The 55427-nt window shown below is 68.3% G+C and carries 55 protein-coding genes, 1 pseudogene and 1 riboswitch (1 of these 57 cut by a window edge); of the genes and pseudogenes, 34 read left to right on the plus strand and 22 right to left on the minus strand.

The features are described 5' to 3' along the window. Both O9344_RS01915 and O9344_RS01920 read right to left on the minus strand, forming a co-directional pair. Nucleotides 1-391: the 5' portion of an SEL1-like repeat protein gene (locus O9344_RS01915; protein WP_298472114.1), read on the minus strand. It extends 563 nt beyond the left edge of the window; 391 of the gene's 954 nt are visible here — the first part of the coding sequence; its start codon is at nucleotides 389-391; the stop codon falls past the left edge of the window. Beyond that, entirely contained in the window at nucleotides 388-1059 is a 672-nt protein-coding gene (locus O9344_RS01920) for a thiamine phosphate synthase (RefSeq protein WP_298472116.1), read from the minus strand. The genes O9344_RS01915 and O9344_RS01920 overlap by 4 nt, the downstream gene beginning before the upstream one ends. A 186-nt stretch (nucleotides 1060-1245) precedes the next feature. Here O9344_RS01920 and O9344_RS01925 point away from each other — a divergent pair, with 186 nt between their 5' ends. After that, nucleotides 1246-3156 carry a hypothetical protein gene (locus tag O9344_RS01925; RefSeq protein WP_298472117.1) on the plus strand — a complete coding sequence of 637 codons (1911 nt, stop codon included), beginning with the start codon at nucleotides 1246-1248 and terminating at the stop codon, nucleotides 3154-3156. A 102-nt stretch (nucleotides 3157-3258) separates the two neighbouring features. On the opposite strand, the gene fba is transcribed toward O9344_RS01925, so the two are convergent. From fba to tkt, 5 genes are all read right to left on the minus strand, one after another. Continuing rightward, a complete protein-coding gene (gene fba, locus O9344_RS01930) occupies nucleotides 3259-4326 on the minus strand; it encodes a class II fructose-bisphosphate aldolase (protein ID WP_298472119.1) in 1068 nt (355 codons plus the stop codon). Nucleotides 4327-4426: 100 nt separating this feature from the next. After that, on the minus strand, nucleotides 4427-5047 hold the full coding sequence (locus O9344_RS01935) for an alpha/beta fold hydrolase (RefSeq protein ID WP_298472121.1): 621 nt from the start codon (nucleotides 5045-5047) through the stop codon (nucleotides 4427-4429). 60 nt (nucleotides 5048-5107) lie between these two features. Further along, nucleotides 5108-6298, minus strand: a complete 1191-nt coding sequence (locus tag O9344_RS01940; protein ID WP_298472123.1) for a phosphoglycerate kinase — start codon at nucleotides 6296-6298, stop codon at nucleotides 5108-5110. A gap of 60 nt (nucleotides 6299-6358) precedes the next feature. Beyond that, nucleotides 6359-7369 (minus strand): type I glyceraldehyde-3-phosphate dehydrogenase, encoded by a 1011-nt coding sequence (gene gap, locus O9344_RS01945; protein ID WP_298472125.1) that lies wholly within the window; start codon nucleotides 7367-7369, stop codon nucleotides 6359-6361. Nucleotides 7370-7470: 101 nt separating this feature from the next. Then, complete coding sequence (gene tkt, locus O9344_RS01950; protein WP_298472128.1) at nucleotides 7471-9465, minus strand: transketolase; 1995 nt, start codon at nucleotides 9463-9465, stop codon at nucleotides 7471-7473. Between the two features lie 317 nt (nucleotides 9466-9782). On the opposite strand from tkt, the gene O9344_RS01955 reads away from it, so the two are divergent. The 5 genes from O9344_RS01955 (at nucleotide 9783) to O9344_RS01975 (ending at nucleotide 13915) form a co-directional block, all read left to right on the plus strand. Further along, nucleotides 9783-10073 (plus strand): DUF4164 domain-containing protein, encoded by a 291-nt coding sequence (locus O9344_RS01955; RefSeq protein WP_298472131.1) that lies wholly within the window; start codon nucleotides 9783-9785, stop codon nucleotides 10071-10073. Nucleotides 10074-10088: 15 nt separating this feature from the next. Next, complete coding sequence (locus O9344_RS01960; RefSeq protein WP_108173943.1) at nucleotides 10089-10463, plus strand: cell division protein ZapA; 375 nt, start codon at nucleotides 10089-10091, stop codon at nucleotides 10461-10463. Between the two features lie 130 nt (nucleotides 10464-10593). Further along, the gene (locus tag O9344_RS01965; RefSeq protein WP_298472136.1) at nucleotides 10594-10896 is read left to right on the plus strand and encodes a hypothetical protein; all 303 of its coding nucleotides are present in this window, start codon (nucleotides 10594-10596) and stop codon (nucleotides 10894-10896) included. 364 nt (nucleotides 10897-11260) lie between these two features. Then, the gene (gene rpsA, locus O9344_RS01970; protein ID WP_108173941.1) at nucleotides 11261-12967 is read left to right on the plus strand and encodes a 30S ribosomal protein S1; all 1707 of its coding nucleotides are present in this window, start codon (nucleotides 11261-11263) and stop codon (nucleotides 12965-12967) included. Between the two features lie 231 nt (nucleotides 12968-13198). Next, the gene (locus O9344_RS01975; RefSeq protein ID WP_298472139.1) at nucleotides 13199-13915 is read left to right on the plus strand and encodes an outer membrane beta-barrel protein; all 717 of its coding nucleotides are present in this window, start codon (nucleotides 13199-13201) and stop codon (nucleotides 13913-13915) included. 7 nt (nucleotides 13916-13922) lie between these two features. Here the strand turns inward: O9344_RS01975 and O9344_RS01980 are convergent, their stop codons facing one another. Then, entirely contained in the window at nucleotides 13923-14900 is a 978-nt protein-coding gene (locus tag O9344_RS01980; RefSeq protein ID WP_298472141.1) for a tripartite tricarboxylate transporter substrate binding protein, read from the minus strand. A gap of 166 nt (nucleotides 14901-15066) precedes the next feature. Here O9344_RS01980 and O9344_RS01985 point away from each other — a divergent pair. Continuing rightward, nucleotides 15067-16446 (plus strand): annotated as a pseudogene (locus O9344_RS01985) (class I adenylate-forming enzyme family protein); the annotation flags it as partial. A 36-nt stretch (nucleotides 16447-16482) separates the two neighbouring features. On the opposite strand, the gene O9344_RS01990 reads toward O9344_RS01985, so the two are convergent. Continuing rightward, a complete protein-coding gene (locus O9344_RS01990) occupies nucleotides 16483-17070 on the minus strand; it encodes a transglycosylase SLT domain-containing protein (protein ID WP_298472143.1) in 588 nt (195 codons plus the stop codon). Between the two features lie 255 nt (nucleotides 17071-17325). Between O9344_RS01990 and O9344_RS01995 the strand changes: the two genes are divergently transcribed. Beyond that, nucleotides 17326-17964, plus strand: coding sequence for an MBL fold metallo-hydrolase (locus O9344_RS01995; RefSeq protein WP_298472145.1), 639 nt, complete (start codon nucleotides 17326-17328; stop codon nucleotides 17962-17964). Between the two features lie 117 nt (nucleotides 17965-18081). Then, on the plus strand, nucleotides 18082-19155 hold the full coding sequence (locus tag O9344_RS02000; protein WP_298472147.1) for a YbhN family protein: 1074 nt from the start codon (nucleotides 18082-18084) through the stop codon (nucleotides 19153-19155). Between the two features lie 4 nt (nucleotides 19156-19159). Here O9344_RS02000 and O9344_RS02005 read toward each other — a convergent pair whose 3' ends face one another. After that, entirely contained in the window at nucleotides 19160-20392 is a 1233-nt protein-coding gene (locus O9344_RS02005) for a glycosyltransferase (RefSeq protein ID WP_298472149.1), read from the minus strand. A 131-nt stretch (nucleotides 20393-20523) separates the two neighbouring features. On the opposite strand from O9344_RS02005, the gene O9344_RS02010 reads away from it, so the two are divergent. The 15 genes from O9344_RS02010 (at nucleotide 20524) to O9344_RS02080 (ending at nucleotide 32538) form a co-directional block, all read left to right on the plus strand. Continuing rightward, nucleotides 20524-21102: an NAD(P)H-dependent oxidoreductase gene (locus O9344_RS02010; protein ID WP_298472151.1), complete on the plus strand. Its 579-nt coding sequence runs from the start codon at nucleotides 20524-20526 to the stop codon at nucleotides 21100-21102. Then, complete coding sequence (gene pyrF / locus O9344_RS02015; protein WP_298472153.1) at nucleotides 21099-21812, plus strand: orotidine-5'-phosphate decarboxylase; 714 nt, start codon at nucleotides 21099-21101, stop codon at nucleotides 21810-21812. The genes O9344_RS02010 and pyrF overlap by 4 nt, the downstream gene beginning before the upstream one ends. A gap of 93 nt (nucleotides 21813-21905) precedes the next feature. Beyond that, nucleotides 21906-22220 (plus strand): hypothetical protein, encoded by a 315-nt coding sequence (locus tag O9344_RS02020; RefSeq protein ID WP_298472155.1) that lies wholly within the window; start codon nucleotides 21906-21908, stop codon nucleotides 22218-22220. Nucleotides 22221-22342: 122 nt separating this feature from the next. Beyond that, complete coding sequence (gene sppA / locus O9344_RS02025) at nucleotides 22343-23314, plus strand: signal peptide peptidase SppA (protein WP_298472156.1); 972 nt, start codon at nucleotides 22343-22345, stop codon at nucleotides 23312-23314. Between the two features lie 46 nt (nucleotides 23315-23360). Further along, nucleotides 23361-23645, plus strand: coding sequence for an integration host factor subunit beta (locus O9344_RS02030; protein ID WP_108173930.1), 285 nt, complete (start codon nucleotides 23361-23363; stop codon nucleotides 23643-23645). Between the two features lies 1 nt (nucleotide 23646). Next, nucleotides 23647-23988, plus strand: a complete 342-nt coding sequence (locus tag O9344_RS02035) for a LapA family protein (protein WP_298472159.1) — start codon at nucleotides 23647-23649, stop codon at nucleotides 23986-23988. A gap of 7 nt (nucleotides 23989-23995) precedes the next feature. Next, nucleotides 23996-24955, plus strand: a complete 960-nt coding sequence (locus O9344_RS02040; protein WP_298472161.1) for an ornithine cyclodeaminase family protein — start codon at nucleotides 23996-23998, stop codon at nucleotides 24953-24955. A 52-nt stretch (nucleotides 24956-25007) separates the two neighbouring features. Beyond that, a complete protein-coding gene (locus tag O9344_RS02045) occupies nucleotides 25008-25670 on the plus strand; it encodes a phosphoribosylanthranilate isomerase (protein ID WP_298472163.1) in 663 nt (220 codons plus the stop codon). Beyond that, a complete protein-coding gene (gene trpB, locus O9344_RS02050; protein WP_298472165.1) occupies nucleotides 25670-26887 on the plus strand; it encodes a tryptophan synthase subunit beta in 1218 nt (405 codons plus the stop codon). Before O9344_RS02045 ends, trpB begins: the two co-directional genes overlap by 1 nt. After that, on the plus strand, nucleotides 26884-27720 hold the full coding sequence (gene trpA, locus O9344_RS02055; protein ID WP_298472167.1) for a tryptophan synthase subunit alpha: 837 nt from the start codon (nucleotides 26884-26886) through the stop codon (nucleotides 27718-27720). The genes trpB and trpA overlap by 4 nt, the downstream gene beginning before the upstream one ends. A gap of 48 nt (nucleotides 27721-27768) precedes the next feature. Next, entirely contained in the window at nucleotides 27769-28035 is a 267-nt protein-coding gene (locus tag O9344_RS02060; protein WP_298472170.1) for a hypothetical protein, read from the plus strand. 28 nt (nucleotides 28036-28063) lie between these two features. Next, the gene (gene accD / locus O9344_RS02065; RefSeq protein ID WP_298472172.1) at nucleotides 28064-28957 is read left to right on the plus strand and encodes an acetyl-CoA carboxylase, carboxyltransferase subunit beta; all 894 of its coding nucleotides are present in this window, start codon (nucleotides 28064-28066) and stop codon (nucleotides 28955-28957) included. A gap of 61 nt (nucleotides 28958-29018) precedes the next feature. After that, nucleotides 29019-30341 (plus strand): folylpolyglutamate synthase/dihydrofolate synthase family protein, encoded by a 1323-nt coding sequence (locus tag O9344_RS02070; protein ID WP_298472174.1) that lies wholly within the window; start codon nucleotides 29019-29021, stop codon nucleotides 30339-30341. Between the two features lie 420 nt (nucleotides 30342-30761). After that, complete coding sequence (locus O9344_RS02075; RefSeq protein WP_298472176.1) at nucleotides 30762-31784, plus strand: DUF2272 domain-containing protein; 1023 nt, start codon at nucleotides 30762-30764, stop codon at nucleotides 31782-31784. A gap of 91 nt (nucleotides 31785-31875) precedes the next feature. Further along, complete coding sequence (locus tag O9344_RS02080; RefSeq protein WP_298472178.1) at nucleotides 31876-32538, plus strand: YitT family protein; 663 nt, start codon at nucleotides 31876-31878, stop codon at nucleotides 32536-32538. 4 nt (nucleotides 32539-32542) lie between these two features. Here the strand turns inward: O9344_RS02080 and O9344_RS02085 are convergent, their stop codons facing one another. From O9344_RS02085 to O9344_RS02095, 3 genes are all read right to left on the minus strand, one after another. Then, nucleotides 32543-33739 carry a multidrug effflux MFS transporter gene (locus O9344_RS02085; protein ID WP_298472181.1) on the minus strand — a complete coding sequence of 399 codons (1197 nt, stop codon included), beginning with the start codon at nucleotides 33737-33739 and terminating at the stop codon, nucleotides 32543-32545. Nucleotides 33740-33856: 117 nt separating this feature from the next. Beyond that, on the minus strand, nucleotides 33857-34831 hold the full coding sequence (locus O9344_RS02090; RefSeq protein ID WP_298472183.1) for a tripartite tricarboxylate transporter substrate-binding protein: 975 nt from the start codon (nucleotides 34829-34831) through the stop codon (nucleotides 33857-33859). Between the two features lie 67 nt (nucleotides 34832-34898). Then, nucleotides 34899-35642 carry a GntR family transcriptional regulator gene (locus O9344_RS02095; protein ID WP_298472184.1) on the minus strand — a complete coding sequence of 248 codons (744 nt, stop codon included), beginning with the start codon at nucleotides 35640-35642 and terminating at the stop codon, nucleotides 34899-34901. An 82-nt stretch (nucleotides 35643-35724) separates the two neighbouring features. Here O9344_RS02095 and O9344_RS02100 point away from each other — a divergent pair, with 82 nt between their 5' ends. From O9344_RS02100 to O9344_RS02130, 7 genes are all read left to right on the plus strand, one after another. Further along, the gene (locus O9344_RS02100) at nucleotides 35725-36012 is read left to right on the plus strand and encodes a UxaA family hydrolase (protein WP_298472186.1); all 288 of its coding nucleotides are present in this window, start codon (nucleotides 35725-35727) and stop codon (nucleotides 36010-36012) included. A 63-nt stretch (nucleotides 36013-36075) separates the two neighbouring features. Then, nucleotides 36076-37359: a UxaA family hydrolase gene (locus O9344_RS02105; protein WP_298472188.1), complete on the plus strand. Its 1284-nt coding sequence runs from the start codon at nucleotides 36076-36078 to the stop codon at nucleotides 37357-37359. Beyond that, the gene (locus O9344_RS02110) at nucleotides 37356-37862 is read left to right on the plus strand and encodes a GNAT family N-acetyltransferase (protein WP_298472190.1); all 507 of its coding nucleotides are present in this window, start codon (nucleotides 37356-37358) and stop codon (nucleotides 37860-37862) included. Before O9344_RS02105 ends, O9344_RS02110 begins: the two co-directional genes overlap by 4 nt. Further along, complete coding sequence (locus O9344_RS02115) at nucleotides 37859-38896, plus strand: putative sulfate exporter family transporter (protein ID WP_298472192.1); 1038 nt, start codon at nucleotides 37859-37861, stop codon at nucleotides 38894-38896. The genes O9344_RS02110 and O9344_RS02115 overlap by 4 nt, the downstream gene beginning before the upstream one ends. Nucleotides 38897-38905: 9 nt before the next feature. Further along, nucleotides 38906-39841, plus strand: a complete 936-nt coding sequence (locus O9344_RS02120) for a hydroxyacid dehydrogenase (protein WP_298472194.1) — start codon at nucleotides 38906-38908, stop codon at nucleotides 39839-39841. Next, a complete protein-coding gene (locus O9344_RS02125) occupies nucleotides 39838-40830 on the plus strand; it encodes an Ldh family oxidoreductase (RefSeq protein ID WP_298472196.1) in 993 nt (330 codons plus the stop codon). The genes O9344_RS02120 and O9344_RS02125 overlap by 4 nt, the downstream gene beginning before the upstream one ends. Before the next feature lie 113 nt (nucleotides 40831-40943). Then, the gene (locus tag O9344_RS02130) at nucleotides 40944-42191 is read left to right on the plus strand and encodes an aminotransferase class V-fold PLP-dependent enzyme (protein WP_298472198.1); all 1248 of its coding nucleotides are present in this window, start codon (nucleotides 40944-40946) and stop codon (nucleotides 42189-42191) included. Between the two features lie 25 nt (nucleotides 42192-42216). Here the strand turns inward: O9344_RS02130 and O9344_RS02135 are convergent, their stop codons facing one another. Next, entirely contained in the window at nucleotides 42217-43233 is a 1017-nt protein-coding gene (locus O9344_RS02135; protein WP_298472200.1) for an NADP-dependent oxidoreductase, read from the minus strand. Nucleotides 43234-43427: 194 nt separating this feature from the next. Between O9344_RS02135 and O9344_RS02140 the strand changes: the two genes are divergently transcribed. The 3 genes from O9344_RS02140 (at nucleotide 43428) to O9344_RS02150 (ending at nucleotide 45208) form a co-directional block, all read left to right on the plus strand. Further along, the gene (locus tag O9344_RS02140) at nucleotides 43428-43616 is read left to right on the plus strand and encodes a hypothetical protein (protein ID WP_298472202.1); all 189 of its coding nucleotides are present in this window, start codon (nucleotides 43428-43430) and stop codon (nucleotides 43614-43616) included. A 127-nt stretch (nucleotides 43617-43743) separates the two neighbouring features. Beyond that, entirely contained in the window at nucleotides 43744-44964 is a 1221-nt protein-coding gene (locus tag O9344_RS02145; RefSeq protein WP_298472204.1) for a DEAD/DEAH box helicase, read from the plus strand. A gap of 34 nt (nucleotides 44965-44998) precedes the next feature. Next, complete coding sequence (locus O9344_RS02150) at nucleotides 44999-45208, plus strand: cold-shock protein (protein ID WP_106747540.1); 210 nt, start codon at nucleotides 44999-45001, stop codon at nucleotides 45206-45208. Between the two features lie 80 nt (nucleotides 45209-45288). Here the strand turns inward: O9344_RS02150 and O9344_RS02155 are convergent, their stop codons facing one another. The 8 genes from O9344_RS02155 to O9344_RS02190 form a co-directional block, all read right to left on the minus strand. Beyond that, entirely contained in the window at nucleotides 45289-45558 is a 270-nt protein-coding gene (locus O9344_RS02155; RefSeq protein WP_298472208.1) for a hypothetical protein, read from the minus strand. Nucleotides 45559-45791: 233 nt separating this feature from the next. After that, nucleotides 45792-46151, minus strand: a complete 360-nt coding sequence (locus O9344_RS02160; RefSeq protein WP_298472211.1) for a hypothetical protein — start codon at nucleotides 46149-46151, stop codon at nucleotides 45792-45794. A 234-nt stretch (nucleotides 46152-46385) separates the two neighbouring features. Next, the gene (gene ileS / locus O9344_RS02165) at nucleotides 46386-49364 is read right to left on the minus strand and encodes an isoleucine--tRNA ligase (protein WP_298472213.1); all 2979 of its coding nucleotides are present in this window, start codon (nucleotides 49362-49364) and stop codon (nucleotides 46386-46388) included. 356 nt (nucleotides 49365-49720) lie between these two features. Next, complete coding sequence (gene gcvPB / locus O9344_RS02170) at nucleotides 49721-51295, minus strand: aminomethyl-transferring glycine dehydrogenase subunit GcvPB (protein ID WP_298472215.1); 1575 nt, start codon at nucleotides 51293-51295, stop codon at nucleotides 49721-49723. A gap of 11 nt (nucleotides 51296-51306) precedes the next feature. After that, entirely contained in the window at nucleotides 51307-52662 is a 1356-nt protein-coding gene (gene gcvPA, locus O9344_RS02175; RefSeq protein WP_298472217.1) for an aminomethyl-transferring glycine dehydrogenase subunit GcvPA, read from the minus strand. A gap of 59 nt (nucleotides 52663-52721) precedes the next feature. After that, nucleotides 52722-53096, minus strand: coding sequence for a glycine cleavage system protein GcvH (gene gcvH, locus O9344_RS02180; protein WP_108174541.1), 375 nt, complete (start codon nucleotides 53094-53096; stop codon nucleotides 52722-52724). Nucleotides 53097-53126: 30 nt separating this feature from the next. Then, nucleotides 53127-54272, minus strand: coding sequence for a glycine cleavage system aminomethyltransferase GcvT (gcvT, locus tag O9344_RS02185; RefSeq protein WP_298472221.1), 1146 nt, complete (start codon nucleotides 54270-54272; stop codon nucleotides 53127-53129). Between the two features lie 197 nt (nucleotides 54273-54469). Next, nucleotides 54470-54576, minus strand: a riboswitch (glycine riboswitch). 92 nt (nucleotides 54577-54668) lie between these two features. Then, entirely contained in the window at nucleotides 54669-55307 is a 639-nt protein-coding gene (locus tag O9344_RS02190; protein WP_298472223.1) for a hypothetical protein, read from the minus strand. Between the last annotated feature and the right edge of the window lie 120 nt (nucleotides 55308-55427).

Below are 55427 nucleotides of genomic sequence, written 5' to 3' on the forward strand. Positions count from 1 at the left end.
GCGCGGGATCGCGGGTCTGGCCGGCACGGCCCTCGATGTGAAACATGCCGAGGGAGAAGATGGCATTGCGCTCGTTGCGCTCGGCGGCGAGGCGATACCAGCCGAGGGCCCGCTCCTCGTTCTGGGGAATGCCGATGCCGGCCGCGTGGAGTTCGCCGAGCATGGTCATCGACACCGGATCAGCGAGGGCCTCGACGCGCTCGGTCGCCTCGCGGAAGGCGGTCAGGTAGCGGCCGCGCTGCCAGGCGGCATAGGCCGATTCGACGCTCGGCGGCTCGGGACGGGCGGCTGGCGCCGGTGCCGCGGGACGCGCCGGCGGACGCGTCTGCGCCATGGCGCCCGACACGGCGAGCCCCAGCCCAAGGGCCGCGAGGAGCGCGGTGCGCCTCATGCCGGCGTCTCCGCCGCGATGAGGGAAAGCGCAGCGGCAACCGCGGCGGCGGGCCCGTCGGGATGGCTCCAGACGGGCTCGCCGAGAGCGGCGAAATCGGCGCGCACCCGCGCCAGCGCCGCGACGCCGTCGACATCCTGGGCAAGGCCCACCACCGGCACCTCGAAAAGCTCGGCCCACCAGCCAACCCGCTCGACGACCGCGGCGAAGGGCGGCAACTGGCCGTTCTTCTCGGCATGGCGCGAGACGATGGGCTCGCCGAACATGACGTAGTCGGCTCCCGCCTCGCCGGCGGCCATGGCATCGTCGCGCGAACGCAGACCACCGACGCCGACCATGCGCTGGGGCGCAAGGCGCGACACCGCGTCGGTAACCGCATCGGCCGCGTAGGTGAGATGGATGCCGTCGGCGCCGGCCCGGGCTGCGACCTCGACGGGAGCCTCCACCATCAGCGCGGCGCCACGGCCCTGCACGAGGGGGGCAAGCGCCTTGACGCGATTGACCAGCGTCCGGTCGTCGCAGGGCTCGAAACGGGCGATGACGGCTGCGACAGCACCGCCGCTGAGCGCTGCCTCCAGCGTGCCCGCGAAGGACGCGGGATCGCCGAGGGTCGGGGTCACCAGCACCAGCTGGGTCGGTGCGGCGTTGGTGGAGCGGTCGGCGGGCATGGCGCGGCACCCTAGCGGTGAAAGCGGCGAAAAAGCGGTCGCCCAGGCGATCCGGCCGAAACCGACATCGTTCTGAAACATCTCCGCAGGAGCTTCGTTTCCATGCGGCCATCGCCGCGGGAAATCAACAGAGCCCGTGCTAAGGTGGCGGCCGTCCAGGTCCATCCAGACATCAGGATCCAACCGATGATGCGATCACCCCGTTCGTTGCGACTCTCCGCCTTTGTCTTCTTCGCCCTCAGCTCGTCGGCGCTGGCCGGCCCCGCGGAGGACCTGTCGCGGGCCGCCATGGCCGCCCTGCCCGGCCTGCAGATCGGCGCTGGCACCGTCGGCGAGAGCCGCGACGAGGGCGGCGCCGCCGTGCTCGCCAACATCACCTACTCGTCCACCGGCGAGCGGCCGGTCGGCGTGAAGATCGCGACGGTCACCGTCACCGGCGGAATCGGCGCCACGGACGCCCTGGCCAATTCGCGGGTCGTGCTGCAGGGCCTCGAGGGCACCAGCGCCGATGGCCAGTCCTACAAGATCGACCGCGTCGAGATCGCCAGCGCGCAAGGTTCGCTCGGCGCGCTGCTGGGCAGTCTTGCGACGCGCGAGCCGTTCTTCCAGGGCGCCAACGAGGCGACCGTCACTGGCTATTCGGCGCAAAGCATCACCGTCCCGAGCCTCACGCTGCAGCGCCGTCGCGACGGCAAGATGGAGCAGGCGGTCTATCGCGACATCAGGCTGACCAACTACCAGCGCGGCCGCGTCGGCGAACTTGTGATCGGCGGCATCGTGACAAGCCCGACCGAGGGCCAGACCGGCTCGCGGGTCGAGGTCGGCACCAGCCGCTTCGTCGGGCTGGACACGGCGACCGGCGTCAGGACGACCGGCGGCGCCGCCGTGGCGCTGGAGAGCGGCAGCCTCGGCACGATCCGTGGCACGGGCACCAACGGCACTCCCTTCACGATCGAGGCCATCACCTTCGGCAGGATTTCCACCCGTCCCGGTGAGCGGTCGCTGGTGGCCTTGAGCCAGGCCATGCAGGAGATCGATCCGGCCTCCACCAATGAGGACACCCGCCGCCGCAGCATGGGCCTCCTCGCCGAGCTTCTCGCCCGCCTCGACATCGAGCGCGTCGAGATGACCGGTTTCCGCGGCCAGACCGAGGCGCGCCAGCCCGTGGTGATGAACCGCTTCGCCCTCGCCGGTGTGTCGCAGGGCAAGATCGCCTCCTTCGAATTTGCTGGGATGCAGGTCTCGGCCAACAACCAGGACACCAGCATCGGCCGCATCACGGTCGAGGGCATCGATGCCACCGGCCTCCTCGCCCTCGCAAAGGAGTTCGCGGAAGGCCGCTTCTCGGCCGGCCAGCCTGTGCCGCCCACCGCCTATCCCGACATCCGCCGCGTCGTCGCCGAGGATATCGACGTGAAGCAGGGCGCGACGCGCCTCGCCAAGGTCGGCCGCTTCGAGGTGGAGAGCGGCCAGCGCATCGGCCTCGTGCCGTCGCGCCTGCGCGCCAAGCTGACCGGCTTCGAGGCGCCGATCACCGGTGCCCAGCGGGCGCAGGTGGCTCCGATCGGGCTCACCAACATGGTGAAGCTCGCTGCCGAGATCGACCTGGAATATGTCGACACCGCCCGTGAGCTGCGCGCCCGGAACATCACCGTCGAGGTGGATGATGTCGGCTCGCTGAAGCTCGTGACCGCCATCGGCGGCCTGGAGCGGGCGCAGCTGGAAGGCCTGCCGGGATCGGCAGCCGTGCTTGGCCTGTCGGCCAAGGCCGGGGCGACCACCCTGACCTTCACCGAGGATGGCGGCATCGCTGCGCTCATCGCCCATTCCGCCCAGCAGGCCGGCGTCAGCGAGGACGACTTCAAGGAGCAGATCAAGGAGCAGGTGACCGCCCTCGTCGGCCAGTTCATCCAGGACCGGGCGCTGGCCGAGAGCATCAGCGAGGCGGTCGGCGAGTTCATCGACGATCCGAGCTCGCTCGCCATCTCGCTGAAGCCGAAGGGCGACATTCCGCTGGCGGCGCTGGCGGTGAGCATGCGCGGCTCGCCCTTCGCCGTGCTGCCGATGTTCACCATCGAGGTGAAGGCCAACGAGTGAGCTGGCGGGGGCCGCTGGCCCCTCTCTTCTCAGCCTATCCTGCAAACGACAACGGGGAGGCATTCGCCTCCCCGTTCGCATTCCCGACGTCGCGAAAAGCGATCAGGCGATCTTCGGGTTGAGGTCGCCCTTGGCGTAGCGCTTGGCCATGTCGGCGAGCGGCAGGACGCGCTTGATCTTCGAGGCCTGGCCGGCGGTGTTGAACTCCTGCAGGCGCTGCTTGCAGAGGGCGGTCATCGCCTCCATGGCCGGCTTCAGGTACTTGCGCGGGTCGAACTCGCTCGGGTTCTCCGACAGGACCTTGCGGATCTGGCCGGTCATGGCCATGCGGTTGTCGGTGTCGATGTTGATCTTGCGGACGCCGTGCTTGATGCCGCGCTGGATCTCCTCGACCGGCACGCCCCAGGTCGGCTTCATCTGGCCGCCATAGGCGTTGATGATGTCCTGCAGCTCCTGCGGCACCGAGGACGAGCCGTGCATGACGAGATGGGTGTTCGGCAGCTTGCGGTGGATCTCCTCGATCACATGCATGGCCAGCACCTTGCCGTCCGGCTTGCGGGTGAACTTGTAGGCGCCGTGCGAGGTGCCCATGGCGATGGCGAGCGCGTCGACCTTGGTCTCCTGGACGAACTTCACGGCCTCGTCGGGATTGGTCAGGAGCTGGTCGTGGGAGAGCTTGCCCTCGGCGCCATGGCCGTCCTCGGCCTCGCCCATGCCGCTCTCAAGCGAGCCGAGCACGCCGAGCTCGCCCTCGACCGAGATGCCGCCGAGATGGGCCATCTCGGTGACCTTCTTCGTCACTGCGACATTGTAGTCCCAGTCGCCGGGGGTCTTGCCGTCGGCCTTCAGCGAGCCGTCCATCATGACGGAGGTGAAGCCGGCCTGGATCGCGGTCATGCAGGTCGCCGGCTCGTTGCCGTGGTCGAGATGCACGCAGACCGGGATGTGCGGATAGATCTCGGTGACGGCGTCCATCATGTGCTTGAGCATGATGTCGTTGGCATAGGAGCGCGCGCCGCGCGAGGCCTGGATGATGACCGGCGCATCCACCGCGTCGGCGGCCGTCATGATCGCCAGCGCCTGCTCCATGTTGTTGATGTTGAAGGCGGGCACGCCGTAATCGTTCTCGGCGGCGTGGTCGAGCAGCTGGCGGAGGGTGATGCGGGCCATGGGTGGTTTCCGTCCTGTCGTTCTGGAACGCGCGGTGGCGACCCTCTAGCGCAAGGTGGCGGCCAAAAAAAGCCGTCCTTTCCGCTGGAGGAGGCCTGCGTCACCGTGGTCGCGGCGTCGGAACCGGCGCGCTGGTCGGTGGCGTGAAGCTGGGCGCCAGTTCGGCCGTCCGCCGCGCCGCCTCGGCGGCCTGGCGCTCGGCGAGCAGCGCAGCGGCCTTCTGCAGCACGAGCCGCTGCACGGTCTCGTTGGTGGCGAGCATGGCGTGGTTGACCATGAAGGCGCCGGCCTGCCAGGCATCGACATTCTCGGCGCCCTCGACCTTCGGGAAGCCGGGGCTGAAATAGTTGGTGCAGCGGGCGACCGGACAGGGCGGCGAGCCGAAAGCGGCATCGATGGTGAGGATGACCGGGGCGGGCTTGCCGGCCGCCACCATCTGCGCCGCATGTTTCAGCGCGCTGGTGCCACCCATGGAATGGCCGATGATGACGGCGGGCTCCTCGGTGCCGGTGCGCGCCATGAGATGGGTGTCGACCACGACCCGGTAGCCCATCTCCTCCAGCCGCGGCGCCAGCGCGGAGACGCCGACATAGGTCTGGTGGACATAGATGAAGAGGCCATCGAGCAGGAGGACGGTCGGGCGCGTGTCCTGGGCACGCGCTGCCGATGGGCCGGCGAGGCAGGCAACAGCCAGCAGGATCCCCAGAATGCGGCGCGGCATGCCTCGCGTCATCGACCTTTCTCGCGGAAGCCCCCCGGCCCCGACGGTGGTCCCGACGCGTCAGGCCTTCAGCACGTCCACGCCCGGCAGCGGCTTGCCCTCAAGCCATTCGAGGAAAGCGCCGCCGGCCGTCGAAACATAGCTGAAGCGCTCGGCCGCGCCAGCCCGGTTGAGGGCGGCGACCGTGTCGCCGCCACCGGCAACGGAAACGAGCTTGCCGGCCGCGGTGAGCTCGGCCGCAGCCTCGGCAACGGCGACCGTTCCGTTGTCGAAGGGCTCGAGTTCGAAAGCGCCGAAGGGGCCATTCCAGACGAGGGTCTTGGCGCGCCCGAGGAGCGAGACGACATGCTCGACGGATCGCGGACCGATGTCGAGGATCATCTCGTCGGCGGCGACCGCATCGATGCCGCAGACGCGGTGGGGAGCGTTGGCCTTGAACTCCTTGGCGCAGACCACGTCGACCGGCAGGACGATGCGGCAGCCGTTCCTGGCGGCTTCGGCGACGATGGCGCGGGCGGTGTCGAGAAGGTCGTGCTCGCAGAGCGACTTGCCGACCGCCTTGCCCTCGGCGGCGAGGAAGGTGTTCGCCATGCCGCCGCCGATGACGAGGATGTCGACCTTGCCTGAGAGGTTGCCGAGGAGGTCGAGCTTGGTCGAGACCTTGGCGCCGCCGACAACGGCGACGACCGGCCGCTCCGGCTTCTCCAGCGCCTTCGACAGGGCCTCCAGCTCGGCCTGCATGGTGCGCCCGGCATAAGCCGGCAGGACGTGGCCGAGGCCTTCGGTCGAGGCATGGGCGCGGTGGGCGGCGGAGAAGGCATCTGCCACCCAGATGTCGCCATTGGCGGCCAGCGCCTTGACGAAATCGGGCTCGTTCTTCTCTTCGCCCTTGTGGAAGCGGGTGTTCTCCAGAACCAGGATCTCGCCCGGCTTGATCGCCGCAACCGCCTTCTCGGCGACCTCGCCGATGCAGTCGGCGGCAAAAGCCACGGGGCGCTTCAGCACCTCGGCGAGGGCCGGCACGACGGCCTTCAGGGACTGCGTGGGATCGACACCCTTCGGCCGGCCGAAATGGGCGAGGACGATGACCTTGGCGCCGCCATCGGCGAGGTCGGTCAGCGTCGGCACGATGCGCTCGAGGCGGGTGAGGTCCGAGACCTTGCCGTCCTCCATGGGCACGTTGAGGTCGACGCGCACCAGCGCGCGCTTGCCCTTGAGATCGGCGTCATCGAGGGTGCGGAAGGCGGTCATTCAGGCAATCCCGATCGGAAAAAGGGCCGCCTGTCGGAACAGGCGGCCCGGGGTCTTGGGTCAGATCAGCTTCGCGAGGGCGACTGCGGTGTCGCTCATGCGGTTCGAGAAGCCCCACTCGTTGTCGTACCAGGACAGGACGCGCACCAGCTTCTCCTCCATGACCTTGGTCTGGTCGAGGGCGAAGATCGACGAATGCGGGTCGTGGTTCATGTCGATGGAGACGTTGGGCTGGTCGGTGAAGCCGAGGATGCCCTTCAGCGGACCGCGCTTGGCAGCCTTGAGGATGGCCTCGTTGATCTTCTCGACCGAGGTCTTGCGCTTGGCGATGAACTTGAAGTCCACGACCGAGACGTTCGGCGTCGGCACGCGGATCGAGGTGCCGTCGAGGCGGCCCTTCAGCTCAGGGATCACGAGGCCGATCGCCTTGGCCGCGCCCGTCGAGGTCGGGATCATCGACAGCGCCGCGGCGCGGGCGCGATAGAGATCCTTGTGCATCGTGTCGAGCGTCGGCTGGTCGCCGGTATAGGCGTGGATCGTCGTCATGAAGCCCTTGTCGATGCCGCAGGTCTTGTGGAGCACGGCGACGACGGGGGCGAGGCAGTTGGTGGTGCAGGAGGCGTTCGAGACGACCAGGTGGTCCTTGGTCAGCTGGTCGTGGTTGACGCCATAGACGACCGTGAGGTCGGCGCCATCGCAGGGAGCCGAGACGAGGACGCGCTTGGCGCCAGCCTTGAGGTGGGCGGCGGCCTTGTCGCGGGTGGTGAAGATGCCGGTGCATTCCATCGCCACGTCGACGTTCAGCGCCTTGTGCGGCAGCTCGGCCGGATCCTTGATCGCGGTGACCTTGATGCGCTTGCCGGCGACAATGATATGGTCGCCGTCCACCGAGACCTCGGCCGGGAAGCGGCCGTGGACCGAATCGAAGCGCAGCAGGTGGGCATTGGTCTCGACCGGACCGAGGTCGTTGATGCCGACCACCTCGATGTCCTTGCGCTTGCCCTCGACGATGGCGCGCAGGACGTTGCGGCCGATGCGGCCGAAGCCGTTGATGAAGACCCGGGTGGTCATCGCGTTCCTCTCCTTCATGCGGTCCGCCCTTCGGTCACGGACCTTTGTCGCGGGGCGGGCGCCGCGATCTGGCGCCCAATCTGGTCATTCACAAGGCAGGATCAGCCGATCCGGCCCAAAACAGCCTCGGCAGCGGCTTCCGCCGTGATGCCGAAATGCTTGTAGAGCTCCTTGTAGGGCGCCGAGGCACCGAAGCCGGTCATGCCGACGAAGATGCCGTCATGGCCGATCAGCGCGTCCCAGCCCTGGCGGACGCCCGCCTCGATGGCGACCTTTACCGGCGCCGAGCCGATCACGGCGGCGCGCACCTCGGCGGGCTGCTCGAGGAACAGGTCGAGCGAGGGGACCGAGACGACGCGGGCAGCGACGCCCTTGGCGGCGAGGAGCTTCTGGGCAGCCACCGCGATCTCGACCTCGGAACCCGAGGCGAAGAGCGTCGCCTGGGCCTTGCCCTCGGCCTTGACCAGTTCATAGGCGCCGGCGGCCGAGCGGTTCACCTTCACGTCGGTGCGCAGCTGCGGCAGGTTCTGGCGGGTGAGCGCCAGGGTCGTCGGGCCGTCGATGCGGTTCAGCGCCAGCTCCCAGCACTCCGCCACCTCGACGGCGTCGCAGGGGCGGAAGACCCGCATGTTCGGGATGGCGCGCAGCGAGGCGACATGCTCGACCGGCTGGTGGGTCGGGCCGTCCTCGCCGAGGCCGATCGAATCGTGGGTCATGACATAGACGACGCCGGTGCCCATCAGCGCCGAGAGGCGCATGGCCGGGCGGCAATAGTCGGTGAAGACGAGGAAGGTCGCGCCATTGGGGGCGAAGCCGCCATGCAGGGCGATGCCGTTCATGGCCGCGGCCATGCCGTGCTCGCGGATCCCGTAGTGGATGTAGCGGCCCTTCGGGTTCTTGGCCGAGAAGGCGACCGCCGACTTCGCCTTGGTGTTGTTGGAGCCGGTGAGGTCCGCGGAACCGGCGAGGAATTCCGGCATGGCCGGCACGATGGCCTCGATGGCGAGCTCGGAGGACTTGCGGGTCGCAATGTGCTGCGGGTTGGCGAGGAGCGCCTTCTTGTGCGCGGCGAGCGCCTTGGCGAGCTTGGCCGGCCGCTCATGGGCGAGGCGGCGGCGGAACTCGGCCTGCTTCTTCGGCGGCAGGGTGCCGAAGAGCGATTCCCAGGTCTTGCGCGCCGCGGCACCGCGGGCGCCGATCTTGCGCCAGGCGTCGAGCACGTCGGGGGCGATGGCGAAGGGCTCGGGGGAGATGCCGAGCTTCTCCTTGGCGCCCTTCAGCTCGTCGGCGCCGAGCGGCTCGCCATGGGCCTTCGAGGTGCCGGCCTTCTTCGGCGCGCCGTAGCCGATGACCGTCTTGCAGGCGATGAGCGAGGGCTTCGAGGACTTCTTCGCCCGCTCGATGGCGGCAGCGATGGCCTCGGGATCATGGCCGTTGATGCGCTCGGCGCGCCAGCCGGCCGCCTGGAAACGCTTCAGCTGGTCGACCGAGTCGGCGATCGACAGCGGGCCGTCGATGGAAATGTCGTTGTCGTCGAAGAGCACGATGAGCTTGTTCAGCTTCCAGTGCCCCGCCATGGCGATGGCTTCCTGGCTGATGCCCTCCATGAGGTCGCCATCGGAGGCGATCACATAGGTGTGGTGGTCGACGGCCTTCTTGCCGAACTCGGCCGCGAGCATCTTCTCCGCGAGAGCCATGCCCACGGCGGTGGCGATGCCCTGACCGAGCGGGCCGGTGGTCGTCTCGACGCCCTTGGTGATGAAGTTCTCGGGATGACCCGGGGTCTTCGAGCCGAGCTGGCGGAAGTTCTTGATCTCGTCGAGCGTCATCTCCGGCGCGCCGGTGAGATAGAGCAGCGCATAGACGAGCATCGAGCCGTGGCCGGCGGAGAGCACGAAACGGTCGCGGTCCGCCCAGTCGGGCGTCGAGGCATCGAACTTCAGGAACCGCGAGAAAAGGACCGTGGCGATGTCGGCGGTGCCCATGGGCATGCCGGGATGGCCGGACTTGGCCTTTTCCACCGCATCCATGGCCAGCGAGCGGATCGCGTTGGCCAGCTTGTCGTGCTCGGCACGCGGGAGGGTGTCGATGGGCATCAGCGCGGCTCCTGGCGGCGCCGGAGGCTCGGTTCCGGCACGCTTCCGATGGAAAAGCCCGGACATCAGGGTTCCGGGTCGTCGGGCCGGTGTCCTAGCAGCGACGGCCCCCGAGTCAATGGCTCCGAAGGCAGGGAGGGGGAGACATCATGCCCCGCGGGGGCGGAAAATGGTGGACGTGCCGTTTCGTCATCATGCCGTCGCCAACAATGACCGCGGCCGTTGACGCTGTTCGACCGGCTCGCTTAGTTTCCTCGCAGCCACCGGACGGTCTTCCGCTCGCGACCCGACCGGGCTCAAACCACACAGGAACGAGCGTGGGATCCACCACCGGACCATCGCGCCTCGAGGCGTCGGCCTCCAGGTTGAAATCAGCGCTCGCCGCGCTGGAAATTGCCGTCGCGCGAAAGGCGGAGGCGGAGCGGCAGCAGGCGGTGGTGCACAAGCAGGTCGATGCGCTGCAGGCCGACCGCGCCCGCCTCGCCGAGGATCTCGACCGTTCGGCCGATCGCGTCGCGGGACTGGAATCAGTGAATCGCGAGGTGGCCCGCCGCCTCGACCTCACCATGGACGCCATCCGCGGGGTGCTCTCCCGCTACGAGAGCTAAGGGAGCCCGCAGCGCATGGCCCATGTGTCCGTGACCATCAATGGCCGGTCGTTCCGCATGGCCTGCGACGACGGCCAGGAGGACCATCTCCTGCGCCTAGCTGCGGAGGTGAACGGCAAGGTCGACCAGCTCAAGGGCGCATTCGGAGAAATCGGCGACACCCGGCTCACCGTCATGGCGGCGATCATGGTGGCTGACGAGCTCGCCGACACGCGCCGTCGTCTCAAGGCGGCCGAGGCTGAATTGCAGGCGCTGCGGGAGGCGCGTGCGGCGGTTGTCGAGCGCTCGGAAGAGCGCGAGGCGTTGCTCGCCCATACGCTGGACGACGCCGCCGCCTCGATCGAGAGGCTCACCGCCCAGCTTGGCGGCCTCAACCGTCCGCTGTCCTGACGCTTCGGCACAGCAACTGCGTTTGGTTGCGGCGGCCAAATCGCCGCGCCCTAGACGGTTGCGCCGGTCCCTGCGGCTGTCTAAACCCGTCACCATAGGCTCTTTCATCCCCTTGCCGCCGATGCCCGCGATGTCCGACCCACACAAGCCGGAGCCCCCGCAGCACATTCTCGGCGACATGGGCTTCGATTTCGTCGCCGCCCCACCGGAGCAGCCGAGGGTGCGCTGGGGCGACATCATGACCATCCCCGATCGCGGCTCCGGCGCCGAGCCGCGGCTTGAGGCTCGGGTGCTCATGTACCCCGACAAGTCGCGCTTCTTCGTCCACTATCCCTCGGGCAAGGAAGAGATTCTCTCGGCGGCGCAGTTCGTCGCCTTCGTGCTGGAGCTTAAGCGCTCGCACCGGTTCAGCTTCGACCGCAAGCGCAGCTGAGGCATTCCGCGCGCTTGTCGCGGCCTGCTCTTTCCTGTATTGGCGCTCCATTCGGCAGATCGACCCATGGTCGGACCTGCTGGCAACGCAGAGGTGAAGTTCGCTTCACCCGGGTTCGGCCGAGCGCCCTGCCCGCCTCGCGTCCTCGCCGTGGCCCCCGACGGGCCGCCGCCTCAGGACGGGGTCCGTCGCCGGCTCCGTCCCGGTCCGCCGCGATATCCAAGCCGCCTTCCGCCTGGGTTGCGCCCGCGAGCCGTCTTCGGCCGCGTCCGGTCGTGATTCAAAGCCCCTCGTCCGGCCCTCGCGGAGCCGGCGGCCACCATCAACCCCGGCGCAGCAACGGGCCCTCAAGGACGACCACTCCATGGCGAATGCCGAAAGCATGAATCCCTCCCGCGACGATTTCGCCGCGCTCCTCGCTGAGAGCTTCAGCAAGACCGAGATGAACGAAGGCTCGGTGGTGAAGGGCACCGTCGTCGGGATCGAGAAGGATCTCGCCATCATCGACGTGGGCCTGAAGACAGAGGGCCGCGTGGCCCTGAAGGAGTTCACCGGTCCCGGCCGCGAAGGCGACATCAAGATCGGCGATGTGGTCGAGGTCTATCTCGAGCGCGTCGAGAACGCCCTCGGCGAGGCCGTGATCTCGCGCGACAAGGCGCGCCGCGAGGAAAGCTGGGTCAAGCTCGAGAAGGCGTTCAACGCCGGCGAGAAGGTCACCGGCACGATCTTCAACACCGTCAAGGGTGGCTACACCGTCGACCTCGACGGCGCCGTGGCCTTCCTGCCGCGCAGCCAGGTCGACATCCGTCCGATCCGCGACGTCGGCCCGCTGATGAACTCGCCGCAGCCGTTCCAGATCCTGAAGATGGATCGCCGCCGCGGCAACATCGTGGTGTCGCGCCGCACGGTTCTCGAAGAGACCCGCGCCGAGCAGCGTCACGAGCTCGTCCAGAACCTCGAAGAGGGTCAGGTCATCGACGGCGTGGTGAAGAACATCACCGATTACGGCGCCTTCGTTGATCTCGGCGGCATCGACGGCCTGCTGCATGTCACCGACATCGCCTGGCGCCGCGTCAACCACCCGTCCGAGGTGCTGACGATCGGCCAGACCGTGAAGGTCAAGATCGTCAAGATCAACCACGAGACGCACCGCATCTCGCTGGGCATGAAGCAGCTGCTGGACGATCCGTGGCAGGGCATCGAGGCCAAGTACCCGATCAATGCCAAGTTCAAGGGCCGCGTCACCAACATCACCGACTACGGCGCCTTCGTGGAGCTGGAGCCGGGCATCGAGGGCCTCATCCACGTCTCCGAGATGAGCTGGACCAAGAAGAACGTCCACCCCGGCAAGATCGTCTCCACCTCCCAGGAGGTCGAGGTCGCCGTGCTCGAGGTCGACTCGTCCAAGCGCCGCATCTCGCTGGGCCTCAAGCAGACCCTGCAGAACCCGTGGGAGGCCTTCATCGAGCGCCACCCGATCGGCACCGTCGTCGAGGGCGAGGTCAAGAACAAGACCGAGTTCGGCCTGTTCCTCGGTCTCGAGGGCGACGTCGACGGCATGATCCACCTGTCCGACCTCGACTGGAACCGTCCGGGCGAGCAGGTCATCGACGAGTTCAAGAAGGGTGACATCGTTCGCGCCCAGGTTCTCGACGTCGACGTGGAGAAGGAGCGCATCTCGCTCGGCCTGAAGCAGGTTGGCTCGGATCCGTTCGCGGATGCCGGCGAGCTGCGCAAGGGCCAGGTCGTCACCTGCGAGGTGATCGAGGTGAAGGAAGGCGGCATCGACGTGAAGATCGTCGGCACCGACCTCACCGCCTTCATCAAGCGCGCCGAGCTCGCCCGCGACCGCGGCGACCAGCGTCCGGAGCGTTTCGCCACCGGCGAGAAGCTCGACGCCCGCGTCACCATGTTCGACCGCAAGGCCCGCAAGGTCCAGGTGTCGATCAAGGCGCTGGAAGTGGCTGAGGAGAAGGAAGCCATGGCCCAGTTCGGCTCGGCCGACTCGGGCGCCTCGCTCGGCGACATCCTCGGCGCGGCCCTCAAGGCCCGCACCGGCGACAAGAAGTGATTGCCCGGGGCTGATGCCCCGACGCTTTCTGGTCAAGCCCCGCGCGGAGCGATCCGCGCGGGGTTTTTCTTTGGCCCCAATCGCTTTGCCGCAACCTCGACTGTTGCCGGCGGGCATCATTCGCCCGTTACGGTCATCGTGTACCGCAAAGCAACTTGCCTCCATTGTCCGTGTTGCGGATAAGGAAGGCGACAGTGCATGCCCTCGCCCCCCTCACCTCAATGGGCCCGGATGCTCCGTTTCAGCTTCCTTTCCGGTGTCGCCCTCTGCGCGCTTCTTGCGCGCGATGCATCGGCGCAGCCGCTGCCCGCGCCCGCCGCCAACTGGACGGGCGCCTATGTCGGCGGGGTGCTCGGTGTCGGCGTGGCCAGCAATCGCTGGACGGATGAGAACCTTGCTTTTACCAGCTTTTCAGCAGAAGGCGGGTCCCGCACCATTTCCGCGACGGGTCCGCTGTTCGGGACATTCGCTGGCCATAACTGGCAGGTTACGCCTCATTTCGTCGTCGGTGTCGAGGGCGACCTGACCTATACGGCCGGCTCGGGCGGGTCGCGGGCAACCGTTTCGGGAGCCAACATCCTGTTCGCGACGCGATCCGGTTTCGTTGGATCGCTCCGTATCCGGGCCGGTGTGCCTGTTGATCGCCTGCTGCTTTACGTGACCGGCGGCATAGGCATCGGCCAGGTAGACACCAGAAGCATCAACACATCGGCTTTGGGGTCCCCGACCATTTGGGCCGAGAACCAAATGCGCGTTGGCTGGACGTTCGGCGGTGGCGTCGAGTATCTCGTCTCGCGCCATTGGTCTTTCCGCTTCGAGGCGCTTTACACCGACCTCGGCAGCGCCCGTCTCACCTCGCGGCCCGGTACGACCACCCCCCCCACCAAGTTCATGCGGGTGAAGTCCAGCCATACCCAGGTGCGCACCGGCTTCGCCTACCGGTTCTGACGGCCCTTCAGTCGATCCTGAGCCCGATCTCTGCCACCAGAGCCTGAACCTCGCGGCTCTGGGCGAGAATGCGATCCTTGAAAGGACCTGCTGGCAGCGGCGCCGCCTCGACGCGGGCGCGGCCGGCTGCGCCGCGGAACACCGGATCGGCGGCGGCGGCGAGGCAAGCCGCCTCGATCGCCGCCCGCACGGGCTCGGGCACGCCCTTCATCACGTAGATGCCGGCGAAGGAGGCGAGCGGCGGCGGCTGGCCCATCTCGACGATGGTCGGGATATCCGGCTGTTCAGTGTAGCGGTGGGTGCCGAGGATCACGAGGTGGCGGACGATATCGGGCTCATAGGAGCCGGGAGCGAGCACGGCCGCCTCGAGTTCGCCGGTCAACAGATCCTGCACCAGCTGGCCCTGCGAACGATAGGGAATGTCGAGGAAGGTGAGGCCGTACTGCCGGGCCAGGATGACCATGAGCAAATGGGTCGCCGAACCCGGCCCATAATGGCCGAAGCGGATCCGCCCCGGCTCGGATCGCGCCCGGTCGAGAAACTCCGCGAAGGTCGTCGCCGGACTGCGGCGGCTCGCCACCACGGCGAAGGGCGTCTCGTAGAGCTGACAGACGGGGGAGAAATCATCCAGGGTGAACGCGACGCGACGGCGGATGTGAGGCTGGATGGTGAACTGGCCCGGCCCACTGAAGAGCCAAGTCGTCCCGTCGGCCTCGGCCTGCGCCATCTCCGACAGGGCGATGAAACCCGCCGCGCCATCGCGGTTGACCACCGGCGGGCGCTGGCCGATCACCGGCTCGAGCGCTGCCGACAGAGCGCGCGCCATCACGTCGAGGGTGGTACCGGCTGAGAACGGCACGATGATGCGGACAGGCCGCTGCGGCAAGCCGGCCGATCCCGCATGGACCGTCGGCATGCCCCAGCCAATGGCCATCGCCGTGCCGCAGAGCACCTGTCGCCGGTTGATGACCGGCCCAAGCCCCATGCCCCGACGATCCTGCCCCTGTTCCGCCACGTCACGCGCTCTTGCCGGCCGACCGTCTCCGTCTAGCATGGCGCGTGCCGCCGGTCCCACCGGCGGGTACCACCATACGGTGCGACCGATGATCTTCGCCGAAGCCGCCATGTTCTAGGGGCGCGCCACGCCCCACCGCCCCGCCCTCATCTGGGCCGACCGGGTGGTGACCTATGGCATGCTGGCGGACGGCATCGACAGGCTGTCGCGGCGCTTCCATGCCGAGGGCGTGCGTGACGGCGAGACCGTGGCGATGATGCTGGACAGCCCTGTACGGGACGTCATTGCGACGCTCGCCTTGCTGCAACTCGGTGCCGTGACCGCCTCGATCCGACCCGACCAGTTGGCCGAACTGCCGCGAATGGGGGCGACGACCCTCGTCACGACCGCCGCTCACCGGCAGGGTGAAGGGCCGCGACGCCTCGTCCTTGGCGAGGACTGGTTCGCCCCAACGGACCTGCCGGCGCCTCCCACCTCGCCCGATCATGATCATCCCGGGCGCATCTGCCGCATCGCCACCACATCCGGCACGACCGGCATGCCGAAGCTCGCCGCCGCGACGGTCGGCGAAACGCAGGCCCGCATTCGCACCAACATCCTCTGCCACTGGGACCAGGGATCGGGCCGCAGCCTGCTGCTGGTCGGCACGGTCATGCTCTGGGGCTTCAACGAGGTTCTCCGCCACATCCTCGCCGGCATGACGATCTGCTTCGCCACGTCCGGTGAAGAGGCGCTCCAGGTCATCGACCTGTTCAAGGTCGAGTCCATTTTCGCCGCCCCGCAGCAGGTCCGCGCCTTGCTTTCTGCCATGGACGAGGTGCCCGGCACCTGCGAGAGCGTGCGGTTTATCGGCTTTGCCGGCAGTCTCGTGACACCCGTCTTCGTCGACGAGATCCAGCGGCGGATCTGCCGGACGGTGGCGATCAGCTATGGCTCCTCGGAAGCCGGCAAGACCGCAGCGGCGCCCTTCGAGCAGCTGCGGGCAACGCCCGGCGCGGTCGGCTACGTGTTGCCGGGACGGCGCGTCGAGGTGGTGGACGATGACGACCAACCGGTGCCGGCGGGCAGCGAGGGCCGCATCCGCATCATGGCGGTAGCGGGCGGACGGCCCTACACGCCGGGTTCGCTGCATCCGGATCGATCGGAAGACTGGTTCTATCCCGGCGACATCGGCCGTCTCACGGCAGAGGGGCTCCTCATCATCACCGGGCGGAGCGACGAGGTCATCAATGCCGGCGGCAACAAGATCGCACCGGACCGCATCGACCAGGTCATGGCCCAGCGACGCGACCTTGTGGATGCGGCGGCCTTCGGCGTCATCGGACCATCGGGCATCCCGGAGGTATGGATCGCCGTGGTGCCACGCGGACCTCTTGATACGGCGGAGCTGATGGACTGGTGCGAGGCGCGGATGCCCGACATCCCCGTGGCGCGGATTGTCGAGGTCCACGGCATCCCGCGCACCGCCATGGGCAAGGCCGAGCGTGCCCGCGTGAAGGCCATGGCGGGCGGCTGAGGCGGCGCGGCGACAGGGCCGCCGCGCCGGATCGGCTCAGAGGCTCGCCATCAGCTGCGTGACGCGGGCCGAATAGGCCGTACGACCACACGAGGCGCCGAGGCCGCGGTTGTGGAGCGCCGCGGCGCCCGAAGCCGAGCCGCAGCGCTGGTAAGCGACGGCCAGGTGGCGCATGCCCCATTCGAGACCGGCACCGCAGGAGTTCAGCGCCGAGGCCGGGCCGGTATAGCCGAGGCCGCGGGCGGTGGCAGGCTTGATCTGCATAGGTCCGAGCTCGCCCTGCCGACCGCGGGCCTGGCAGCGCATGTTGCTCTCCAGCCGGGCGACTGCGAGGGCGAGGTTGGCAGGAACGCCGTGGCGGGCGGCCACTTCAGTGACGCGGCGGCGGATGGATCCCATCTCGCTGGGCTCGGCGACGGCGGGAACGCCTGCGGCGGTCGCGGTCCGCGCCGGACGGGCAGCCGGCGCCGGCTGGCCAGCAGCATAGAGCTGCGCCCAGTTGGCGTCGGCGCGATCGGCCTCGCTGGCCTGCAGGCGATGGGAGGAAAGAAGAAGGCCAGCGGCCCCAGCAACGACAGCAACGGCAATGGCATTTCGCTGCGCAAAAGCGCGAAGTTTGATCATGTCTTTTTGTTGTCCTCAGTAAGATCAGCCGCGCCGATCGCATCAGGCAACGACTATCGGAGCTTCACCCGCCTCAATGATCGAATGCGCTCTGCGACTGTTCGATCGACGGCTCGTGGGTGAGCGGTGACGGAGGGGTTATAGACGTTCCTCGTGGTGCATTGCAATAAAGTTGTCTTGCAGTTCATGACAGCTGACTTGCGCTTGCCGCGGCGCGCCTCGCGCCTTAAGCCGGACGGGACCAGGAGAAAGCCCATGGCGACGTTGAAGGTTGCGATCGTTCCGGTGACCCCGTTCGAGCAGAATTGCTCGATCGTCTGGGACGCCGACACCATGCGGGCGGCCATTGTCGACCCTGGCGGCGACCTGCCGCGCATCCAGGGCGCCATCGCCGATCTCAAGGTGCTGCCGGAGAAGATCCTGCTCACCCACGGCCATATCGACCATGCCGGCGGCGCGGCCGAGCTCGCCGAACTGCTTTCCATCCCGATCGAGGGATCGCACGAGGACGACGCGCCGCTGCTCGCCAATCTGACGGCCCAGGCGCAGCGCTTCGGCCTGCCCGGCGTGCGGCCGGTGACGCCGACGCGCTGGCTCAAGGAGGGCGACACCGTCACGGTCGGCGGTCTCACCTTCGACGTGCTGCATGTGCCGGGCCATGCGCCGGGCCATGTAGTCTATGTCCACGCCCCGTCGGAGTTCGCGCTTGTCGGCGACACGGTGTTCCAGGGCTCTGTCGGCCGCACCGACCTGCCCGGCGGCGACCACGACCTGCTCATCCGCGGCATCAAGGAGAAGATCCTGCCGCTCGGCGACGACTTCACCGTCCTGCCCGGCCACGGTCCGGCGACGACGTTGGAACGCGAGCGCAAGAGCAATCCGTTCCTGCAGTGACGCGGCGCGCGTCCGATCACACGACTGTCGCATGACATGGGCCAGTAACCTGGCCCGTGCTACTTGGCCCTTCCCGCGCGATTCCGCATCGCGCCGACCGCGAGACCGAGCCGCCCCGTGATCAAGACCACGATGGACTTCCTGCGCGACCGCATCGGGCTGAAGCGCATCCTGCTCGTCGTCGCCGTCGCGATGCTCACCACCGCAGGCTATGTGCTCTTCACCAAGCTCCGGCTGATCGACTGGGCCAAGGTCTGGGATGCGATCGGCCAGATCGGCACGCCGACCCTGGTGCTGGCCGGCCTTTTCACCGCTGCCGCCTATGCGACCCTGACCGTCTACGACTATTTCGCCACGCGAACGATCGGCCGTGAGGATATCCCTTACCCCGCCTGCGCCATCGGTTCGTTCAGCAGCTATTCCATCGCCCACAATCTCGGCGCGACGGTCTTCACCGCCGCCGTGGTGCGCTACCTCGTCTATTCCCGCTACAAGATCACCGGCCCACAGGTGGTGAAGATCTGCTTCATCGCCGGCCTGACCTTCTGGCTCGGCAATGCAACCGTGCTCGGCCTCGGCTTCGTGCTGGAGCCCTGGGTGGTGACGCCGGTGGTGGCGCCGCTCGGCATAAGCGGCGACATGGTGCGCGTGGTCGGCGTCCTTATCCTCGCCGTCCTTGCCGGCTGGCTCTTCTTCGTCTCCCGCCCCCGCCAGTTCGGTTCGGGCACGTGGCAGATCAAGCTGCCGACGGCGAAGCTCACCTTCCTCCAGATGGTCATCGGTATCGTCGATCTCGCCTGTACGGCGATGATCCTCTATGTGCTGCTCATGGCCATGCCGAACGCCCCGCCCGCGCCTTTCGTGGCGGTGGCGGTCATCTTCTGCTCGGCCATGCTGCTCGGCTTCGCCACCCACGCGCCGGGCGCGGCGGGCGCTTTCGAGGCGACGCTGCTGGTCGCCCTGCCGCCGCTCGGCTTCACGGCGGAGGCCGTTGTGGCGGCCTTCATCCTGTTCCGCCTGTACTATTTCATCGGGCCCTTCGTGCTGGCGCTGATTGTCGTTGCGATCCGCGAGTTTGCGGGAGGCCGGGCCTCACTCGACCATCTGAAAGAGAGCATGGCGGTGATCCGCGAGGCGGAGGCGAGCCAGGAGGCCGCCAAGGCGGGGGCGAAGCCCGGCACCCAGGCCTGACAGGTCAGCGGCCGGATAGAGCCTCCACCCAGGCGATCTGGCGCGGCAGCGCGACCTCGGCCAGGTCGTAATCCCGCACGATCCGCCGCCGCGCCGCGACGCCGAAGCGCTCCCGCCGCGGTCGATCGGCGACGAGCGCCGCCACCGCCTGGGCCAGCCCCGGCGCATCGAAGAAATCCACCAGCTGCCCGTCCGTGCCGGAGGTGATCACCTCGCGGACCGGCGCCGTGTCGCTGGCGACGACGGCGCAGCCGCTGCTCATCGCCTCCAGAAGGCTCCAGCTCAGGACGAAGGGATAGGTGAGGTAGACGTGGACCGTCGATACCTTCAGGAGCGCCAGGAAGCGGTCATAGGGGACCTGGCCGAGATGGTGGATGCGTGCGGCCTCCGATCCGGACAGGGCCGGCCCGATCTCCCTGGCCATGGCCTGTTTCCAGCTCGTCCCGTCCTCGCGCGGCACGCCATAGCTGACGCCCTCCTGCCCGACGATGACCACCTCGGCATTGGGCCGAGCCTTCAGCAAGGCCGGCAGGGCACGCATGAAGACATGGTAGCCGCGATAGGGCTCCAGGCTGCGCGAGACGAAGGTGATGACCTCGTCGCGCCGGCTGAGGAGGCGGCCGTCGAGGGCAAAGGTCGCGCCGGGGTCGGGGGCGGCCGCTGCCGTGTCGATGCCGTCGTGGATGACGGCAATGCGCGACCGGAAGCTCTCGGGATAGGTGCTTGCCTGCCAGTGGGTCGGCGCAATAGCCGCGTCCGCGCCATCCATGGCGAGAAGCATGGCGGCATTCCTCAGGGTGACGCGGCTCGCTTCGGCCTCCGTGACCACGGAGGTCTCGGGGTCGAAGCCCACATCGGCGCCCTCGCTCCGATAGAAGAACTCGCCATAGAGGCCGATGCGGGCCTTCGGCCAGACATGCCTCAGGAAAAGGCTTTCGCCCCAGCCGGGATGGGCAACGATGACGTCGGGTGAAAAGCCCTTGTCGCGCAATTGGAGCGCCGCCCGGAAACAGGCCTCGCCGCGGATGACCTTTGTCTCGAAATCCCCGGCCCAGGGATGGATGCCGCGGCTCGACCCGCGGGTGACGGCATAGGTGACGACACGCACGCCCTTCAGCGCGGCGGGCGCCTGCCGACGCAGCGTCAGGGCTACGACCTCGTGGCCGGCAGCCGCGAGCGCGGGGGCGAGATGCTTGAACTGGGCCGGAAAATTCTGGTGGACGAAGAGGACTTTCATGCGATGCGCTACCGGCTGACCTGTCCCATCAAGCCCGAGCGGGCCGGCTCTGTCGAGGCGGCATGGCCGCGCGTTTACGCGCCGGGCGTGCGCCGCTACAAGGGCCCGATCTCACCGATCGGAGAACGGCCTTGGTCCGCATCCTCGTCTTCGCCGGCTCCATCCGTACGGGCTCGTTCAATGCGCGCCTTGCCGCCGCCGCTGCGCGGGAGCTCGCTCTCCTCGATGCCGACGTGTCGCTGGTCTCGCTCGCCGATTATCCGATGCCGATCTATGACGGCGATATCGAAGCTGCCGAGGGCGTGCCGGAGAACGCGCTCAAGCTGAAGCGCCAGTTCTGCGCCCACCAGGGCATCTTCATCGCCGGGCCCGAATACAATGCCGGCATGACGCCGCTCCTGAAGAACGCCATCGACTGGGTGAGCCGTGTCAGGGAAGAGGGCGAGAAGCCGCTTGCCGCCTATCACGGCCGCGTTTTCGCCCTCGGCTCGGCCTCGCCCGGCGGCTATGGCGGCTTCCGCTCGCAGATGGCGGCCCGCCAGGTGCTGGAGCTCGGCTGCGGCGCCCTGGTGATCCCGGAGAGCTGCGCGGTGGCGGCAGCCCACCAGGCCTTCGACGAGGACGGCCATCTCAAGGATGAGCGCACGCGGGCCATGCTCGTCGCCTGCTGCCGCTCGCTCGTCGCGACCGCCCGGAGCCTCGCCCCATGACCCTGCGCAATCTGGACCCGCGGCAAAGGCTCTTCGTCGCCCTCGACCTGTCGAGCCTCGGCGAGGCCGAGCGTCTGGTCGATCGCCTCGGCGACACGGTGACGCACTACAAGATCGGCTACCGGCTCGGATACGCCGACGGCCTCGCCTTCGGGCGGGAACTCGCTGCGGCCGGCAAGACCGTGTTCTTCGACCTCAAGCTCCACGACATCGACAACACGGTGCGCGAGGGCGTGGAGTCGGTCGCGCGCATGGGCGCCCATTACCTCACGGTCCATGCCTATCCGCAGACCATGAAGGCGGCGGTGGCGGGCCGCGCGGGGACGGGCCTGAAAATCCTCGCTGTGACCATTCTTACCTCCTGGAACGACCTCGACTGCGCGGAAGCGGGCTATTCCGGCACGGTTTCGACGCTGGTTCCGATGAAAGCGCGGCAGGCCGCGGCCATCGGAATCGACGGCATCGTCTGCTCGGCGCAGGAAACGGCGCAGTTGCGAGCCGTCGGCATCCCGCCCGCCATCGAGTTCGTGACGCCAGGGATCCGGCCCTCAGGCTCCGCATCTGGCGACCAGAAGCGCATCGTCACGCCCGCTGACGCCATTCGCGGAGGTGCCGACCGTCTCGTCGTCGGACGGCCGATCACGGCGGCCGCCGACCCCGTGGAGGCCGCACGCGGAATTTTGATCGAGATCGATGGGGCGGCGGCGTAAGAGCGTGTTAAGGTCTGAAATCCCTTATGGGGTCGATGTGCGCGTTCACCCGAGCCTTCCGCCTCGGCGGAGACCAGATGAAAGGCGTTGTCCATGAACCGACCTGACGCAAACCGTCGTCTCGGCCCGATCGCCACTCTGTTCATCGCTCTCACCGGCGTCGCCGGCGGTCTGGTTGTCGCCCTCTACAGCTTTGTGCAGCTTCGCACAGCCTGGCTTGAGGGCGTCTTCGCTTTCGGCGACCCGGCGCGGACGCGCATCGATCTCGACTATGAGAGCGAGCCGCTGAGCTACATTCTCGCGATGTCCGCGCTCTATCCGACGGCCATCGTGGTCGGCGGGGGCCTGGCCATTGTCTGCGCCGTCATCGCCTATAAACAACTGGCCGGTCGCAGCCGGGCGCGCTGATGCGCCCGCCTTCTCCAGGGTGACACACGATTGCGGCGGCGGGCGATGCCTGCCACGCTTGCGCTGGCCCTGTCCGACAGCTACCTCAGGCCCACCGACCCGGCGATGAGAGGGAGCTCCCGATGCCGCTCGAGACGGATGCCGTGCTTGATCGTCGGCTCCTGCGCCGCAAGGTGACCTTCTGGCGCGTCCTCGCCATCGGCGTGGCGGTGATCGCCGTGCTGGCGGTCGGCCTTGTCGGAGCCCAGCGTGCAGGCTGGCTCGGCTCCCTCGACCACGTGGCGCGCGTCGAGGTGCGTGGGGTCATCACCCAGAACGCCAATCTCATCCGCACGATCGAAGGGCTCGGCCGCAACCGCAACGTCCGCGCGGTCATCGTCACCATCGATTCCCCCGGCGGCACGGTCGCGGGCTCCGAGGCGCTTTACACCGCCATCCGCGGCGTGGCGGCGGCCAAGCCGACCGTCGCCGTCATCGAGGGCACGGCCGCATCCGGCGGCTACATCGCCGCCATCGGCGCCGACCACATCGTCTCCCGCGAGACCTCCGTCGCCGGTTCCATTGGCGTCATCGCCCAGTTCCCCAACGTTGTCCGCCTGCTGGAGACCATCGGCGTGCGGGTCGAGGCGATCCGCTCAACCCCGCTCAAGGCCATGCCGAGCGGCGTCGAGCCGACGAGCCCGGAGGCCCTTGCGGCGCTGCGCGAGATCATCACCGACAGCTATGTCTGGTTCCAGCGCATCGTGAAGGATCGCCGGGGCCTCACGGACGCCGAGCTCGCGACCGTCGCCGACGGCCGGGTCTTCGTCGGCACGCGCGCCCAGCGGCTCAAGCTGGTCGATACGATCGGCGGCGAGCGCGAGGCCCGGACCTGGCTCGCCAGCAAGGGGGTTCCGACCGAGATGCGCGTCCAGCTGCACCGACCCGCGGCGCGAACGGACCTTACCTGGTTCGGAGCGGCGGCAAGCGGCCTTGCCGAGGCGGCGGGCCTGACGGAGTGGGCGGAAAACCTTCGCTCATCCTCCCTGGCGGTCCAGGTGGAGCGGACGTCGCTTGACGGGCTGCTGGCGCTCTGGCAGCCTCCAACCCCATGATAGATTTTGCATTTTCAGGGAGCGGCGCGACGGCGCCTTTGACCCCATGATCAAGTCGGAACTCGTCCAGAAGATCGCCGAGCAGAACCCGCAGCTCTATCAGCGGGACGTCGAGAACATCGTCAACGCCATCCTCGACGAGATCGTCGCGGCTCTGGCCCGCGGTGACCGGGTCGAGTTGCGCGGCTTCGGCGCCTTTTCCGTGAAGGCGCGCCAGGCGCGCGTCGGCCGCAATCCGCGCACCGGCGAGCATGTCTCTGTCGATGACAAGGTCGTGCCCTTCTTCAAGACGGGCAAGGAAATGCGCGAGCGACTGAACAAGGGCGCCTGACATGCGCCGCGCCCTCAACTGGCTGATAGTCCTGCCATTCGCCCTCGTCGCCATCGTGGTGGCGGTGGCGAACCGGACGCCGGTGACCCTGTCGGTCGATCCGTTTACGCGGGACTCCACTGCCTTTTCGATCACCGCGCCGCTCTTTGCGGTGGTGATCCTCGCGGTCATCCTCGGCGTGATCGTCGGCGGTATTGCGGTGTGGTGGAAGCAGGGCCGCTATCGCAAGCGCTGCCGCGTTGCCGAACAGGAACTCGCCGAGGCGCGGCGCGAGATCGACACCCTGCGCCGCGACAGCCGTCCTGCCGGCCCCCTCGCCTTTCTCGACCGTCCGGCGGCCTGAGCCTCCCATGCGCATCATCACCGCCGCCGAAATCGCCGGCGCCCTGACCCATGGCGCGCTGGTGGACGCGCTTGCCGACGCGTTTCGCTCCGACATCACCGTGCCGCTGCGCCATCACCACCCGATCCCGCAGCCTGATGGCGCGCCGGAGGCCATGCTGCTGCTGATGCCGGCCTGGACGCCGCCGGGCGAAGGCGCCTTCGTCGGCACCAAGCTCGTCTCGGTCTATCCTGGCAACGGTGCCCGCGGCCTTCCCTCGATCTATGGCAGCTATGTTCTGTGCAACGGCGAGACCGGCGCACCGCTCGCCATTCTCGACGGCACCATGCTGACGGTGTGGCGTACGGCCTGCGCTAGCGCCCTCGCCTCCCGCTTCCTGTCGCGCAAGGATGCCTCCAGCATGGTGATGGTGGGGGCCGGGGCGCTCGCCCCTCACCTTATTCGCGCCCATGCCGCCGTGCGCCCCATCCGCAACGTCGCGCTGTGGAACCGCTCGCGTGAGAAGGCCGCGGCCCTCGCGGACGGGCTGGGTCGCACGGTGCCCGGCGTCTCCATCACGGTCGCCACCGACCTGCAGGCGGCGGTGGAGGAAGCCGACATCGTCAGCTGCGCCACCATTTCCGCCGAACCGCTGGTTTCCGGCGCCTGGCTCAAGCGCGGCGCGCATCTCGACCTCGTTGGCGGCTACACGCCGGCCATGCGGGAGGCCGATGATGCGGCGGTGACGCGCTCCAGCCTCTTCGTCGACACCCGCACGGGCGGCCTGAAGGAGGCCGGCGACATCGTCGATCCCATCCGCCGCGGCATCATTCGCACCGAGGACGTGCGCGCCGACCTGTTCGACCTGTGCCGTGGCCGCCATGCCGGCCGTGCGAGCCGCGACGAGATCACGCTGTTCAAGTCGGTCGGCACGGCGATCGAGGACCTCGCGGCGGCCATCCTTGTCTGGCGATCGCTTCCCGTTTGAGCGGATGTCACGGGGAGTATCCTTCGCCGGCCGAAGGGACTAGAGACGGGCCATGCCCCTCCTGGTGAAGATCTGCGGCCTGAAGACCATGCGCGACGTCGACGCCGCCATCGGCGCGGGCGCCGACATGATCGGCGTGGTCTTCTTCCCCAAGAGCCCGCGCAACGTCTCGCTGGCCACCGCCTGTGCCCTGTCGGGGCGCACCTGCGGCCGGGCGGGCGTCGTCGCGCTGGCGGTCGACCCTGACGACGATTTTGTCGCCGCGATCATGGCGAACCTGAAGCCCGACCTCATCCAGCTCCACGGCGCCGAGACGCCGGAGCGCGTCGCCGACATCCGCCAGCGCTTCGCCGTGCGCGTCATGAAGGCGATCGGTGTCGGCGCGGCGGAGGATCTGGCGCAGGTGCCGGCCTATGCGGCGGTCAGCGACATGCTGCTCGTCGATGCCAAGCCGCCGAAGACGCCGGACGGGCTTCCCGGCGGCAACGGGCTCACCTTCGACTGGCGTCTCGTCGCCGGCCTTGACCCCGGCCGTCCCGTCATGCTTTCCGGTGGCCTCCATCCCGGCAATGTGGCGGAGGCGATCCGGCTGACCCGATTGCACGGCGTGGACGTATCGTCGGGTGTGGAAAGTTCTCCGGGCCGCAAGGACCCGGACAAGATCAGGGCCTTCGTCGAGGCCGCCCGCCTGACCGAGGCCGAGGGAGTATGGTGATGAACGCGCCGGTGAAGCCCAATTCCTTCCGGTCGGGTCCGGACGAAAACGGCCGTTTCGGTATCTATGGCGGCCGTTTCGTCGCCGAGACGCTGATGCCGAACATCCTGGAACTCGAGAAGGCCTATAACGAGGCCCGTAACGATCCTGCCTATCTCGCCGACATGGCGAACCACCAGACGCATTTCATCGGCCGTCCGAGCCCGCTCTATTTCGCCGAGCGGCTGACCGAGCATCTCGGTGGCGCGAAGATCTACCTGAAGCGCGAGGAGCTGAACCACACCGGCTCCCACAAGGTGAACAACGTCCTCGGCCAGATCCTGCTGGCCCGCCGCATGGGCAAGAAGCGCATCATCGCCGAGACCGGCGCCGGCCAGCACGGCGTCGCCACCGCGACTCTCTGCGCCCGCTTCGGACTCGAATGCATCGTCTATATGGGCGCGGTCGACGTCGCCCGGCAGGCCCCCAACGTCTTCCGCATGAAGATGCTCGGCGCCACCGTGGTGCCCGTCCAGTCCGGCGCCAAGACCCTCAAGGACGCCATGAACGAGGCGCTCCGCGACTGGGTCACCAATGTCGAGACGACCTTCTACTGCATCGGGACGGTCGCCGGCCCGCACCCCTATCCGTCGATGGTCCGTGACTTCCAGTCGATCATCGGCAACGAGACGCGCGAGCAGCTCCAGGCCCAGGAAGGCCGCCTGCCCGACAGCCTCATCGCCTGCGTCGGCGGCGGCTCCAACGCCATCGGCCTGTTCCACCCGTTCCTCGACGACCCCTCGGTCGCCATGTACGGCGTCGAGGCGGCCGGCCACGGCCTCGACAAGCTGCACGCCGCCTCGATCTCCGGCGGCAGGCCGGGTGTCCTCCATGGCAACCGCACCTATCTGCTGATGGATGCCGACGGGCAGATCCAGGAGGGCCACTCGATCTCGGCCGGCCTCGACTATCCCGGCATCGGCCCGGAGCACGCCTGGCTCAACGATATCGGCCGCGTCACCTATCTCTCGGCCACCGACGACGAGGCGCTGGAAGGCTTCCAGCTCCTGTCGAAGGTCGAGGGCATCATCCCGGCGCTGGAATGCGCCCATGCCATCGCCAAGATCGCCGAACTCGCGCCGAAGCTGCCGAAGGACCACCTGATGGTGATGAACCTCTCGGGCCGCGGCGACAAGGACGTGCCGCAGGTGGCCGAAATCCTGGGGACCAAGCTTTGACCACCCGCCTCGACACCCGCTTCGCCGCCCTCGCGCAGGAAGGCCGCGCCGGCCTCGTGACCTATGTCATGGCCGGCGATCCCGACCGCGAGACCGCCCGCGCCATCCTCAAGGGTCTGCCGGCCGCCGGCGCCGATGTCATCGAGTTCGGCATGCCCTTCACCGATCCGATGGCCGATGGGCCGTCGATCCAGGCGGCGGGCCTCAGGGCGCTCGGTGGCGGTCAGACGCTGGCGAAGACGCTCGAGGACATTGCCTGGTTCCGCAAGGATGACCCGGCGACCCCCATCGTGCTGATGGGCTACTACAACCCGATCTACATCTATGGCGTCGACCGCTTTCTGATCGACGCCAAGGCCGCCGGCATCGACGGCCTCATCGTCGTCGACCTGCCGCCGGAAGAGGATGCCGAGCTCTGCATCCCCGCGCTGAAGGCGGGCCTCAACTTCATTCGCCTGGCGACGCCGACCACCGACGACAAGCGTCTGCCGACCGTGCTCGGCAACACCTCGGGCTTCGTCTACTACGTCTCGATTACCGGCATCACCGGCGCCGCGACTCCGGATTTCGGCAAGACCGCCGAGGCGGTCGCCCGCATCAAGCGGCACACGGCGCTGCCAGTTGCCGTCGGCTTCGGCGTGAAGAATGCCGAGCATGCGAGCGCCGTGGCGCGCGGCGCCGATGCGGTGGTCGTCGGTTCGGCGCTTGTCGAGGCGCTGAAGGGGTCGCTCGACGGCGAGGGCAAGGCAACGGCCCGTTCGGTCTCCGCCGTGACCGATCTCGTCGCATCCATCGCCGCGGGCGTCCGCCATGCCCGCAAGGCCGCGGAGTGATGCGCAGCGCCTCGTGATTGGCTATATTGGCCGCGAGGAGGCTTGGTCATGAGCGAGCCCGAGAACCTGATCCTGGCGCATCTGCGTGAGCTGCGGGCGGATATGCCCGCCCGCTTCAACGAGCTGGATGCGAAGTTCGACAAGCGGTTCGAAGCGATCGAGACCCGCTTGGACAAGCTCGACGCCAACGCCGTCAAGTTCATGCGCTCTTTCATCGGCCATCGCAGCATGATCGAACGCACTTTCGCCAGTTTCGAGGTTCAGCTCGAACAGCTTGAGGCGCGCCTCACCCGTCTGGAACGCGCCGGCGCCTGAGCGCCCTCATCTTTCGCCACGAGGCCCCATGAACTGGATCACCGACGTCCTGCCGCCGCGCATTCGCTCCTTCCTGAAGCGCGACACGCCGGAGAACCTGTGGATCAAATGCCCGGAGACCGGGCAAATGGTCTTCCACAAGGACCTGGAGAGCAATCTCTTCGTCATCCCCGGCTCGGGCGTGCACATGCGCATGGGCTCGACGGCACGGCTGAAGTCAATCTTCGACAACGGCACCTGGTTCGACGTGCAGCTGCCTGAGGCGCCAGTCGATCCGCTGAAATTCCGCGACGAGAAGCGCTATGTCGACCGGCTGAAGGACGCCAAGGCCAAGACCGGCCTCGCCGACGCGATCAAGGTCGGCTACGGCAAGCTCGAAGGCCTGCCGGTCACCGTCGCCGTGCAGGACATGGACTTCATGGCAGGCTCGCTCGGCACCGCGGCGGGCGAGGCCATCATCCGCGGCATGATGACGGCGGTCGAGAAGAAGACGCCCTTCATCATCTTCACGGCCTCGGGCGGTGCGCGCATGCAGGAGGGCATCCTGTCGCTCATGCAGATGCCGCGCACGACGGTCGCCGTGCAGGCGCTGCGCGATGCGCAGCTGCCCTATATCGTCGTACTCACCAACCCGACGACCGGCGGCGTCACCGCGAGCTATGCCATGCTGGGCGACGTGCACCTTGCCGAACCGGGCGCGCTCATCGGCTTTGCCGGCCCGCGCGTCATCGAGCAGACCATCCGCGAGAAGCTGCCCGAAGGCTTCCAGCGCGCCGAGTACCTGAAGGACCACGGCATGGTGGACCTCGTCGTCCATCGCCACGACCTGCGCGCGACGCTGGCCCGCCTCTGCCGCGTCCTCACCAAGGCGCCCGCACCGGCTCCGGCCGAGGTCCCCGCTCCGGTCGCCGTGGCGTCCTGACCCTTTCCTGTCCTTCATGGGGGTGCGCCGCGACGTGCGCCCTCGTCGCTGTCGAACGGCCATGACGGTTCTCGCTCCCCCCATCGCCGAGATTCTCGACCGGCTCGCCAAGCTTCACCCGAAGCTGATCGACCTGTCGCTCGACCGGATGACCGGGGCTCTCGCCCGGCTCGGTGACCCGCATCTCGCGTTGCCACCGGTGATCCATGTCGCCGGCACCAACGGCAAGGGATCCACCTCGGCCTTTGCGCGCGCCCTCCTGGAAGCCTCGGGGCGGACGGTGCATGTCTACACCTCGCCGCACCTCGTGAAGTTCAACGAGCGCTTCCGCCTCGGCGCGCCCGGCGGCGGCAAGCTTGTCGATGACGAAACCCTCGCCGACATCCTGCTCGAGGTGGAGCGGGTGAATGCGGGCGAGGCGATCACCCAGTTCGAGATCACCACGATCGCCGGCCTGATGCTCTTCGCCCGCCACCCCGCCGATGCGGTGATCCTCGAGGTCGGGATGGGGGGCCGGTTCGACGCCACCAATGTCGTGCCGAGACCGGCGGTGAGCGTCATCACCCCCGTCTCGATCGACCATGCGGAATTCCTCGGCGACACGATCGGCAAGATCGCCGGTGAGAAGGCCGGCATCCTCAAGCGCGGCCGGCCGGCGGTCATCGCCCGGCAGGAGCCTGAGGCCATGGCGGTGATCGAGGCGGCGGCGGATGCTGCCCGCTCACGCCTCTCTGTCTCGGGCCTCGACTGGTTCGCGCGGCTGGAGAACGGCCGCTTTGTCTATCAGGACGACGATGGGCTGGTGGATGCCCCCCCGCCGCGCCTGCCCGGCGCACACCAGGCGGAGAATGCCGGCACGGCCATCGCGGCAGTGAAAACCGCTGGCTTCGCGCTCGACGAGGCCGCCATCGCCCGCGGCCTGCAGACTGTGACCTGGCCGGCCCGCCTCCAGCGCCTCACTGGCGCGGTGGCCCAGGCCCTGCCAACGGGCGCAGAGGTCTGGCTCGATGGCGGGCACAATCCCGGCGGCGGCGAGGTCCTGTCGGCCGCCATCGCCGCCATGCAGGCGCGCCAACCGCGGCCGCTGGTGATGATCGCCGGCATGATCTCGACCAAGGATCCGCGCGGCTTCCTGAACTTCTTCCGCCCCTTCGCGCCGAAGCTCCTCGCCGTGCCCTTCGCTTATCCGGCGGCACTGTCAGCCGATGCCCTCGCCGTTGCGGCGCGCGACATCGGGCTCGACGCGCGGGCCATGCCGAGCCTCGACGCGGCGCTGGCCGCGGTCAAGACCGAACCGGGCGCCCTGCCGCCGCGGGTGCTGCTCACCGGCAGTCTCTACCTCGCCGGCGAGGTGCTGAAGCAGGACGGCTGGACGCCATCCTGACGGAACCGCGGCGTCTCCCGACCGGTTGACCTCGGACACCGAGGAGGCCGCCTCCGTCAGGAGGTCGGCCACCAGCGCACCGGAGATGCCAGCGCCGACCACGACGACATTCGTCGTCAGGTTGCGCTTCAACAAGGTGTGCGGCAGCGCGCGGAGCGGGCGCGACATCCATCACCAACGGCCAGTACGCAGGTCCTTGCCATGGGTCGCGACAATCGGGTGCCTCACAGCGTCGGGCGGTCAGCTGATCGGCAATCGGTCGGTCGGCGCGACAATGCCCGGGGACCTGATCGGATTCCACGATACCGGCCCGATCGCATGACGATCTCGTCATCGTCGCCGAAACCTGCTTCTCTCCGCGCCATGAGTTGGACGGTGTTGTCGCAGACGAAACGCCGGTGCCCTCCCAAGAGGTTTCTGGTGGCCCTCGCCTTCGCCTTGGGGGCCGGGATCGGACCGGCTTTCGCCGCGGGCGGACCGTGGGCCGGGTCGCGCGTGCTCGACCGCCTCTGTCGCGCCACCGGCGCGACGGCGCCCTCCCCTACAGCCCTCGCCATCGCCGCTGCGGCGGTGCGCGAGCACGAGACCTTCGGCGGCCACGTGATCGGCCGCGACGGCGTCTTCATCCGCTTCGGCGCGGTCGAGGCGGATGTCGCGCGCGACGAGGCGGCGGGCCGCGGCGTGCCCTGGCGGCAGGTCATGCGTTACTGGCAGAGCCTCGGTCCTTTGGACGAAGGTCCGCTGCAGCTGCGCCGGGTGCCGCGGGCGCTAGATGACGCATCCGTGGGCGGATCAGGCGACCTCGTTCCGCTCGCCGATGCGCTCGCCCGCCTGCGCGGAGCCACCATGCCGGAGACCGAACGCGAGGCGCTGCTCCAGTCTGCGCTGCGCGCGGCGGCTGTGGACATTCCCTGGTCTGCCGCCTTCGTCTCCCATGTGCTCCTGTCCGCGGGCGTGCCGCGCACGCGCTTCGCCGCGGCCATCGCCCATCTCGACTATGTCGCGGAAGCAGCACGGCGGAGCGAGGAGGAGGCCGACGGCCGGCCGGCGACGAGCTTCTACCGCGCCTGCGATCCCCGCCGCACAGCAATGCGCCCCGGTGACCTCCTGTGCCTGCACAGGCACGAGGCGGGCGCGCTTCCGATCGGCGGCGGCTATGCCGATCTTGTCCCGGCGCTCGCCCGCGGCGAGCGGCCCGTGTGGAACCTGCACTGCGACATCGTCGTCGCCCGCGACGGCCGACGCGGCACGGCCAGCATCATTGGCGGCAATGTGCTGCAATCCGTGGCGAAGCGCGAGTTGCGCACTGACCGCCGTGGCGCGCTGGGGAGGGCCCGCCCCGGCCCGTCCTGCGAGGCCGGCGGCCGGACCGGCACGCTGTGCCGACCGGAGGCGGCGCCATGGTTCGTGCTGTTGCAGGCGGTGGATCCCTCCGATCCCTGACGCCCTGCCAAATTTGCAGGCCTGCCCAGAACTGAGGCGCAACCACGCGCTGCAACATTTGCTATTGTGCGATGCAGCAACGGAGTCGCCCATGTCGAAGCAGACGTCGATGGCCGATGATGCGCCCGCGTCACAGACCAAGCCGCTTGCCGATGTCGGCGTCAGGCACCGTCTCCACGAAGACGCCATGGCCCTTGTCCTCGGCACGCTCTTCGTCTCGCTCGGCATCGCCTTCTACGCCAAGGCCTCGCTGCTGACGGGCAGCACGGTGGGCATCGCCCTTCTCCTCAGCTATGCGACGCCTGTCGACTTTTCGGCGCTGTTCCTGCTGGTCAACCTGCCCTTCTTCGCGCTGGCGCTCCTGCGGCTCGGCTGGTCCTTCACGGTGAAGACGCTCGCCGCGGTCTGCCTCGTCTCGGTCTTCTCGAAGCTCATGCCGCTCTGGCTGGAGATCGGCCATCTCAACCCGGTCTATGCGGCGATCGCCGGCGGCGGGCTCTTCGGCATCGGCCTCCTCATCCTCTTCCGCCATGGGATGAGCCTCGGCGGGGTGAGCATCCTCGCCTTCTACCTCCAGGAGAAGCACGGCATCCGCGCCGGCTATTTCCAGCTCGCTGTCGATCTCCTGGTGATGCTGGCAGCGCTGGCTGTTCTCAGCCTCGAGCTGGTGGCGCTCTCGGTCGCGGGCGTCACCGTTCTCTGCACCATCGTCGGGCTGAACCACCGCCCCGGCCGCTATGCCGGCGTGAGCTGACCGCTCAGTAGGTATCGCGGCGGCGGATCAGGGCCAGCGACAGCAGCGCGCCCACGGCGCCCGCGAGGCTGATCGCCACCATCGGCACCGTGCTCATCAGCGAACCGACCAGCGTGCCGGAGGCCTGCGCCGCCAAGGCGCCGAGCCCCATCTGCGAAAAGCCGACAAAGCCGGAGGCCGAGCCCGCCGCTTCCGGCCTGACGCTCACCGCGCCAGCGATGGCGCCGGGCAGTTGCAGGCCGTTGGCGAAGGCAATGGCGGCCTGCGGCAGGAACAGCCAGGCCGGATGCACCATCCAGCCGGCGAGCGCGATGGCGAACTGGACGAGGGTCATGACCAGCATCATCACGCTGCCCCAGCGGATCAGCCGGTCCGCACCGAAGCGGGCGGCATAGCGGCCGCAGACGGCGTTGCCGAGCATGTAGCCGCAGGCATTGACCATGAACCACAGGCCATAGACCGTCGAGCTCTGGCCCATCAGCGTCACCGAGGCGTGGGGAGCACCGCCGACGAAGGAGAAGAAGGTCATGGACGAGAGTGCGCCGATCAGCAGGTAGCCGAGAAACATCCGGTTGCGGACGAGGTCCCGGGCATCGCGCAGGAGCTGGCCGACGGTCGGCGAGGAGACCACCGCCCGCGTCTCGGGCAGCCGGATGGCGGCGAGCACTAGCGTCACGCCGGCGATGACGGCGGTCGCGGCGAAGACCCAGCGCCAGCCGATCGTCTCGGTCATCAAGCCGCCGATGGAGGGCGAGACCATCGGGGCGACGACCATGGCCATGGTGACCCAGCCGATCATCGAGGCGGCGCGGTCCTTGTCGAAGACGTCGCGGATGATGGCGCGGCCGATGACCTGGCCGGCAGAGGCGCCAAAGCTCTGGAGGACGCGCGCCAGGATGAGCATGGCGGCGCTGGCGGCAAGCGCCGCGAAGAGGCTCATCACCGCTGTGACGGCCAGCGCGCCGAGAATGACCGGGCGGCGGCCATAGCGGTCCGACAGAGGGCCGAGAAAGAGCTGCGCCACCGCCATGCCGGCGAGATAGAGCGTGATGGTGAGCTGGATCGTGCCGGGATCGGTGTCGAAATACAGGGCAAGACCCGGCACCGCCGGCAGCGGCAGGTTGAGGGCCATGGGGCCGATCGCGGCGAGGACGACGAGCAGCGGCACCAGGGCGCGCGGCGCGAGGCGGGGATCGGACATCGGGGCCCTCAAGACCTTGAGCCCCGATGTCGCCCATCGCAGGCGACGGGGTCAAGATGGTGGCGGGAATGGCCGCCCTGTCACCCGCCGGGGTGGCAGGACGGAACTATCGCCCCATCAGTTGGTCGGCGTGAAGCCGGACTCGGCGATGACCTGGCGCCACTTCGCGACCTCGCTCTCCAGCTTGGCGCGCGCCTCCGCCGGCCCGCGCTGGCCGGCCGGATAGGCGGTGGTGCCGAGATCGGCGAAGCGGGCGAGGACCGTCGGGTCCTTCAAGGCAGTCTCCAACGCCGCGGAGAGCCTCTGGACGACGGGTGCCGGCGTGCCGCGCGGCGCATAGAGCGCATGCCAGACGGTGACCTCGAAATTCGGCAGGCCCGCCTCATGCAGGGTCGGCAGGGTCGGCAATTGCTCGACCCGCTGCAACGCCGTTACCGCATAGGCCCGGATGCGCCCCCCCTGGATCTGCGGGATGGAGTTCGTTGTCTGGTCGCAAAGCGCGTCGAGCTGGCCGGCAACGAGGTCGTTCATGGCCGGGCCCGTGCCGCGATAAGGGATCTCGTTGAACTGCACCTTGAGCTGGGCCTGCAGCATCATGTTGCAGAGGTGAGAGCCAGAGCCGACGCCGGCCGTCCCGAAGCTGATGCCCTTTCCGGTCTTCTTCACGTGGTCGAGGAACTCGGCGATCGTCCTGGTCTCGAGGCCGGTCTTGGAGACGATGACGAAGGGCCCCTGGTTGATGAGGCCGATCGGCTCGAAGTCCCGGAGCGTGTCGTAGGTCAGGTTCCGGTAGAGCGTCGCGCCGGCCGCGAGCGCGAGGTGGTGGATGAGCAGGGTGTAGCCATCCGCGGCCGCCCGTGCCGTTCGCGCGGCACCGGTTGTGCCACCCGCGCCGCCGACATTCTCGATCAGGACGCTCTGGCCAAGCGTCGCCGACATGGACTGGCCGATGAGGCGTCCGAGAACGTCGGACGGGCCGCCAGCGGCAAAGGGGACGATCAGCGTGATGGGGCGGTCGGGGAAGGTCTGGGCCATGGTCGGCATGGACAGGCCCATGACGATCGCGGCGGCGCTGGCAAGACGTCCGAGCATCGGTTTCCTCCTTGGGGGTGACGGTATTGTCGTTGTTCAGCGTCCGGTCCGTCGAGCCGGCGCCATTTCATTTGAGATCCGAAGTGTAGTGGAATTGATCTGTCCTGCAGAGGGACACACGCCATTCCACCCTCTGCCCGTCAAGATCGAGGGCAAGGCGGTCGATGGCGAGAACGGGCGATCCGGCGGCAAGGCCGAGATGGGGGGCGTCGGCGGGCGGACACGGCACCGCCTTGAGGCTCTCGCTGGCGCGGGCGATGGTCACGCCGTAGCGCTCGGCATAGAGGCCGTAGAGATTGTTCGGGACAGGATCGCAGGCAGCGAGGCCAGCGAAGCGGGCTGACGGCACGATGATGCTCTCGCTGACCGCGATGTCGCCACCAAGCGAGCGCAGGCGGTGGATGCGCACGACGCGCGTGCCGCGCCTGAGGCCGAGCCGCAGTGCGGCGTCAGCGTCGCACCGCTCTTCACCCACCGACAGCACGGTGCTGTCGGGAAAGACGCGGCGTCCGTCGTCGCGCGACAGCTTGAAGAACTGGAAGAGGATGCGGTCCTCGTCGTGGCTGGCGACGAAGGTACCGACGCCCTGGCGGCGGACGAGGAGGCGCTCGGCCGTCATCTCGTCGAGCGCCTTGCGCACCGTTCCCTGGCTGACGCCGAGTTCGGCGGCGATCTGCATCTCGGAGGGGATGGCGCGGCCGGCCTGCCATTCGCCGTCGGCGATGCGGCGCACGAGCCGCTCCTTCACCTGCCGGTAGAGCGGCAGGAAGCCGATGACACGCCCAGGATCCGCCTTGCCTGTGATGGCCACCGCAACCCTCTCCGCCGACGATTGACAGCCTAGCAGGTCTTATGTCTTATACAAGACTAATAAGCCTACGGAGGAAACGCCCATGGGGGCCCCGCATCTCTTGGTCCACGAGAAGAAGGACACGGTCGGCGTCGTGGTGGTGGAGGGCCTGAAGGCCGGCACCGACATGCTGGCGGTCGTCACCCACGACAATTCAGACTTCCGGATCGCGGCGAAGCAGGACATCCCGATCGGCCACAAGGTGGCACTGAAGGACATCAAAAAGGGCGAGACGATCTGGAAATACGGCCAGGACATCGGCATCGCCAAGGCCGACATCAAGAAGGGCGAACACGCCCACGTCCACAACATCAAGACCAAGCGCTGGTGAGGCCTGGCGCGGAGGCAAACGGCCTCCCCCGCCGCACACAGAACGCATAACGAGGAAACCGCCATGTCGCTGATGGTCGCCAATTTCGCGCTGGTCGAGCGCAAGCTGAAGAACGTGAAGGGTCGCAAGATCGAGGCCGAGCCCTTCAAGGCGCCGGTGGTGAAGCGCCCGACGGGCCGCGCACTCGACACGATCTGGGGCTGGCGGCGCGAAAACGGCCGCGTCGGCGTGCGCAACCACGTGCTGATCCTGCCCCTCGACGACCTGTCGAACGCCGCTTCCGAGGCGGTGGCGAACAACGTCAAGGGGACGCTGGCGATCCCCCACGCCTATGGCCGCCTGCAGTTCGGCGCCGATCTTGACCTGCACTTCCGCACGCTGATCGGCACGGGCTCGAACCCCAATGTCGCGGCCGTCGTGGTCATCGGCATCGAGGATCAGTGGACGAAGATCATCGTCGATGGCATCGCCAAGACCGGCAAGCCGGTGGTCGGCTTCGGCATCGAGGGCCACGGCGACATCGCCACCATCGCCAAGGCGAGCTACGTGGCCAAGGAATTCATGCAGTGGGCGAGCGAACTCCCGCGCGAGAAGTGCCCGATCACCGACCTCTGGGTTTCCACCAAGTGCGGCGAGAGCGACACGACCACGGGCCTGTCCTCCTGCCCCACCGTCGGCGCCATGTATGACAAGCTGATCCCGCGCGGCATCTACGGTGTCTTCGGCGAGACCTCGGAGATCACCGGCGCCGAGCATCTGTGCAAGGAGCGCGCGGCGACCAAGGCGGTCGGCGAGCGCTGGTACAAGATGTGGAAGGCCTATCAGGACGATGTCATCGAGGCCCACAAGACCAACGACCTCTCGGACTCGCAGCCGACCAAGGGCAACATTGCCGGCGGCCTGACGACCATCGAGGAGAAGGCGCTCGGCAACCTCGAGAAGATTGGCCGCGAGTGCCGCTACATCGACATCCTCGAGCCGGCCGAGGCGCCGGCCAAGGGCCCGGGCCTCTACTTCATGGACACGTCCTCGGCGGCGGCGGAATGCGTGACGCTGATGGCGGCCGGCGGCTATGTGATCCACACGTTCCCGACCGGCCAGGGCAATGTCATCGGCAACCCGATCGTCCCGGTCATCAAGATCTCCGGCAATCCGAAGACCATCCGCACCATGCCCGAGCACATCGACCTCGATGTCTCCGGCATCCTCATGCGGACCATGACCATCCCGCAGGCGGGCGACGCGCTGATCGAGAGCATCGTTCGCACCGCCAATGGCCGCCTCACCGCCTCGGAAGCCCTCGGCCATCGCGAATTCTCGATGACCAAGCTCTACCGCTCGGCGTGAGCGCGCGTCTCACAGCGCGCCTCATCCTGACGCCGGTCGGCGAAAGCGATTTCGCCGACCTCTGCGCCCTCACCGCGCATCCGGAAGTCGGCGGCAAGCTGAAGCACGGGGTGCTGACGCATGAGCAGACGCGGGCCCAACTCGACGATTACCGCGAGACCTGGGCGCGCGAGGGCTGGGGTGTCTTCGTCCTGAGACGGCGCGACTCGGGCGCCTTCGTCGGCATCGCGGGGCTCTGGGACCATGATGCGGGGATCGGTGTGGCCATGCGCTATGCGGTGATGCCGGAGCAGCGGGGCGCTGGCTTCACCAAGGAAGCCGCAAAATCCATCCTCGAATTTGCGCAAGAGCAGAACATTCATGCTGTCATGGCGGTGACGCGCGACAACAATCTTGTCTCGCAGCGCATTCTGGTCGATCTGGGATTCCAGCTGCGGGAGATCCGTGAGGTGGCTCACGGGAGGCTCGTGGTGTTCCAGCAGGCGACGGAGCCTTCCCCATGACCCTGTCCGCGACGGCGACCGCGCGTCCGCTCATGCCGGGCATGGCCCTCGCCTGCGCCGTCGCCGTGGCGGCGGTCTTCGCCGAACCGGCCCTGAAGCAGGCGACGGGGGGACGCATCGCCCTCCCCGGCATGGTCATCGCCCTCATCATCGGCATCATGCTGCACGGCCTCGCCGCGCGCCCGCTCTTCGAACCCGGCCTCACCTTCGCGGTGAAGAAGCTGCTGCGCTGGGCCATCGGCCTGCTGGGGCTTCGCATCGCCTTTGGCGACATCCTCGGTCTCGGGCTCGGCACGCTGGTCGTCGTCGGCGGCTCCATGGCCGCGACGATTGCTGCGGGCATCTGGCTCGCCCGTCGCTTCGGCGTGGCGGATGGCTATGGCGCCCTCGCCGGCGCCTCGACGGCGGTCTGCGGCGCCTCCGCGGCGCTCGCCACCACCACCGTCCTGCCGAACTATCCGCAGAAGGCCGCCGACACCGCCTTTACGGTGGTCGCCGCCAATGCGCTCTCGACCCTTGTGATGCTTGCCTATCCGCCGCTCGCGGTGCTCCTCGGCTTCGACGCCACCAAGACCGGCATCCTGCTGGGCGCCACCATCCACGACATGGCGCAGGTGGTGGGCGCGGGCTACGCCGTCTCCGAGCCGGTCGGCAACACCGCCGTCGTGGTGAAACTCTTCCGCGTCTTCCTGCTGCTGCCGGTGGTGCTGGCGATCGGCTGGTGGTTCCTGCGCCAGGGCGAACAGGCGCAAGAGGCCCGCGTGCCCGTGCCGGTCTTTGCCCTCGTCTTCCTGGCGCTGGTGGTGGTGAACTCGATCCTGCCGGGTATCCCGTCGCTCGCGGGCTCCTACGCCCTGGTCAAGGGTTGGCTCGTCTCCGTCTCCAATGCCGGCCTGCTCATCGCCATCGCGGCGCTCGGGCTCGGCACCTCGATCACCGCCATCCTCACCATCGGCTGGCGACACGTCGTCATCTTCCTCGGCACCACGCTCGTGATCCTCGGGCTGGTGGTCGGGGGCATCCTCATCACCTGAAGGCCCGGCATGACCGACATCGTCATCTCTGAATTCATGGACGAGGCGGCGGTCGAGGACCTCAGGCGCGATTTTTCCGTCACCTATGACAAGGGGCTGGTGGACCGGCCAGACGAGCTTGCGCGCCTGATTGCCGGCGCGCGGGCGCTGATCGTGCGCAACCGCACGCAGGTGCGCGGCGCGCTGCTGGCGGCGGGCGCGAAGCTCGAGGCCATCGGCCGGCTCGGCGTCGGGCTCGACAATATCGATGTCGAGGCTGCCAAGGCGCGCGGCATTGCCGTGCTGCCGGCGACCGGGGCCAACGACGTCTCCGTCGCGGAATGGGCGGTGACGACGATCATGGTCCTGCTGCGCGGCGCCTATTACGCCACCGCCGACGTTGCCGCCGGCACCTGGCCGCGCGAACGGCTGATGGGCCGCGAGATCTCGGGCAAGGTGCTCGGGCTCGTCGGCTTCGGCGCCATCGCGCGCGAGACGGCCGTGCGCGCCAAGGCGCTCGGCATGGACATCATCGCCGCCGATCCCTTCGTTGCCGCCGACGACCCCGCCTGGGGACGGATCGGCGCGCGCTCCGTGAGCCTCGACGCGCTGGTGGCCGAGGCCGATGCGGTGAGCCTGCACGTGCCGCTGACACCCGAGACCCGCAACCTCATCGATGCCAGGCGCCTCGCCACCATGAAGCCCGGCGCGGTGCTGGTGAACGCCGCCCGCGGCGGCGTCGTGGACGAGGCCGCGCTCGCCGCGGCTCTCCGCGCCGGGACCATTGCCGGGGCAGCCCTCGATGTCTTCGATGTGGAGCCGCTGAAGGCGGGATCACCGCTCACCGGCTGCCCCAACCTCATCCTCACCCCCCACATTGCCGGGGTGACGGTGGAGAGCAATGTGCGTGTCTCCTCGGTCACCGCCGCCAATGTCCGCCGCGTGCTCGAGGAGCGCCGTTCATGAGCAAGGTCACGCTGGAGGCGGCGCGCGCCTGGGTCGCCGGGATCTTCATCGGGAACGGCGCCCGTGCCGAAGCCGCCCGTTCGGTCGCGGCGGCGCTGGTGCGCGCCGAGGCGGAGGGGCTGAAGGGTCACGGCCTGTCGCGCATCCCGACCTATCTGACCATGCTCACGAGCGGCAAGATTGATGGCGCCGCTGTGCCGACCACCAAGCGCGTGCGCGCCGCGACGCTCGCCATCGATGCCGCCAATGGTTTCGCCTATCCGGCCGTTGACCTCGCGCTGGCCGAACTCCCGGCCATTGCGGCGGAGACCGGCATCGCCGCAGCGACCATCGCCCGCTCCAACCATGCCGGCGCCCTCGGCGCGCATGTCGAGGCTCTGGCCGACCGCGGCCTCATCGCCCTGTTCTTCGCCAACACGCCCGAGGCCATCGCGCCGGCGGGCGGCACGAAAGCTGTCTACGGCACCAACCCCATCGCCTTCGCCTGCCCCCTGCCCGGTCGCCCCGCGATCGTGGTTGATCTGGCGCTGTCCACGGTTGCGCGCGGCAACATCGTCGCCGCCAACCAGAAGGGCGAGGCGATCCCGGAGGGCTGGGCGCTCGATGCCGAGGGCCAGCCGACGACGGATGCCGCCAAGGCGCTGAAGGGCACGATGGTGGCGCTGGGCGGGCCGAAGGGGACGGCCCTCGCCCTCATGGTCGAGGTGCTGGCGGCAGCCCTCACCGGCGCCCATCTCGCCTTCGAGGCGTCCTCCTTCCTCGACGACAAGGGCCCGCCGCCCGGCACCGGCCAGACCATTCTGGCCATCGACCCGGCGGGCTTCGGCCATGCCGGCTTCGGCGAGCGGATCACCACGCTTGCCGCCGCCATCGAGGCGCAGGCCGGCGCGCGCCTTCCCGGCCAGCGTCGCCTGGCGCTGCGGCAGAAAGCCGAGGCCGAGGGGATCGCGCTGCCCGCCGATCTCGTCGCCAAGCACGGACCGGCCTGAGGCTCCTCGGCGTTCCGCGCGACAGCTCCGCCGCCGCGCGGCTTGCGCGTCTCGCGCCCTGTCGTTACCGGAGGGGCACATCCTTCTCACCGCCGACCGGCAGAGGACATTCCATGAGCGTCGCCAACGGCCGTACCCTGCTCGCCATTCCCGGCCCGACCAATGTTCCCGACCGCGTGCTGCAGGCGATGATGCGGCCGGCCGAGGAGATCTATTCCGGCCCGATGGTGGCGCTGACGGACAGCCTCCTGGCCGACCTCAAGACCATCTTCGGCACCAAGGCGCGGACCTATATCTACGCCGCCAACGGCCATGGCGGCTGGGAGGCAGCGATCTCCAACGTGCTGTCGCGCGGCGACAAGGTGCTGGTGCTGGCGAGCGGCCGCTTCGCCATCGGCTGGGGCCAGATGGCCGCGTTCATGGGCGCCGATGTCGAGGTGATGGAAGGCTCCTGGCGGGCGGCCATCGACCCGGCCCAGGTCGAGGAGCGGCTGCGTCGCGACACCTCCCATTCCATCAAGGCGATCCTGATGGTGCAGATCGACACGGCCTCGGGCGTCGTCAACGACGTCAAGGCCGTGCGCCGCGCTATCGACGCGGCAGGCCATCCCGCCCTGTTCTTGGTGGATGGCGTCGCCTCGCTCGCCTGCATGCCCTTCGCCATGGACGAGTGGGGCATCGACGTCGCCATGTCGGCCTCGCAGAAGGGGCTGATGACGCCGCCCGGCCTCGCCTTCGTCGCCGCCAACGACAAGGCGCACAAGGCGCACGAGACCGCTGATATGAAGACGCTCTACTGGGACTGGACGGCGCGCCAGGGCAAGGAGCACTACATGAAATATTGCGGCACGCCGCCGGAGCACCTGCTCTTCGCGCTGCGCGCCGCGCTCGACATGATCATGGAAGAGGGCCTGCCCGCCGTGTGGAAGCGCCATGCGCTCCTCGCCGAGGCGACCCATGCCGCCATCGGCAAGTGGGCCGAGGGCCAGGTTATCGCCTGCAACATCCTCGAGCCGTCGCAGCGCTCAGCCTCGGTGACACCGGTCCTGGTGCAGGGGGCCGATGCCGAGGCGATTGCCACCTACACCCAGCGCATCTGCGGCGTGACGCTCGGCTCGGCCATCGGCGAGCTCTCGGGCCGGGCCTTCCGCATCGCCCATATGGGCCACACCAATGCGCCGATGGTGCTCGGTACGCTCTCGGCGGTGGAGATGGCGCTCCAGGCGCTGAACATTCCCCACGGCTCCGGCGGCGTCGCGGCGGCGGTCGCGAGCCTCGCCAAGGGGGCCGGCCTGCCGGGCAAGCCGGCGGATCACGAGGTGCCGGAGAACGACCTGGCGCTCGCCACCGCTCCCGCCTGAGCGGGAGCGGCGGGGCGCCCTACCGTCAGCCGACCTTCACGACCAGCTTGCCGAAGTTCTTGCCCTTGAGCAGGCCGATGAAGGCCTCCGGCGCGGCGTCGAGACCCTCGACCACGTCCTCGCGGTACTTGACCTTGCCCTCGGCGATCCAGCGGCTCATGTCGGTGAAGAAGGCCTTGGACTGGTCGGCAAAGTCGCGAACGATGAAGCCGCGGATGGTCAGACGCTTGGTCAGCGCGTCGCGCATCAGCAGCGACAGGCGGTCAGGGCCTTCCGGCAGCGACGTCGCGTTGTACTGGGCGATGAGGCCGCAGACCGGAATGCGCGCGAAGAAGTTCAGCAGCGGCAGCACCGCGTCGAAGACATGGCCGCCGACATTCTCGAAATAGACGTCGATGCCGTTCGGGCAGGCCTTCTTCAGGTCCTCCTTGAAGGTCGGCGAGCGGTGGTCGAGCGCCACGTCGAAGCCGAACTCCTCGGTGAGCGCGCGCACCTTGTCGGCGCCGCCCGCGATGCCGACGGCCCGCGCGCCCTTGATCTTGGCGATCTGTCCGACGGCCGAGCCGACCGGGCCGGTGGCAGCGGCGACAACCACGGTCTCGCCTTCCTTCGGCTGGCCGATGGTGAGCAGGCCCGTATAGGCCGTCATGCCGGGCATGCCGAGGACGCCGACAGCGGTCGAGATCGGCGCCAGGCTCGGATCGACCTTGCGCAGGTCCTTGGCGTCGGCAATGGCGTGGGACTGCCAGCCGGAATGGGACAGCACGATGTCGCCGGGACGGAAGCGCTCGCTGTTGGAGGCGAGCACCTCGGCGACCGTGCCGCCCTCCATGACGCCGCCGATCGGCACCGGGGCGGCATAGGACTTGGCGTCGTTCATGCGGCCGCGCATGTAGGGGTCGAGCGAGAGATAGCGGATCTTCAGCAGGACCTGGTCAGGACCGGGCGCGGGCAGCGCCGTCTCGACGATGGCGAAATTGGCGGGCGTCGGCTCACCGTGCGGACGGCTGGCGAGCGTGATCTGGCGTGAGATGGTGGACATGGGACGTCTCTCCCGTAGGCGGGCCCGCAGGCGGCGGGCCTTTCGCGTTCCTCCCTTAATGAGCCGGGAGCGTCGGTACAATCTGCCGCAGGGTTAGGGTGGCGTCAGCGATCGCCGTCGCCTGCGGCTCGCCCGCATACTGGCGGATCCTTGCGAAACGGACGTGCCTCTTGGGTCTCGCGCGGCCGTGCACCATGCCAACCTTGTCCGGCAGCCGGGAATATTCTTGCTGTCGCCAAGATTTTCCGAAGAAATTCGGAAAAACATCAGCACCGTTTCTGAGGTTTGCAGAGCCGTTTTTCGACGACGGGCTTGACTGGCGTGCAAACGTGCCTCATGCTGCAAGCACCATCGTCGTGATTGCGCTGCGCCGCCTTCTGTGAGTAACCAGGCGTCGACAACCGGATATCCGGTGCGACAACGTTGTCTGGGCCGCCCGGCGCGCGGTTCGTGACTGTGAAACTGGAGGACGCAAGACGCGTTTCCGGTCGACTTGAAAGACTGATTTTCTTGAACAATTCATCCTTCGTGGACCTCGGCCTGGCCGAGCCACTTTTGCGTTCCCTGCGTGATGCCGGGTACGAGACGCCCACGCCGATCCAGGCGAAGGCCATCCCTCATCTGCTGGACGATCACGATCTCATCGGCATCGCCCAGACCGGCACCGGCAAGACCGCGGCTTTCAGCCTGCCGATCCTGCAGCACCTCTCCGAGGACCGCGTTCCCCTGCCGGCCAAGGGCGTTCGTGCCCTTGTGCTCGCGCCGACGCGCGAACTCGCGCTGCAGATCTTCGACAACGTCACCCGCCTGTCCAAGCACCTGAAGCTGCGCCATGCGGTGATCTTCGGCGGCGTCGGGCAGAACCCGCAGGCCCAGGCCATCGCCCGTGGCATCGACGTGCTGGTGGCGACCCCCGGCCGTCTCATCGACCTGATGGGCCAGGGCCTCGTGCGGCTCGACACGGTCACCCACCTCGTCCTCGACGAGGCGGACCGGATGCTGGACATGGGCTTCATCCGCGACGTCCGGAAGATCCTCGCCAAGCTCCCCGAGCAGCGCCAGTCCATGCTGTTCTCCGCCACCATGCCGACGGAAGTGGCCAAGCTCGCCCGCGACATGCTCTGGGAGCCGATGCGGGTCGAGGTCACGCCGGAAATCGTCACGGTCGAGGCCATCGAGCAGCACGTCTTCCATGTCGGCACGTCCGACAAGCGTCAGCTCCTCGAGAAACTGCTCACCGACCCGGCGCTTGCCCGCGTCGTTGTCTTCACGCGCACCAAGCACGGGGCGAACCGCCTTGCCGGGCAGCTCGTGAAGTCCGGCTTCTCGGCCGACGCCATCCACGGCAACAAGAGCCAGAACGCCCGCCAGCGCGCGCTCGCGGCCTTCAAGTCCGGCGAGTGCCGCATCCTGGTGGCCACTGACCTCTTCGCCCGCGGCATCGACGTGGCGGAGGTCACCCACGTGGTGAACTTCGACCTGCCCAACGAGCCCGAGAGCTACGTCCACCGCATCGGCCGCACCGGCCGCGCCGGCCGGACGGGCATCGCTCTTGCCTTCTGTGATACTTCAGAGCGCGGCCACCTCGCCGCGATCGAGAAACTGACGCGCGTGCGCCTCGCCGTGGCGGCGTCTCCCATCCAGGCCTCGTCGCCGGCACAGCGGACCGAATTCCGCCCGCCGGCGAAGAAGCCTGCCAGGCGTCCGCAGTCCCGCCCACGGGCTGCCTGACAATCCCTCCACCGCCAACATCGAGGAGCATTCCATGGCGACCGGGACCGTGAAGTGGTTCAACCCCCAGAAGGGCTACGGCTTCATCCAGCCGTCCGACGGCGGCAAGGATGTGTTCGTGCACATCTCGGCCGTGCAGCGCGCTGGTCTCAACGACCTTCGCGAGGGCGAGCAGGTGTCGTATGAGCTCGCCACCGACCGCCGCACCGGCAAGCAGTCGGCTGACCAGCTGAAGCTGGCCTGACGATCCGCATCGGCGACGGACCGGGGTCGTCCCGGTCCGGATGACGTCAATCGTGGTGCCGTGCGCGGCGCCGCGCCATCTCAATGCAGCCAGGCGCCGGCCCCCGACAGGCCGGAGCCGATGCGTTCCAATACGGCGATCTCCGGGTCGTCGCCGCCATTCGTCGCGGCGACCGAAAGGACGAGCACGCCGGGACGCCGCGCGGCCACGAAGCGCGCCACCACCTGCGCCTGTTCGTAGGTGTCGAGATAATGGATGTCCTCCACCACCATCTGCGGCCCACGCCGGATGAATGGCACAACCGCATAGCGGGTGCGTGCTGGCGACGCCGCCGGCCCGTCTTCTCCCATGATGACCTCGCGGTGCGGATGCCCGCCCTGACCCGATTCCTCCGCTCATGATCACACGCCGCCTCGCCCGGCGAGACCGGGTTTTGACAGAGGGATTGACGCTTAAGGGAAAGTCCGCGGTCCGCTGCCGGCGCGAAGAGCCCGGTACAACCCTGCATTGTCGCCGACAAAGCAATGAAGGCGGCGCCGCCGTCGCCGGCCGCGCCGCCCCTGCAAGAGCCCTTCGGGCCCCATCAGCACTTCAGGAAGGTCTTCTCCAGGATGACCTTGCCGGCGACGCTCACCGTCACCCTGACGCCCGTGGGAATGCCCCAGGTGGTGCAGATGTCGAGGCAGGCCTGGGCCGCTGTGCCGTCGGGGATGATCGAGGGGATCGGCAAGCAGTACTTGCCGATGCCGAGCGGCAGGTTCAGACAGATCTTGCCGTTCTCGACCGTGACGCTGATGCACTGGGCGGCGATGCGGATGTGGCCGTCGTCGATCGGGTTGATCTCGCGGCGGTTCGACTCCAGCGCAGCAGCGTCATAGTGACGACTCGTCGCCTCGAGCACGGATGCAATGGCCTTGTCGTCGAAGGAATGGAACGTCGCCATGGGTCAGTCTCCACCTCTGGACCCCGGACCGGGCGCACCATGCGGTCTGGCCGGGACGCTCGCTCATAGCGCGACCTCCCGCTTAGTGTAACTTAGCGTTGTATCTCATTCATATTCTCTCGTTATAGATGTATATTGCGAGAGACGCGCGCACGCCTTGCCGCCGCCGGATCGCACGGCGGGAGGTGGTGGAGGTCGGTCGGGAGAGGGAGCCGCTGCGCGCGGCTCCCGGCTTCACAGCGCGTGGCGCTGCTGCCACTCGCGCATCGCCGCCGCGTCGCGCGGCGTGATGTCCGGGAAGTCGGGATCGGCGGTGGCCGGATCGAAATACTTCCAGGAGCGCGCGCATTTAACGCCGGCCGCCTTGGCCGGTTCCACCGCGACGCCGCGGATGTCGTCGGCGCGATAGGCGGCCGCCGGCCCCTCCCCCGCCAGGACGCGGATGGCGGAGGTGATGGCGACCTCGGCAAGGTCGATGCCCTCCACCGCCGTCATCAGCTCGGGATCGGCGATATGGACCACCGGAGCGGCCTCGAGCGACGACCCCAGGCGCTTGGCGGCGCGCTCCAGCTCCAGAGCGCCGGTGACGGCGCGGCGAACCTTGCGGATCTTCTCCCAGCGGGCGTCGAGGGCCGGGTCGAGCCAGGCCTCGGGTGCCGTATAGAAGCCCTCGAGGTGAACCGAGCCGTCGCGGCCATAGCGGTCCCACCAGGCCTCCTCGGCGGTGAAGGACAGGACCGGCGCGAGCCAGGTCGTCACCGCCCTGAAGATCTCCTCGATGACCGCCAGCGCCACCTTGCGGGCGGGCGCCGAGACGGGATCGCAGTAGAGGCGGTCCTTGCGGATGTCGAAATAGAAGGCCGAGAGCTCGACGTTCATGAACTGCGTCAGCGCAGCGAAGACCTTCTTGTAGTCGTAGTCGCGATAGGCGGCGTGGATCTGCGGGGTGAGTTCGGCGAGGCGATGCAGCATGAGCCGCTCGAGGTCCGGCAGGCCGGCGACATCGGGCAGCGGCGCGCCGTCGTGATGGGCGAGCGCGCCGAGCATCCAGCGGATGGTGTTGCGCAGCTTGCGATAGGCGTCGGAGGTCGTCTGCAGGATCTCCTTGCCGATGCGCAGGTCGTCCGAATAGTCGGAGGCCGCCACCCATAGGCGCAGGATGTCGGCGCCCGACTGCTTGATGACGTCCTGCGGGGCCACCGTGTTGCCCAGCGACTTCGACATCTTGCGGCCCTCGCCGTCGAGGACGAAGCCGTGGGTCAGCACCACGTCATAGGGCGCGCGGCCTCGCGTGCCGCAGCTCTCCAGCAGCGAGGAGTGGAACCAACCGCGGTGCTGGTCGGAGCCTTCGAGATACATGACCGTGTCGGCGCCGCCATCGACCTTGCGCTTGAGGCCGGCGAAGTTCGGGAAGTCCTGCGGCCGCTCCAGCGTGAAGGCATGGGTGGAGCCGGAATCGAACCAGACGTCGAGGACGTCGTCGACCTTGTCCCAGGCGGCAGCGTCATATTGCGGCCCGAGGAACCGCTCCTTGGCGCCGGCCTTGAACCAGGCATCGGCGCCCTCCTGGCGGAAGGCCTCGATGACGCGGAGGTCAACGCTCGGATCACGCAGGATCTCGCCGCTGTCGCGGTTGACGAAGACGGCGATGGGCACGCCCCAGGCGCGCTGACGCGAGACCACCCAGTCCGGACGGTTCTCGATCATGCCGCGGATGCGGTTCTCACCGGATTCCGGCACCCACTGCGTCTCGCCAATGGCCCTCAGCGCCCGCTGGCGGAGCGTCGTGCCGTCCGCATAGGGCTTGTCCATGGCGATGAACCACTGGGGCGTGTTGCGGAAGATGACCGGCTTCTTGGAGCGCCAGGAATGCGGATACTGGTGCTTCAGGCGGCCCCGCGCGACGAGGCGGCCGGCGGCCACCAGCGCGTCGATGACCGCCTGGTTGGCGTCACCTTTGTCGCCCTTGTCGGTGATGACATGGCGGCCCTCGAAGCCGGGGGCCTCCTTGGTGAGGCGGCCGTCGCCGTCCACCGTGTAGGGGATGCGGGTCTCGATGCCGCGCTCGGAGAGCATCCGGCCGCTCGCCATCCAGATCTCGAAGTCCTCGCGGCCATGGCCGGGGGCCGTGTGGACGAAGCCGGTGCCGGCATCGTCCGTGACGTGGTCGCCATCGAGCAGCGGCACCTCGAAGCCGTAGCCAAGATTGGCGAGCGGATGGGCGCAGGTGAGGCCGGCGAGTTCGTCGGCGGAGACATCGGCGACAAGTTCGAAGCCCTCGACCTTGGCCTGCTTGAAGACGCCCTCGGCGAGCGCCTTGGCGAGGATGTAGGTGTTGCCGACGCGCGCCCAGTTGTCAGGCGGCGAGGCCATGACCCGGTAGAGGCCATAGGCGATGCGGTTCGAATAGGAGATCGCGCGGTTGCCCGGGATGGTCCAGGGCGTGGTGGTCCAGATGACGACGCTGGCGTTCCTGAGATGGGCAAGCTTGTCACGCGCCGCCGTGTCGGCAACGGCGGGTGCGACGGCCTTCACCGGGAAGGCCGCCCAGATCATGTCGCTCTGGTAATCGTGGTACTCGACCTCGGCCTCGGCCAGCGCGGTCTTCTCGACCACCGACCACATGACCGGCTTCGAGCCGCGATAGAGCTGGCTGCTGTCGGCGAACTTGATGATCTCCTCGGCGATCTGCGCCTCGGCGTGGAAGGTCATGGTCTGGTAGGGGTTCGCCCAGTCGCCGACGACACCGAGGCGCTGGAATTCGTCTCGCTGGATGTTCAGCCAGCGGGTGGCGAAGGCGCGGCATTCCTGGCGGAACTCGACGACGGGAACATCGTCCTTGTTCTTGCCCTTGGCGCGATATTCTTCCTCGATCTTCCACTCGATCGGCAGGCCATGGCAGTCCCAGCCGGGCACGTAGTCACTGTCGAAGCCGAGCATCTGCTGCGACTTCGTCACCATGTCCTTGAGGATCTTGTTGAGCGCGTGGCCGATATGGAGATGGCCGTTGGCATAGGGCGGGCCGTCGTGAAGGACGAAGCGGTCGCGGCCGCGGGAGGCGCGGCGCAGGCGCCCGTAGAGGTCCATCTCCTCCCAGGATTTCAGGATCTGCGGCTCCTTCTCCGGCAGGCCCGCCCGCATCGGGAAGGGCGTCTCGGGCAGGAGAAGGGTCTTCGAATAGTCGAAGGAGTCGGTCGGGTTCTGGTCGGACATGGTGGGTCGGCCGGGACGAGCGGCGATGAGGCCGCGGAGAAGTCGGAGCGGGTGAAGAGCTTAAACCCCGGACCTCCGGGCGCACGCGAGGGGCCGCGCGGCCTTCAGGAGGCCGGGCCGGTAATTCGCGAAGCGGTGCGGGCGACGAAGCGCATGCCGTCCTTTAAGGGGAAGGCGGGCGGAAAGGCAAGCGCCGCGCGGCCCTGAGGGCATCCACGCGCCCGACGGAGGCGCCGAGCACCGACCCGGCCGCGGCGATATGGTCGCACGAGCGGTGGCCTGAACGTCCTCGACAGGCGGAAACGACGAAGCCCGGCCGATGGCCGGGCTTCTGCTTTGGGCAGACGGGGCGGGGCTTACTCCGCCGCCTCCGCATAGGGCTGCGGCCGGGTCCAGCGCAGGACCGGGTTGCGGGCCGCCCGCGTCTCGTCGAGGCGGCGGCGCGGCGCATGGAACGGCGCGTTCTTGAAGCGCTCGACCTGGCCGCGCTTCGCCGACAGGGCGAGGTCGCGCAGCGTGGCGATGAAGAGGTCGAGGGAGGCCTTCGATTCCGACTCCGTCGGCTCGATCAGCATGGCGCCGTGGACGACCAGCGGGAAATACATGGTCATCGGGTGGTAGCCCTCGTCGATCATCGCCTTGGCGAAGTCGAGCGTGGAAACGCCGGTGTTCTTCAGCCACTCGTCGTCGAACAGCGCCTCGTGCATGCAGGGCTGGTTGCCGAAGGGCAGGCTCATCAGGTCGGCGAGCGAGGCGCGGATGTAGTTGGCGTTGAGCACCGCATCCTCGGAGGCCAGCTTCATGCCATCGGCGCCGTGGCTGAGCATATAGGCGAGTGCGCGGACGAACATGCCCATCTGGCCGTGGAAGGCCGACATGCGGCCGAAGGGCATCTCGCCCTTGTCGAGCTTGCCGCCCTCCTCCACCAGCGAGAAGCCCTTGCCGGCGCGGATGAAGGGATAGGGCACGAAGGCCGCGAGGCGCTCCGACAGCACGACGGGACCGGCACCCGGACCGCCGCCGCCATGGGGCGTCGAGAAGGTCTTGTGCAGGTTGATGTGCATGGCGTCGACGCCGAGGTCACCCGGGCGGGCCTTGCCGACGATCGCGTTGAAGTTGGCGCCGTCGCAGTAGAAATAAGCCCCGGCGTCATGGATCGCCTTGGCGATCTCGACGATCTCCTTCTCGAAGATGCCGCAGGTGTTGGGGTTGGTGAGCATGATCGCCGCAACGTCCGGCGTCAGCGCCGCCTTGACGTCGGAGACATGGACCGTGCCGTCGGCCTGGGCCGGGACCGCCTTCACCTCGAAGCCAATGAGGGCCGCGGTGGCGGGATTGGTACCGTGGGCGGATTCCGGAACCAAAACGGTCTTGCGATGGCCCTCGCCCTTGGCCTCCAGCGCCGCCTTGATCGCCATCATGCCGGCGAGCTCGCCATGGGCGCCGGCCTTGGGGCTCATCGCCACGGCAGGCATGCCGGTGAGCTCCTTGAGATAGTCGGCGAGGCGGTCGATCAGCTCCAGCGCGCCCTGCACGGTCGAGACCGGCTGGAGCGGATGGATGTCACCGAAGCCGGGCAGGCGCGCCATCTTCTCGTTGAGGCGGGCATTGTGCTTCATCGTGCAGGAGCCGAGCGGGAAGAGCCCGGTGTCGATGCCGAAGTTCTTCTGGCTGAGGCGCACGTAGTGGCGCATCGTCTCCGGCTCGGAGAGGCCCGGCAGGTCGATCGGCTCCTTGCGGGCGAGCTTGCCGAGGCGCGACTTCACCTTCTTCGGCTCCGGCATATCGACGCCGGTGACCTCGGGACGGCCGATCTCGAAGATCAGCGCTTCCTCGATCTGCAGCGCCTTGTTGCCGGTGAAGGTCGGGTGGGCGGAGGCGGCACCGGCCTCGCCGGCGGCGGTGGGACGACCCTGGTTGTTCATGGACATGGGACCGCTCCTCAGAGGCTGGCGCCGAGCGCGGCCACGAAGGCAGCGCGATCGTCGTCGGTGTTCACTTCGGTGTTGGCGACGAGGATGATGTCCTTCAGCGCCTTGTGCTTGGGCCAGAGCCGCGCGGCGGGAACACCCGCCAACACGCCCTTCTTCGCCATCTTCTCGACGACCTTCGCGGCATCGCCGGGCACGCGGATGGCGAACTCGTTGAAGAAGCTGCCGTTCAGCACCTCGACGCCATCGACATCAGCGAGACGGTCGGCGAGGTCGCAGGCATTGGCGTGATTGATGGCGGCGAGGCGGCGCAGGCCGGTCTCGCCAAGCAGCGTCATGTGGATGGTGAAGGCGAGGCACATCAGGCCGGAATTGGTGCAGATGTTGGAGGTCGCCTTCTCGCGGCGGATGTGCTGCTCGCGGGTGGAGAGCGTCAGCACAAAGCCGCGGCGGCCTTCCGCGTCGACCGTCTCGCCACAGAGGCGGCCCGGCATCTGCCGGACATATTTCTGCTTGGTGGCGAAGAGGCCGACATAAGGGCCACCGAAGTTCAGGCCGACGCCGATCGACTGGCCCTCGGCCACGACAATGTCCGCACCCATGGCGCCGGGCGGGGTCACCGCGCCGAGCGAGACCACCTCGGTGACGACGGCGATGAGCAGCGCGCCGGCATCCTGCGCCTTCTTGGCGATGGCGGTGAGGTCGTGGAGGTTGCCGAAGACATCCGGCGTCTGGATGACGATGCAGGAGGTCTCGGCATCGATGGCGGCGGCGACCGCCTTGAGGTCGGCGCTCGCATCGGCCGGGTTCGGCTCCAGCGAGACGAGCTCGTCGCCAGCCATCCGGGACAGCGTCTCGATCGTGTCGCGGTAATGCGGGTGGAGGTTGCCGGCGAGGATCGCCTTGCGCCGCTTGGTGACGCGGTGGGCCATGAGCACGGCCTCGGCCGCGCCGGTGGAGCCGTCATACATCGAGGCGTTGGCCACCTCCATGCCGGTGAGCAGCGCCACCTGCGTCTGGAACTCGAACAGGTACTGCAGCGTGCCCTGGGCGATTTCCGGCTGGTAGGGCGTGTAGCTCGTGAGGAACTCAGAGCGCTGGATCAGATGGTCCACCGAGGCCGGGACGTGGTGCTTATAGGCGCCGGCGCCGACGAAGAAGGGCACCTCGGAGGCCGTAATGTTCTCCGCCGCCATGGCGCCCATGATGCGCTCGACATCGAGTTCGCCCTTGGCCTTCGGCAGGTCGACGAGGCCTTTCAGCAGCTTCGATTTCGGCACGTTGGCGAAGAGGTCGTCAACGGCGGCGACGCCGATCTTGGCCAGCATGTCGGTGCGGTCTTGGGGCGTCAGCGGCAGGTAGCGCATTGCGGTCTCCGGGCGGTCGGATGGGGAGGCGCGGGCCGCGGCAAGCGGCCCGCCGGCACTCACAGTGTGTCGAGGAAGGCCTTGTAGGCGGCCTCGTCCATGAGCTCGTCGAGCTCGGCGGGATTGGCGATCTTGACCTTGAAGAACCAGCCCTTGCCGGCCGGGTCGTCGTTGACGGTGGCGGGGGCGCCCTCAAGGTCGGGATTGGCCTCGACCACCTGGCCGGAAACCGGCGAATAGATGTCGGAGGCGGCCTTGACGCTCTCGACCACGGCGGCGCTGTCGCCCTTCTTCACGGCCTTGCCGCTGGAGGGCAGCTCCACGAAGACCACGTCGCCGAGCTGCTCCTGGGCGTAGTGGGAGATGCCCACCGTGCCGACATCGCCGTCGATGCGGATATATTCGTGGTCCTTGGTGTATTTGGTCGTGGCCATGGTCATCCCCTGGGTGGTTGGTTCGGCGGCTCAGCCGCGGACATAGCGATGCGGTGCGAAGGGCATGGTGACGACCTTGGCGGCCAAGTCCTTGCCGCGGACCTCGAGCAGCACGGGCGTGCCCGGCTCGGCGAAGCGGCGGTTGACGTAGCCCATGGCGAGCGGGCCGTTGATGGTCGGACCAAATCCGCCGGAGGTGACCGTGCCGATGGGCTGACCATCGGCGGACTTCACCACCGTCCCCTCGCGCGCCGGAGCGCGGCCGTCGGGCAGGATGCCGACGCGCAGGCGCGGCGCGCCCTCGGCCAGTTCCTTCTGGATGCGGGCAGCACCGAGGAAGCCGCCCTCGGCGCGGCGGCGCTTCTGGATCGACCAGGTGAGGCCGGCCTCGATCGGCGAGGTCGTGGTGTCGATATCGTGGCCGTAGAGGCAGAGCCCGGCCTCGAGGCGCAGCGAGTCGCGGGCGCCGAGGCCGATCGGCTTGACGCGCGGATCGGCGAGGAGCTTGCGGGTCAGCGCCACGGCATCAGCGCTCTTCAACGAGATCTCGACGCCGTCCTCGCCGGTATAGCCCGTGCGCGAGACATGGGCCCAGATGCCATCAAGCGGCAGGTCCACCGAGGTCATGAACTTCAGGCCGGCGAGGCCGGGGGCGAGCGTCGCCACCGCGGCGACGGCCTCAGGGCCCTGGACTGCGATCAGTGCGAGGTCGTCGGCGACCTTCAGGGCCACGCCGGCCGGCAGGTGGGCGCGCATATGGGCGTAGTCGGCGTCCTTGCAGGCGGCGTTGACCACCAGATAGAGCCAGTGCTCATGCCCGGGATGGCCGAGCCGGGTGATCATCAGGTCGTCGAGAATGCCACCCTCGGCATTGGTGAACTGGGAATAGCGCTGCTGGCCGGGCTTCAGGGCCATAACGTCGGCCGGCACCAGCGCCTCGAGCGCAGCGGCGGCGGTCTCAAAGCGGCCGTCGGCCGGAATGAGGAAGCACTGGCCCATATGGCTGACATCGAAGAGGCCGGCGCTGGCGCGGGTCCAGTTGTGCTCGGCGAGGACGCCGGTCGGATACTGGACCGGCATGTCGTAGCCGGCGAAGGGGACCATCTTTGCCCCGAGCTCACCATGCAGGGCATGGAGAGGGGTCGTCAGCAAGGGTCCGGCCTGGGTCTCGCCCATGGGTCCTGCACTCCGGCGCGCGGACGCGTCCGGTCCAGCCGAACACGTTCCGATTACGGGCTTGTCGCCCGCTCGCGCCCCTCTGTCGCAGGACCTGAGAGATTCACCGCGGCCCGCGAGGGCCAGCGCCCAAGGGCGCCATCGGTTTACTCCGTCGGTGGGCCGGGATTGGACCTCCGGCCACTTTCCAGAATGCCATTCCCCCAGCGGTCCTTTTGCCTGAGAGGTTCCGGGGCCGTTGCTCCTTCGGCGCCGGGGGATCCTGTCACTTCAAAGACCACCCGGACTCTCCCGCCGGGTTCATATGGCACGGCATCGCAATGGCCGGATCATACGGCGAAGTCAAGGCGAGCCTGTGGGCACGCCTGCCGCAAAGGGAGGCAGGCGCGGAGGACGTCAGCGCTGGGCGGCGCGGCCGCGGCGCTGGCGCTCGGGCTGCTGGGCCTGGTTGTCGAAGCCAACGAAGACGATGTAGGTGGCCAGTTCCGCCGCCTCCGGCAGGGGGAAGCTGACCTGATCCTCCACCTGCGTGAAGGACACGCTCGGCGAACCCGAGGGGATCTCGATCGGCACCTGGTAGAGGCGGGTCCAGACCGGCGTCGAAAGGCCGCGCGTCACGGCCACGCGGATCGGCAGCGTGACACGGCCGGCATCGCCCTTGGGCCCGACGAGGACGCGCCCCTCGACGCCGACGCGGATCGTCATGGTCTGGCCGTCGATGCGGCACTCGCGGGCGAGATCGGTGATCGTGCCCTGGTAGCGCAGTTCGGTGGGACCCTCGCCACCCTGGCGCCAGACGGCCGAGCCGTCACGCACCTCGATGCGGGGGCAGGCGTCGGCGGTCAGGGTCTGGGGGCCGGCCGGAACGGGCTGGCCGAACAGGGCGGTGTGGACGGGTGAGCCGACGCCGGGCGGCGTCTGCGGCGCAGGCTGCGCCGCCTGCTGCGGCTGGCCGAAGAGATTGCCGCCGGTCGAGCCGCAGGCGCCCAGCGCCAGGGCCGTCATCAGCACGGCCGTTGCCTTCCAGATACGCACGCCCAAACCCTCGCATTGCCGTCGGGATCGGAGCTTATAGCAAGAGCCGTCGGGCGGAACAAAGGCGATCATGCTGCCATCCACCGGCCGTCGATACGGCCGTCCATCGGCTTCGCTGAT

Source organism: Phreatobacter sp. (assembly GCF_027532945.1).
Classification (GTDB): domain Bacteria; phylum Pseudomonadota; class Alphaproteobacteria; order Rhizobiales; family Phreatobacteraceae; genus Phreatobacter.

Bases quoted from the DNA above. Each gene is read 5' to 3' on its own strand.
- O9344_RS01920 (WP_298472116.1), bottom strand. From the start codon at position 1,059: ATGCCCGCCGACCGCTCCACCAACGCCGCACCGACCCAGCTGGTGCTG.
- O9344_RS01925 (WP_298472117.1), top strand. From the start codon at position 1,246: ATGATGCGATCACCCCGTTCGTTGCGACTCTCCGCCTTTGTCTTCTTC.
- fba (WP_298472119.1), bottom strand. From the start codon at position 4,326: ATGGCCCGCATCACCCTCCGCCAGCTGCTCGACCACGCCGCCGAGAAC.
- O9344_RS01935 (WP_298472121.1), bottom strand. From the start codon at position 5,047: ATGCCGCGCCGCATTCTGGGGATCCTGCTGGCTGTTGCCTGCCTCGCC.
- O9344_RS01940 (WP_298472123.1), bottom strand. From the start codon at position 6,298: ATGACCGCCTTCCGCACCCTCGATGACGCCGATCTCAAGGGCAAGCGC.
- gap (WP_298472125.1), bottom strand. From the start codon at position 7,369: ATGACCACCCGGGTCTTCATCAACGGCTTCGGCCGCATCGGCCGCAAC.
- tkt (WP_298472128.1), bottom strand. From the start codon at position 9,465: ATGCCCATCGACACCCTCCCGCGTGCCGAGCACGACAAGCTGGCCAAC.
- O9344_RS01960 (WP_108173943.1), top strand. From the start codon at position 10,089: ATGGCCCATGTGTCCGTGACCATCAATGGCCGGTCGTTCCGCATGGCC.
- O9344_RS01965 (WP_298472136.1), top strand. From the start codon at position 10,594: ATGTCCGACCCACACAAGCCGGAGCCCCCGCAGCACATTCTCGGCGAC.
- rpsA (WP_108173941.1), top strand. From the start codon at position 11,261: ATGGCGAATGCCGAAAGCATGAATCCCTCCCGCGACGATTTCGCCGCG.
- O9344_RS01975 (WP_298472139.1), top strand. From the start codon at position 13,199: ATGCTCCGTTTCAGCTTCCTTTCCGGTGTCGCCCTCTGCGCGCTTCTT.
- O9344_RS01980 (WP_298472141.1), bottom strand. From the start codon at position 14,900: ATGGGGCTTGGGCCGGTCATCAACCGGCGACAGGTGCTCTGCGGCACG.
- O9344_RS01990 (WP_298472143.1), bottom strand. From the start codon at position 17,070: ATGATCAAACTTCGCGCTTTTGCGCAGCGAAATGCCATTGCCGTTGCT.
- O9344_RS01995 (WP_298472145.1), top strand. From the start codon at position 17,326: ATGGCGACGTTGAAGGTTGCGATCGTTCCGGTGACCCCGTTCGAGCAG.
- O9344_RS02005 (WP_298472149.1), bottom strand. From the start codon at position 20,392: ATGAAAGTCCTCTTCGTCCACCAGAATTTTCCGGCCCAGTTCAAGCAT.
- pyrF (WP_298472153.1), top strand. From the start codon at position 21,099: ATGACCCTGCGCAATCTGGACCCGCGGCAAAGGCTCTTCGTCGCCCTC.
- O9344_RS02020 (WP_298472155.1), top strand. From the start codon at position 21,906: ATGAACCGACCTGACGCAAACCGTCGTCTCGGCCCGATCGCCACTCTG.
- sppA (WP_298472156.1), top strand. From the start codon at position 22,343: ATGCCGCTCGAGACGGATGCCGTGCTTGATCGTCGGCTCCTGCGCCGC.
- O9344_RS02030 (WP_108173930.1), top strand. From the start codon at position 23,361: ATGATCAAGTCGGAACTCGTCCAGAAGATCGCCGAGCAGAACCCGCAG.
- O9344_RS02035 (WP_298472159.1), top strand. From the start codon at position 23,647: ATGCGCCGCGCCCTCAACTGGCTGATAGTCCTGCCATTCGCCCTCGTC.
- O9344_RS02040 (WP_298472161.1), top strand. From the start codon at position 23,996: ATGCGCATCATCACCGCCGCCGAAATCGCCGGCGCCCTGACCCATGGC.
- O9344_RS02045 (WP_298472163.1), top strand. From the start codon at position 25,008: ATGCCCCTCCTGGTGAAGATCTGCGGCCTGAAGACCATGCGCGACGTC.
- trpB (WP_298472165.1), top strand. From the start codon at position 25,670: ATGAACGCGCCGGTGAAGCCCAATTCCTTCCGGTCGGGTCCGGACGAA.
- O9344_RS02060 (WP_298472170.1), top strand. From the start codon at position 27,769: ATGAGCGAGCCCGAGAACCTGATCCTGGCGCATCTGCGTGAGCTGCGG.
- accD (WP_298472172.1), top strand. From the start codon at position 28,064: ATGAACTGGATCACCGACGTCCTGCCGCCGCGCATTCGCTCCTTCCTG.
- O9344_RS02070 (WP_298472174.1), top strand. From the start codon at position 29,019: ATGACGGTTCTCGCTCCCCCCATCGCCGAGATTCTCGACCGGCTCGCC.
- O9344_RS02080 (WP_298472178.1), top strand. From the start codon at position 31,876: ATGTCGAAGCAGACGTCGATGGCCGATGATGCGCCCGCGTCACAGACC.
- O9344_RS02085 (WP_298472181.1), bottom strand. From the start codon at position 33,739: ATGTCCGATCCCCGCCTCGCGCCGCGCGCCCTGGTGCCGCTGCTCGTC.
- O9344_RS02090 (WP_298472183.1), bottom strand. From the start codon at position 34,831: ATGCTCGGACGTCTTGCCAGCGCCGCCGCGATCGTCATGGGCCTGTCC.
- O9344_RS02100 (WP_298472186.1), top strand. From the start codon at position 35,725: ATGGGGGCCCCGCATCTCTTGGTCCACGAGAAGAAGGACACGGTCGGC.
- O9344_RS02105 (WP_298472188.1), top strand. From the start codon at position 36,076: ATGTCGCTGATGGTCGCCAATTTCGCGCTGGTCGAGCGCAAGCTGAAG.
- O9344_RS02115 (WP_298472192.1), top strand. From the start codon at position 37,859: ATGACCCTGTCCGCGACGGCGACCGCGCGTCCGCTCATGCCGGGCATG.
- O9344_RS02120 (WP_298472194.1), top strand. From the start codon at position 38,906: ATGACCGACATCGTCATCTCTGAATTCATGGACGAGGCGGCGGTCGAG.
- O9344_RS02125 (WP_298472196.1), top strand. From the start codon at position 39,838: ATGAGCAAGGTCACGCTGGAGGCGGCGCGCGCCTGGGTCGCCGGGATC.
- O9344_RS02130 (WP_298472198.1), top strand. From the start codon at position 40,944: ATGAGCGTCGCCAACGGCCGTACCCTGCTCGCCATTCCCGGCCCGACC.
- O9344_RS02135 (WP_298472200.1), bottom strand. From the start codon at position 43,233: ATGTCCACCATCTCACGCCAGATCACGCTCGCCAGCCGTCCGCACGGT.
- O9344_RS02140 (WP_298472202.1), top strand. From the start codon at position 43,428: ATGCCAACCTTGTCCGGCAGCCGGGAATATTCTTGCTGTCGCCAAGAT.
- O9344_RS02150 (WP_106747540.1), top strand. From the start codon at position 44,999: ATGGCGACCGGGACCGTGAAGTGGTTCAACCCCCAGAAGGGCTACGGC.
- O9344_RS02155 (WP_298472208.1), bottom strand. From the start codon at position 45,558: ATGGGAGAAGACGGGCCGGCGGCGTCGCCAGCACGCACCCGCTATGCG.
- O9344_RS02160 (WP_298472211.1), bottom strand. From the start codon at position 46,151: ATGGCGACGTTCCATTCCTTCGACGACAAGGCCATTGCATCCGTGCTC.
- ileS (WP_298472213.1), bottom strand. From the start codon at position 49,364: ATGTCCGACCAGAACCCGACCGACTCCTTCGACTATTCGAAGACCCTT.
- gcvPB (WP_298472215.1), bottom strand. From the start codon at position 51,295: ATGTCCATGAACAACCAGGGTCGTCCCACCGCCGCCGGCGAGGCCGGT.
- gcvPA (WP_298472217.1), bottom strand. From the start codon at position 52,662: ATGCGCTACCTGCCGCTGACGCCCCAAGACCGCACCGACATGCTGGCC.
- gcvH (WP_108174541.1), bottom strand. From the start codon at position 53,096: ATGGCCACGACCAAATACACCAAGGACCACGAATATATCCGCATCGAC.
- gcvT (WP_298472221.1), bottom strand. From the start codon at position 54,272: ATGGGCGAGACCCAGGCCGGACCCTTGCTGACGACCCCTCTCCATGCC.